The following is a 57,671-nucleotide window of genomic DNA, read 5'->3' as shown; positions in this document are numbered from 1 at the left end:
ACCGACCTGCGCGCCCGACAACGCGACCTTGATGCCCTTCGGGCGGCCTGTCGTACCCGACGAGTACAGCATGTCGCTGCCGCGCGGCTGATCGCCGGGCGGGGCGGTCGGGCATTGCGCGACCTCGGTCTCGTAGGACAGGTGGCCGGCGATCGGTCCGCCGAAGGCGAGGCGGTGCCGCACCTTCGGCGTCGATCCGACGATCGCCTCGGCGAGCTCGGCGAGCGGTGCCGAGACGACGACCACCTGTGCGTCGCAGTCGTCGACGATGTACGCCGCTTCCGCCGCCGCCAGATGCACGTTGACGAATGTGACGTACACACCGGACCGCACTGCGGCCCAGTACAACTCGTAGACGGTTGCATCGTTGACGGTGAGGACGGCGATGTGGTCGCCGACACCGACACCGTGCTCGCGGAGCCAGTGCGCGAACCGCACCGACGCATCCTCGAGCTGACGGTAGGTGATCACCCGTCCGGTCGCGGTCTCGTGCACGGCCGGACGGTCCGGCGCGGTGGCGGCGTAGCGACCCGGATACATTCCTACAGCCCCAGATCCTTGGAGATGATCGTCTTCATGACTTCGCTGGTACCACCGTAGATGCGGGTGACGCGGGTGTCCGCGTACAGGCGCGCGATGGGGTATTCGGTGATGTAGCCGTAGCCGCCGTGCAGCTGCAGGCACTTGTCGATGACGCGCCCGGCGACCTCGGTGCACACCAGCTTGGCGCGGGCCGCGTCGGCGACCGTGAGCTCCTTGCGGTCGAGCAGCTCGAGGCAGTGATCGACGTAGACGCGGGCCATCTGGGTCTCGGCGGAGCATTCGGCGAGCACGAACTTGGTGTTCTGGAACGCGGCGACCGGCTTGCCGAACACCTTGCGGTCCGAGGTGTAGGCGATCGCGTGCGCGATCGCGGCCTCGGCGAATCCGACCTGGTTGAGCGCGATGCTGAGGCGTTCCTGCGGCAGGTTGTGGGTCAGGTAGGAGAAGCCCTTGCCTTCCTCACCGAGCAGGTTCTCGACGGGCACCTTGACGTCACTGTAGGACAGCTCTGCGGTGTCCTGTTGGTGCAGGCCGAGCTTCTTCAGCTTGCGTCCGACCGAGAAGCCCTCCGTCGCAGTGGGAACCGCGATGATCGACAGGCCGCCGCGCCGGTTGTCGGGGTCGAACGGCGAGGTGCGGCACACGGTGAGGATGAGGTCGGCGGTGGCGCCGCCGGTGATGAACGTCTTGGCGCCGTTGACGATGTAGTGGCTGCCGTCCTCGGACAGTTTCGCGGTGGTGGCGATGTTGGCCAGGTCGGAACCCGTGCCGGGCTCCGTCATCGCGATCGCGGTCATGATGGAGCCGTCCGAGAAGCCGGGAAGCCAGCGCTTCTTCTGCTCCTCGGTGGCGTACTCCATCAGGTACGGCAGGATCAGGCATGCGTGGACGGTGTAGCCGCCGAACGAGACTCCCGCCCGCGCGACCTCCTCGAACACGATGGTGTTGTAGACGAAGCTGGATTCGCCGCCGCCACCGAACTCCTCGGGGACCTGGATGCCGAGGATGCCGAGTTCACCGAGACGCTTGAAGAATTCGCGCGGCGGATGGCCGGCCTCGTCCCATTCCTCCCGGTGCGGCGCGACTTCGCGTTCGATGAAGTCGCGCACCATCTTCCGGAACTGCTCGTGCTCTTCGGTGAGAATCGTGCGCTTCATGTACTGGTCCTTGTCGAATGTGGGAGTGGTTGCCGCGGTGTCACTCGCCGGTGAAGTTCCCGGTGCGGCGTTCGAGGAAGGCGGACAGGGCTTCGCGGTGGTCCGCACTGTGGTGGGACAGCGCCTGCAGTGAGGCGGACAGTTCGAGGAGGGTGTCGAGATCGACGCGCTGGCCTTCGCGCAGGAGCTTCTTGGTCATGCGCAGGGCGTTCGGCGGGTTGACGGCGACACGTCCGGCCAGTTCCCGGGCGGCGTCGAGCAGCTTCTCCGGTTCGACGACCTGCGAGACCATCCCCCAGTCGAGGGCCGTGGCGGCGTCGACGCGGTCTCCGGTGAACGCCATCTCGGCGGCGCGGGCGGCACCGACCGCGCGGGGCAGCAGCCACGCGCCGCCGTCGCCCGGGATGATGCCGAGCTTGACGAAGCTCTCGGCGAAGAACGCGGTGCTCGACGCGATCCGCATGTCGCACATCATCGCCAGGTCGCAGCCGGCGCCGACGGCGGGGCCGTTGACGGCGACGATGATCGGGACCTCGCAGTGGTAGACGGCCTTGGGCAGGCGCTGGATACCGCGGCGGTAACCGTCGCGCAGGGCGTGCGGTGCGCCGGCGAACATGCCGGTCCGGTCGGCCATGTCCTTGACGTTGCCGCCGGCGGAGAACGCGCTGCCGGCGCCGGTGAGGATCACGACCCGGGTCTCGATGTCACCGTTCGCCTCGTCGACGAGTTCGACGAGGCGTTCGACGACGTCGTCGCCGGAGATGGGGTTGCGCTGGTCCGGGAGGTTGATCGTCCAGGTGACGACGTGACCGTTGCGGGTGCTGAGTACGACGTCGTTCGCGGTGCTCATGGCGAGGAGATCCCTTCCCGAAGTTGAGTCGAACGATCGTTAAAATTATTCGAGCGCGCGGGAGCTGTAAAGAGGCCGGGAGCGTATCGATCAGTCGGGCAGGCTAACGCCCGATTCGGCGGCACCTATGGCCACCTCGTCCGGGAAGATGTTGCGGAACAGATACAGGTCCTGCCCCAGGACCCAGCCCGGTGCCAGCGCCGTCGCGTACCGCTCGAAATAGCCGAGCTGCTTGCCGAAGAGCACCATCTCCTCCGGGCTCGCGACACCCCAGCGTTTACCGAGCCGGATCAACGCCATGATGAGATCGCTCAGCCGCAGGTCCCCGAGCTCACGACCCAACAGCGGGGCCAGCGCCTCGGCGACCTGAGCGCCGAGCGTCGCGTCGTCCTCGTCGTTTCCGGTGCCGTACCCGAGCGCGCGGATCCCGCGGGCGACACGGGCGAAGTCGCCGTCCACGGCGGTGGCACGGAACAGATCCCGCAGAATCACCCGCCAATGCTCGGGCAGCTCACCGACGATGCCGAAATCCAGGAGCGCGAGCCGGCCGTCGTCGAGCAGCCACAGGTTCCCCGCGTGGACGTCGCCGTGGAACGGGCCGTGCAGCACGACCGACTCGATCCACACCTTCACCCCGCGCCGGATCAGCAGTCTCGTGTCGACACCGCTGTCCGGATCGGCGGTGACCCGGTCCATCGGAATCCCGTACAGCCGTTCCATGCAGATCACCCGCGGACCGCAGTAGTCCCAGTACACCTCCGGTGTGGTGACACCCTTGTTGTCACCGAACGCACCGATCCGGTCCCGGAACCGCGACTGCCGGTCCGCCTCGACGGCGCTGTTCAGTTCGGTCATCGTCGCCGCGTACAGGTCCCGGATGATCGCCGGGGCGTTCGCGATCCGGAAGAACTCGAACACCTGCAGAAGCCGTGCACCCGCGTACGCGGCACGCAGATCGACGAGCATCCGGTGCCGGATGCCGGGACGCTGGATCTTCACCACCGCCGCGCGACCGTCGTGCAGCACGCACGCGTGCACCTGGGCGACGGATGCCGCGGCGAGGGGTGTGTCGTCGAAACGCGCGAACAGCTCGTCCACGCGGTGCCCGAGATCCGCCTCCAGCACCGCCCGCGCCTGCTCGGACGGGACGGGTGGCACGTCGTCGAGGCAGCGCAGGCACGCGTCGGCGAGAGGTCGCGGGAACAGCCCCGACGACGACGCGATGAGCTGACCGAGCTTCACGAACGTCGGTCCGAGGATCTCGAACGCGTCGACGACCCCCTCGGCGGCCGCGTCGACGACTCCGCGACCGTCCGGACGCAGCGGCCACGCGAGAACCTTCAGCAGCACCTGGACCACCATGACGACGGCGACGACGAGCGCCCGGCCCAGTTCGGTCGGACCGAACCGATCGAGCGGCGGCATGGTGACCAGCAGCGCCGCGGGCGGCGGTCCGCCCGCGTACGGGCCTACCGCGGGCGGCGCGGCGCCCGGCTCGGCCGCGGCTCCCGGCTCCGCTGCATCGTGCACGAATCCCCCTCGTGTCCGGCGCCGGCGTCTCCGTCGTCCTGCGCAGTGTTGGACGGTACCTGCAGTGCACAGATACTTCGAGTGGCTGTTTCTGTCGGGCCCGCCGACTACCCTCGTTCGGGTATCCCGAGAACATTCGTGTCGACCGAGGCGGGCAGGGCCATGACCGAACAGGCGCTCGACGTAGTAGAGGACTATCCGGATTCGGTGGGCGGAACCGCCGAAGCGGACTTCATGAGCCGCGCGGATCCGTACCGTCGTGAACTGCTCGCGCACTGCTACCGCATGAGCGGGTCGATCCACGACGCCGAGGACCTCGTGCAGGAAACCTATCTGCGGGCGTGGCGCGGCTACGAGAACTTCGGGGGCCGCGCCTCGCTGCGGACGTGGCTGCACCGCATCGCGACCAACGTGTGTCTCACGGCGCTCGAGGGCCGCTCGCGCCGTCCGCTCCCCACCGGGTTGGGTGCGCCGAGTTCGGATCCGGCGGACGACCTGGTGCAGCGTCCCGAAGTGCCGTGGCTGGAGCCCATTCCGGGCGCGTTCGGCGACGACGGCCACTCCGACGACCCGTCCGATCCGGCTGTGATCGTCACGTCGCGCGATTCGATCCGGCTGGCGTTCGTGGCTGCGCTGCAGCATCTGTCTGCGCGGCAGCGAGCGGTGCTGCTGCTGCGGGAGGTGCTGCAGTGGCGGGCCTCCGAGGTCGCCGCGGCGCTCGGCACGACGACCGCGGCGGTCAACAGCCTGCTGCAGCGCGCCCGGGCCCAGCTCAACGATGCCGACGTCACGCGCGACAACCTCGCCGAACCGGACAGCGCCGAGACCCGGGAACTGGTCCAGCGGTGGGTCGACGGTTTCGAGAACTACGACATCGACTCGATCGTCCGGATGCTCACCGAGCAGGCCGTCTGGGAGATGCCACCGTTCGACGGCTGGTACCGCGGCGCCGAGAACATCGGCACGCTGATCCGGGTCAACTGCCCGGCGAAGGGTCCCGGCGACCAGATCCTGATTCCGACGGTCGCGAACGGGCAGCCTGCGCTCGGGTTGTACATGCGCGGCGAGGACGGGCAGCACCATCCGTTCCAGTTGCAGGTGCTCGACATCGTCGGCGGCCGGGTCGTGCACGTGACCGCGTTCTTCGAGGTGGGGCTGTTCGAGAAGTTCGGGCTGCCGCCGACGCCGCCGGCGCGCGACCGACACGACGGTGCGGCTCAGACCCGGTAGCGCACCGGCTCCCCGCGATCGACCCGCTCCCGCTGGGGAACCACGGTGTACCTGGGGTCCTTCGCCGAGGCGATACCCGCCTCGTAGACACCGAGACGAGTGCACAACGAGCCCACCATCAGCGCGGCGCCGGAGATCATCGAAAGCACCCGGCTGCGGCGTCCGGCAAGCGCGCCGACGGTGCCTGCCGCAGTGAGCACCGTGCTCGCCCTCATCAGCCGTCCTGCCCTGCCCAGGTGGAGTGTCTCGGCCGGCAGACCCATCGACCGCTCCATCCGGCGCCCCGCCGCCAGCTCGACGAGCGCGCCGCCGACGGCGAAGACGCGCGCGGGTCCGGCTTCGGCGACCGGCGCACCCAGGAGACCGAGGCCGCCGGACGCCGCGGCGGCAGACCCGCAGAACACGAACGGCAGCTCTTCGTAGGCGGAGTGCCAGGCGGGGGTGGCGGTGTCGGAGAGGAGTACCGCGGTGTAGGCGGCCACGGGTGGCGCGGTCGCGGCCCCCACGAGCCCGGCGGGCCGGCCGAGGGCGAGCAGGAGCCGAACCGGTCCCCGCTTCCACCGGGTGGGCAGCATTCCGGCCAGCTCCGCTGCCGCAGCGACTCCGGCGAACGGGCCGTGCAGCGACAGGATCCAGGTGCCGACCGACATCGGCGAGGTCGGCTTGGCCACCCGCAGCATGTTGAGGAACCGGGCCGGCTTGCCGAGGTCGTGGACGAGGGTGCCCATGCTGACGAGCAGGCTCACGAGCGAGCCGAGCCGGGCGACCCGGCGCAGCGCAGGGCGGCCGGTCAGATCCGCGCCCGCGGCGAGCATCGAGGATCCGGCCGCCACTCCTCCGGAGAACAGGTAGACGGCGATGTCGTGTTCCCAGGGCGCCGGCTTCACGATGGGGCGTCCGTAGTAGGACTCGAAGTCGGCCTCCGGCACCATCACCCGGTCGCCACCGCGACCGGCTCCGGACCGGTGTGGACGCCCCGGGCTGCCGCCGTGCTGCACCTGCGTCATCCGCGCCTCCCGAGGAACGACAGGGCCGCGCCCGTCAGCATCGCGGCCGCCGCGACGGCGGCCCGGCTCCACATCTGCGGCAGGTCCTTGGTGGTCACCACCGGGTCGGGCGGCAGACCGTAGACCTCGGGCTCGTCGAGGAGCAGGAAGAAGGCACCGGTACCGCCGACCCCGTCCTCGGGATCGTTGCCGTAGAGCCGGGCGTCCGTGACGCCCTGCTCGTGCAACCGCGCCAGCCGCTCGTCGGCCCGCCGGCGCAGCTCCTCGACGTCGCCGAACTGGATCGACTCGGTGGGGCACGCCTGCGCGCACGAGGGTGTCTGTCCGTCGGTGAGCCGGTCGTAGCAGAGCGTGCATTTCTGGGCGATACCGACTTTCGGGTCTCCCTCCGGTCCCTTGCGACGGTCGATGACGCCGTACGGGCATGCGGCGACGCAGTAGCCGCACCCGTTGCAGATGTCGTCCTGCACGACCACGGTGCCGAACTCGCTCCGGAACAGGGAACCGGTCGGGCAGACGTCGAGACAGGCGGCGTGGGTGCAGTGCTTGCAGACGTCGGAGGACATCAGCCACCGGAAATCCGGCTTCTCGTCGTCGGGCCGGTCGCTCGGTGCCGCCCCGACGGTGGGCATGCCGAGCGATACCGATTCCCGCTGCTCGGCCGGTCGCTCGATGAAGGCGACGTGACGCCATTGATTTGCGTTGAGCGAGTGGCTGTTGTCGTAGGAGGTGCCGAGCATCGCGAAGACGTTCTCGGGGACGTCGTTCCACTCCTTGCAGGCGACCTCGCAGGCCTTGCAGCCGATGCACACGCTGGTGTCGGTGAAGAAGCCCTTCCGCGCCGGCGAATCCTCGTATCCGGCGTCGGGCGCGGGATCGAGTGGCCCGAAGAGACTGTTGCGGCCGATCACTCGTCCTCCTCCGTGGTGCGTGCCTCGTCCGAAACGGTGACGGCGGGGTCGCCCGCGACCGTGACGATGGGTGGGTAAAAATTGCCGGTTACCCCGGCCCGGCGTACGTATCCCTCGACGTACTCCCGCAGCGCCGCACCGACCGGCCGGCGTCCGGGCCGGACGTCGCACGTACCGACCTTGGTCTCCTGGATGAGCACGTTGGGGTCCAGGGTGATGCCGAACAGGTCGTTGGCCGAGTCCCCCGTCACCATGCCGCCCCCTCCCCAGTGGTAGGGCATCCACACCTGATGGACGGTCCGGCCCTCGACCTTCAGCGGGCGCAGCCGGTCCGTGACCAACACCCGGCCCTCGATCGCCGAACGGGCGGTGACCACGTGACACCAGCCCATGTGCTCGAGCCCCCGTTCGGCCGCGAGGGCGGGCGAGACCTCGACGAACATCTCCGGCTGCAGCTCGGCGAGATGCTCCAGGTAGCGGCTCATCGCGCCCGCGGTGTGATGCTCGGTGAGCCGGCTGGTCGTGAACACGAAGGGAAAGACCCCGACGTGTTCCTGCGGCGGTGCCGGATTCATCGGGTTGTCACCGCGGCGGTACTCCATGCGCGTGGGGTTGGCCTGCTGCCCGTAGAGCAGATTGCGGAACGGTGACTCGACGGGTTCGTAGTGGGTCGGCATCGGTCCGTCGACGAGTCCCTGCGGCACGTAGAGAGCGCCCTTGCCGTCACCCTGCATGATGAACGGGTCGATCCCCTCGAGCGCCTCGACACCGTCGGCGCCTTCGGGCGAGCGATAGTCCGGCGGTTTGGTCCTCTCGAAGTCCGGCACGTCCTCACCCGTCCACTGCCCCGTGCCGGCGTCCCACCACACGTAGGCCTTGCGCTCGCTCCACGGCCTGCCCTCGGGGTCGGCGGACGCCCGGTTGTAGAGGATGCGGCGGTTCATCGGCCACGCCCAGCCCCACTCCGGAGCCACGAACGACTGCTCGTGACGGGACTTGCGGCGGGCGGCCTGGTTGACGCCGTCGGCGTACACCCCGGTGTAGATCCAGCAGCCGCCCAGTGTGGAGCCGTCGGCCTTCATCTCGGTGAACGACGACAGCGGCCGACGCGTCGCCAGGTCGTATCCGTTGATCTCCATCAGCACCGATTCGGCGCTGGGCTCGTCGTGCTCGCCGTGCACGGGATAATCCCAGGCCAGGTCGAGCAGCGGTCGGTCGCGCTCGTCGGTCGACCCCGCCAGCCGTTCTCGGATCAGGCGCCCGAGGTGGTAGAAGAACCACAGTTCCGAGCGGCAGTCCTCCGGCGGCTCGACGGCCTTCTCACGCCACTGGAGCATTCGCTGGGTCTGCGTGAAGGTGCCTTCCTTCTCCGCGTAGGAGGCCGCCGGGAACAGGAAGACCTCCGTGCCGCACTCCTCCGTCACGATCTCCCCGGTCTCGACCTCCGGCGAGTCCTTCCAGAAGCTCGCACTCTCGATCTCGAACAGATCGCGCACCACGAGCCAGTCGAGGTTCGCCATCCCGAGCCGCTGGGCCCGGCCGTGCGCCGATCCCACGGCCGGGTTCTGGCCGAGGAGGAAATAGCCCTTGACCTTGCCGTCGATCATGTCGAGGACCGTGCGGTAGGTGCCGTGATCGCCGGTGATCCTGGGCATGTGGTCGTAGCAGAAGTCGTTGTCCGGGGTGGCTGCGTCGCCCCAGTAGGCCTTGAGCAGGTTGACGGCATACGCGTCGGCCTGCGACCAGAAGCCCTTGCTGCCCGGTTTGCGGACGCTGTCGACCCACTCCGACAGCGTCGCGTGCCGGTCGGCGTCGGGCATCGGCAGATAACCGGGGAGGATGTCGAACAGGGTGGGGATGTCGGTGGAGCCCTGGATACTGGCGTGGCCGCGCAGCGCCATCACGCCTCCGCCGGGGCGGCCCATGTTGCCCAGCAGCAGCTGCAGGATGGCGCCGGTGCGGATGTACTGCACGCCCACGCTGTGCTGGGTCCAGCCCACGCTGTAGACGAGCGCGGTCGTCCGCTCCCGACCGGAATTCTCCGTCCACGCCCGGCAGACCTCGAGGAAGTCCTCCTGCGAAACGCCGCACACCTGCTCGACCACCTCGGGGGTGTAGCGGGCGAAGTGCCGTTTGAGCACCTGGTAGACGCAGCGCGGATGCTGCAGGGTCTCGTCCCGCCTCGGGCTGCCCGCGACCTGGATGCCGTGCGCCTCGTGCTGCAGGCCCGCGGCGGTCTCCCTGTGCTTCGCGTGATCCCCGGCGTCGTCGGCCTGGGACCGGTGCAGATCGCCCGGTTCGTCCTCCACGTCGTACTGCCAGCTCGTCGGGTCGTAGGTGCGCGACTCGGCGTCGAAGCCCGAGAAGAGCCCGTCGAGGTCGTCGGTGTCCGCGAACTTGTCGCTGACGATCGCCGCGGCGTTGGTGTAGTCGACGACGTACTCGCGGAAGTCCAGCTCGTTGCTCAGCACGTAGTTGACGATGCCGCCGAGGAAGGCGATGTCGCTGCCGACCCGGATGGGCACATGCTTGTCCGCGACGGCGCTGGTGCGGGTGAAGCGCGGGTCGACGTGGATGACACGCGCACCCCGCTTCTGCGCCTCCACGACCCACTGGAAACCCACCGGGTGGGCCTCGGCCATGTTGGAACCCTGAATGACGATGCAGTCAGCGTTGGCGAGGTCGGCTGTGAAGCCGGTGGCGCCGCCGCGCCCGAAGCTGGTCCCCAGACCGGGGACGGTGGCGGAGTGTCATATGCGGGCCTGGTTCTCGATCTGGACCGCCCCCATCGCCGTGAACAGCTTCTTGATGAGGTAGTTCTCCTCGTTGTCCAGCGTCGCACCGCCGAGGCTGGCGATACCCATCGTGCGCCGGACCCGGCGGCCCTTCTCGTCGAGTTCCTGCCAGGTGTCACGCCGGGTGCGCAGCACCCGGTCGACGACCATGTCCATGGCGGTCTCGAGGTCGAGATCCTCCCACTCGGTGCCGTAGGGCCGCCGATAACGGACGCGGGTCTCACGCAGATCGCTGGTGACGAGATTCTTGCTCGCCGAGCCCTTGGGACAGAGCCGGCCGCGGTTGACCGGGCTCTCGGGATCTCCCTCGATCTGGACGATCTGCTCGTCCTTGACGAAGATCCGCTGTCCGCACCCGACAGCGCAGTAGGGACAGACACTGCGCGCGACCCGATCGGCGGTCGAGGTGCGCGGTTCGATCTCGTCGGTACTCCGGGAGCGGACCGCCTTCCCGCGCCCGAGCAGATCCTTGCCGACGAGCTGGCGCAGCACGGGCCACGGGAGAGACGATCTCTTCTCCGTCATCGGGCCTCCTGGTGTGCGCTGCCGACCCCGGAAGTGACGGGCCGACACAGCTTCGTGCCGCGTGTTCCGAGCCTAGGACAGGTCGTTCGGGTCGTCCAGCGGTGCGCGCGGCGTCAGCGCACCCGGATCGCCTGTGCTCCCGCGGGAACCACCTCGCCGATCACCGGGTGCCCGGGCAACTCCCCCACGACCAGGAGTCCGCCGGACGTCTGGGCGTCGGCGAGCAGAAGCAGCTCGTCGTCGTCCACCGCGGAGTCCACGTGGTCGCGGACCCACTCGAGGTTGCGCCGGCTCCCGCCGGGCACGAACCCCTCGGCGAGCGACTCCCTCGCACCGCCGACGTACGGGACACTCCCGGCGTCGAGCACCGCGGTCGTACCGCTGGCCCGCATCATCTTCATCAGGTGGCCGAGCAGACCGAATCCCGTCACATCGGTGGCGGCACGGACGCCGGTCGCGCCGGCGAGCTGCGCCGCGTCACGGTTGAGGGTTGTCATCACCGCGATCGCCTCGTCGAACCGCTCCCCGGTCGCCTTGTGGCGGTTGTTGAGGATGCCGAGACCGAGCGGCTTGGTGAGGGTCAGCGGCAGGCCCGGCGCGGCAGCATCGTTGCGCAGCAAGCGATCCGGATCGCCCAGCCCGGTGACCGCTAGCCCGTACTTCGGCTCACGGTCGTCGATGCTGTGCCCACCGGCGAGATGGGCGCCGGCCTCGGCGCACGCGTCGGCACCGCCCCGCATCACCTCGGCGGCCAGCTCGAAGGGTATGAGTTCCCGCGGCCAGCCGAGCAGGTTCACTGCAACCACCGGCGTGCCGCCCATCGCGTAGACGTCGGACATCGCATTGGTGGCGGCGATCCGCCCCCAGTCGTACGGATCGTCGACGACCGGGGTGAAGAAGTCGGCGGTCACGATCAGAGCCCGGCCGCTCCCGTCGGGTGCAGAGTCGATCCGGACCGCGGCACCGTCGTCACCGTTCTCGACACCGACCAGCAGGTCCCCCGTCGCGCGGCCTCCCGGCAGGCCGCCGAGCACCCGTTCGAGCTCGCCGGGCGGAACCTTGCAGGCGCAGCCGCCACCGGCGGCGTACTGGGTGAGCCGGACGGCTCCCCCGGGCAGGTCGGCGTGTGCGGTCATGGAGCCAACATACGGCCGAGCCGGGACCTCGGGCTCGGCTTCCGGTTAAGGTGAGCGCGGAGGCGGTTCTCGTCTGGTGACGGACGCGGTCTTCAAAACCGTTGTGGCCCAGTACCTGGGCCAGGCGGGTTCGATTCCCGTCCGCCTCCGCCAACTTTCGTGAACTGTGGGACGAGGAGGCGCGTGCCGGATCCGAGACGGGACATCCCCCGCACCGACCAGATCCTGGCGGATCCGCGCATGCGCGAGGCCGCAGACCGGCTCGGCACCCGCCTGGTGAAACAGGCGGTCGTCGCTGCCCAGCAACGGTGCCGAGACGGCGAGATCGAGCCGACGGCAGTCGCCGACGTCGCGGTCGCGTCGCTGCCGGACCGCGCGACCACCCTGCGGCGTGTGGTCAACGCGACCGGCGTGGTGGTGCACACCAACCTCGGCCGCGCCCCGCTCTCCCGTGCGGCGGTGGACGCGGTGGGCACCGCGGCAGGTGCCACCGACGTCGAACTGGACCTGACCACGGGCAGGCGCGGGCGGCGCGGTCGCGGCGCGCTCGAGGCACTCGCCGCGCAGGTGCCCGAGGCCGGAGCCGTCCACGTGGTCAACAACGGCGCCGCCGCTCTGGCACTGGTCACCCGGGTGCTCGCGCGCGGTGGCCGCTCGATCGTGATCGCGCGGGGTGAGCTGGTCGAGATCGGCGACGGCTTCCGGATCCCGGAGTTGCTGGAATCGGTGGGTGCCGGCTTGCGAGAGGTCGGCACGACCAACCGGGTGCGCCCGAGCGATTACGCCGAGGCGGTCGACTCCGACACCGCGTTCGTTCTCAAGGTGCACCCGTCCAACTTCAGGGTCAGCGGCTTCACGTCGTCGGTGCCGGTCCGGGAGCTGACCGGACTGGGCGTCCCCGTCGTGGTCGACATCGGGTCGGGACTGCTGACGCCCCATCCTCGCCTGCCGGACGAGCCCGACGCCACCACTGCGCTGCGCGCCGGGGCCGATCTCGTAACCGCCTCGGGCGACAAACTACTGGGCGGGCCGCAGTGCGGTCTGTTGCTCGGCGAGGCGGGGCTGGTGGAGCGGCTGCGACGCGACCCGTTCGCTCGGGCGTTGCGCGTCGACAAGCTCACCCTGGCGGCGCTCGAGGCCACGCTGACCGGGCCGACACCTCCGGTGCCGGCGGCGTTGACCCGCCGGCCGGACGACCTTCGGCCCCGGGCCCGGACGATCTGCGAGGCACTCCCGGCCGAATTGGACCCGCAGGTCGTCGATTCCGACGGCGTCGTGGGCGGTGGCGGCGCCCCGGACGTGGTCCTGCCGAGCGTCGCGGTCGCGCTGCCCGAACGCCTCGCCGGTGCACTACGCCTGGGCGAGACTCCGGTCGTCGGCCGCCTCGAGCGTGGCCGACTGTTGCTGGATCTGCTGGCGGTCGCTCCCGAGGAGGACGGGGAACTGATCGACGCCGTACGACGCGCCGCCGGGAACACGATCGACGGCGAGCCGCGCTGATGCACGTCGTCGCGACCGCCGGGCACGTCGACCACGGCAAGTCCACGCTGGTGAAAGCTCTGACCGGGACCGACCCCGATCGGCTCGCCGAGGAACGACGGCGGGGACTGACCATCGAGCTGGGGTACTGCTGGACGTCCTGGCCAGGAGTCGGAGAGGTCGCGTTCGTCGACGTCCCCGGACACGAGCGATTCCTCACCACGATGCTCGCCGGAGTGGGACCGGTCCCGGCCGCCCTGCTCGTGGTGGCCGCCGACGACCCGTGGATGCCGCAGACGGCCGAGCACCTGGCCGCGCTCGACGCTCTCGGCGTGCGGCACGCCGTTGTCGCGGTGACCCGGTCCGATCTCGCCGACCCCGGTGCGGCCGCTGCGCGTGCCGCCGCGGAGATATCACGCACGGGTCTGGCCGGGGCTCCCGTCGTCGCTGTGAGCGGCCGTACCGGAGCCGGCCTCGACGACCTCCGCGCCGCCCTGACGACGATGGTCGCCGGCCTGCCGGACCCGGACCCCGACGCCGATGTCCGGCTCTGGGTGGACCGCCGGTTCACCGTGCGCGGCGCCGGGACCGTCGTCACCGGGACGCTCCCCGCAGGGACGGTCCGTGTCGGCGACACCCTGGCCGTCGGCGAAACGCCGCTGCGGGTGCGCGGTATACAGGCGCTCGGACGCGACCGGCCGGCGGTGAGCGGCGTGGCCCGCGTAGCCCTCAACCTCACCGGCCGGGTCGACGACGTGACCCGCGGCAGCGTGCTGGTGACACCCGGCGCCTGGCACCACACCTGCGTCGTGGACGTCCGGATCACCGGCGCCGACCGGCCCCCGGCCGCCCCCGTTCTGCACGTCGGTGCCGCGGATGTCGACGCCCGCTGCCGCCCGCTCGGGAATGACCTCGTTCGGCTCACCCTCGCCCGGCCGCTGCCCTTCCGGATCGGGGACCGCGCCATCCTGCGCGACCCGGGCCGCCGGACGATCTGGCGGGTCGACGTCCTCGATCCGGACCCGCCACGCTTCCGTCGCCGGGGCGCCGCGGCACGCCGCGCCTTCCAGCTCGCGGGCGCCGACGGCGTTCCACGACTGGCCGACGAGCTCGGCCGTCGCGGCATCCTGCACCGGGACCGGCTGCGGCAACTGGGCATCCCGCGCCACGAGGGCGACCACCTGGTCGTCGGGCCGTGGCTCGTCTCCCCCGCCTTCGCGAGGGCCGTCGGCGACCGGCTGCCCGCACTGGTCGAGGAGCACGCTCGCACGCATCCGCTGGATCCCGCGGTGCCGCTGGGGGTCCTCGCGTCGCGGCTGAGGCTCCCTGAACCCGACCTGGTCCGGGCGCTGGTGCGCCCACCTCTGAGCGTGGTGGGCGGCCGGGTCCTCGGGCCGGGCGCCGACACGCTGCCGAGCAGTGTGCGGGACGCCGTCGACGCGGTACGCCGCGACCTCCTGGCTGCTCCGTTCGTCGCTCCGACGGCCGGCCGGCTCCGGGAGCTCGGTCTCGACGACAGGGCGCTGGGAGCGGCCCACCGCAGCGGGCAGCTGTGGCGGGTCGGCCCGGGGATCGTCCTGCTTCCCGACGCCGCCGACGCAGCCGTTGCCCGGCTGCGGGAGCTGGAGCAGCCGTTCACGATCAGTGCCGCGCGCGAGCGACTGGAAACGAGCCGACGGGTGGTGCTCCCCCTGCTGGATCAGCTCGACCGGGCCGGGCGCACACGGCGGCTCGCCGACGATCGGCGCGAGGTCACCCGGTAGGACCCCACCTGCCGTTCGACGATCGTCGAGAACTCGCCGGGGGTGCGCCGGCGGCTCGGTCAGCCGTTCTGATGGAACAGCGCCCCCGGGGTTCGGTGGCGGCGGCCACCGCGACGGTTCAGGGCAGCTTGCGCCGTCATGGTTCCGCCGATACCTCCGACGAGCACGAGCAACAGCAGGGCGACATTGAGATTCACGGGCAATTCCTTCGACAAACAGATCGACTGTGGTGACCGGGGACCGGAAACGGGTACGGCACGGTCAGCGCGGCGTCCTTGGGCGGGTGCCGGGCACATCCGGCTCTTCGGGGGCGGCGTCACCGAACATGGCCGCGATTCGAGCCTTGATCTCCGCGGTGCTGATCGCACCCGGACGGGCGATGCTGCCGGTCGTCGAGGACGTCCTGGAGCCGGTGGCAACGGTCATCGTGCAGGTTCCTGCTTTCTCGGTGTTGTTCGAATTTCTGCGAAGGTGAAAGTGATCGGGTCAGATCATGATCGAGGCGGCGGCGACCGCGAACAGGATCGCCAGCGTGGCCGCGACGGCCACTCCTACCGAGCCACTGACCATCCAGGACGGAACGATCACGCACGCGGCGGAGCCGACGGCAGCTCGTGCACCCGATCGCAGCCGTCCGGCTTCGGATCGGCCCGCCGACTGCGAGCCGTCGCGGCTGGGGGCCGGCCACCGGGTCGAGGACGCCGAGATCCGTGCGCTCCAGCGCCCGCCGACATCGACGGGCGACGCCGCATACTCCCGGGCGGGGCGGACACTGCCGGTCCTGCCACGCACGTCGGATGATCCGGCAACGCATCCGGTACGAACGGCACGCCGGTCGGCGACATCGACTACAGCTTCAGCGCACAAACCTTTCGGGCCCCTTCTGCTTCCTGCGACCGTCCGGCAGATCCCCTGCCCGAACGGCGGCATTGAAACGAAATAGCCGTGAATTCGCGTCACAATCAGGTGTGATGTGAATCACGGTGCATCGCATGGATGTTCTTTGTACCCGACGCCCGGTCCCTTCGGCCACTCGGACGGTCGTCCAACATCGTTGATGCACCCGGTGCCACCTGCGGGAATACGGAATGCCCCCTCGTCGCGACCCGAATTTCCCATGTGGAATTCGCCGGTACCGAGAAATATCCGGGGAATTACCGAGGCCGGAAAAAAATCGTGCGCGACTGCTGGATTTCGAGGACAGGAATGAGATCCGTACACCCTTTCGAGAACGCGTACACCCCTTCCGGACAACCGGAAGGGGTGTACGCCGCACAGCTGGGGTGTAAGCCTCCGCAGGGACGACCGATCAGGACTGGGAGGCCCCTTCCGCCTGCGGCCCCATCGCCGCCGCCGCTGCCTCGACGTCCATCCACGACACCTCCCACACGTGGTTGTCGAGATCGCGGAACGCCCGCCCGTACATGAATTCGACGTCCATCTCGGCAGAGCCCGGTGTGGTCCAGTCGGTCCCGCCCGCGGCAATCGCGGCGTCGACGATGCGGTCGACGTCGGCGCGGCTGTCGCCGGAGAAGGCGAGCAGCACCTCTCGGGCCCTGCTCGTGTCGCAGATGTCGTCGTTGATGAAGTTCCGGAACCGCGGCTCCTCGAGGAACATGATGAAGGTCTGGTCGTTGATCTCCATGCACGCGGTGTTCGCGTCGCAGAACATCTCGTTGAACGTGAAGCCGAGCGCGTCGAAGAAGGCACGAGTCGCGGCGACGTCCTTGACGGGCAGATTGGCGAAGAGCATGCGGGACATGTGGTGCTCCTGTGGGTCGCGGTCCGCGGTGCGGGCCGGTCGGTGCGGTCACATGGTTCGACTCGCACGAGCACGAAAACTCATCGCGCGCCCGGGGCCGGGAACATTCTGCCCGTACACCGGGTTAGAGTAGTTGCATAATCAACTACTTGGGAGGAGCCCGCGATGCCTGCGGTCACCGTCGACAACATCCTGACCCTGCCCCGGATCGAGGCCCCGGAGCCCGGACGTCCCGCTCGCTCCGTGCTCGGCGTGCGCACCGCCCCGGTCGGCTACGAAGGCGAGGGATTCCCCGTCCGCCGCGCATTCGCCGGCATCGACCAGCGTTTCCTCGACCCCTTCATCCACATGGACCAGATGGGCGAGGTCCAGTACGCGCCGGGCGAGCCGAAGGGCACGCCGTGGCACCCGCACCGCGGCTTCGAGACCGTGACGTACATGATCGACGGCATCCTCGAGCACAAGGACTCGAACGGCGGTGGCGGCACTATCACCGGTGGTGACACCCAGTGGATGACCGCCGGCGCGGGCATCCTGCACATCGAGACACCGCCCGAGCACGTGGTCGTCAGCGGCGGGCTGTTCCACGGCGTGCAGCTGTGGGTGAACCTGCCCCGCGACAACAAGATGGCCCAGCCCCGCTACCAGGACATCGCCGGCAGCAACGTCGCGCTCGCGTCGTCCCCCGACGGTGGCGCGCTGATTCGCGTCGTCGCCGGTGAGATCGGCGGGGTCCACGGTCCCGGCGTCACCCACACCCCCATCGCGCTCGCCCACCTCACGATCGCGCCCGGAGCGTCGGTGACGCTGCCGTGGAACCCCGGATACAACGCGCTCGCCTACGTCCTGGCCGGTGACGGCACCGCCGGTGCCGAGCAGGCACCGATGCGGTCGGGCCAGACCGTGGTGTTCGGTCCCAAGGGCGATTCCGTCACGCTGACCGCCGCTGCCACACAGGATTCGCGCACCGAATCGCTCGAGGTGTTCCTGCTGGGCGGCAAGCCGATCCGCGAGCCGGTCGCGATGTACGGGCCCTTCGTCATGAACACCAAGGCCGAGATCGTCCAGGCCTTCGAGGACTACCAGGCCGGCCGCCTCGGGGCGATCCCCGCCGAGCACGAGCAGCACTGACGGTCGCCGCCGCAACTACGCTGAATCCCGCACCACCCCGAGAGGAACACCATGTCCCAGACCCCGCTGATCGACGTCCGGCGCGCCGACGACCGGATGAAGTCGAAGATCTCCTGGCTGGATTCGAAGCATTCCTTCTCCTTCGGCCACCACTACGATCCGGACAACACGCACCACGGCCTGCTGCTGGTCAACAACGACGACATCGTCTCGCCCGGACAGGGTTTCGACACCCATCCGCACCGCGACATGGAGATCGTGACCTGGGTGCTGCGAGGCAGCCTGGTGCATCAGGACTCGATCGGTCACTCCGGGGTCATCTACCCCGGGCTCGCTCAGCGGATGAGCGCCGGAACCGGGATCCTGCACTCGGAGAAGAACGACTCGTGGCGGCTCGACGGCGTCACCGGTACGCACGCGACCGAACACGCGAATCCGGTGCGGTTCGTCCAGATGTGGGTCGCACCCGACGAGGCCGGGATCACCCCCGGCTACGAGCAGCTCGAGATCGACGACGAACTGATGCGCGGTGGCCTCGTTCCCGTAGCCTCCGGGATGGCGAAGGACCGGGATCACGCAGCGATCCGGATCCACAACAAATACGCCGGCCTGTCGGTCGCGCGGCTGCAGCCGGACCGGACGGTGACCCTGCCCGAGGCTCCCTACCTGCACGTCTTCGTCGCCGACGGCAGTGCGGATCTCGAAGGTGTCGGCCCGCTCTCCGAAGGCGACGCAGTGCGGTTGACGAACTCCGGTGGGCAGCGCCTGAGCACCACCACGGGAGCGGAGGTCCTCGTCTGGGAGATGCACGCCACCATCGGGCGGTGACGACCGTCCCCGGGACCTCACCGGCCGCGCCGTGGGGAACGGGTGGTAGAGAGAACGGGTGACCAGCACCACCCACATCACCGCGCTCGACCGTCCCGCCGTCGTCATGGGTATCACCCGCGACGCGACCTCGTCCGACTCCGTACGGATCACGCAGCCGATCGGTCCGATGCTGTTCGATCATCGCGGCCTCACCACGCTCGGGTCGATGGGTGTGCTCACCGACATCGTGGTCGGTGCGCCGGCCGCCGACGCGCTGCGGACGCGGGCCGGCGCGCCGGTCGGGACGGTCCTCGCACAGCTGAGCGTGTCGACGGCGAACCCGTTCCCGTCCGAGGGCGGGATCGCCGGGACGGGCCGGGCGCTCCACGCGGACGACGCGACGGCGCTGGCCGCCGCCGAGATCGTGGACGACTCCGGCCGGCTCGTCGCGCACGTCGCCGGGCGGGCGATGGCGGTGGGACGAGCCCGCACCGACGATCCCGAGATTCTGCCCGTGGCGGTGGCGCACAGCGTTCCCGAACCCGAGCCGTGGGACGAACCGGCGTCCCTCACCGGACGTTCCGGACTCGGCATCGTTCAGGGCATCGTCGACGGAACGGTCGCCCGCGGACCTCTCGCCGCCCTGCTCGCGCTGCGGTTGCGCCACGCCGAACGAGGTCTCGTCGACGGCACGCTCACCCCCGGCGCCTGGATGGCCAACCCGTACGGTTCGATCCAGGGTGGCGTGCTGGTCTCCGTCGCCGACGCGATCAGCGGTCTCGCCGCCCAGACCCTCACCGAGCCGGGCGGACGGTACCGGATCCTCAATCTGAGCGTCGATTACCTGCGCTCCCCCGACGCCCCTGGTCCCGATGTCCGGGCCCGTGCCGAGGTGGTCCGAGCCGGACGACGGCTCGCCACGATCGAAGCGCAACTGACCGGTGACGACGGCACGGTCTATTTCCGTGCCCACGCGAACACACAACTGTTCGCCGCCGCTCCGGCCTGACCCCTCCCGGCCCTTCCGCGTTGCCAGGAACCTCCCAGCGATCTCACGACGGACGCCCAGCCCCGCCCGCCACGATGAAGTCACGATCTCGACAACGGGAGGAACCGTGAACAAAGACGTGGAGCTCAGCCGCAAACGGGTGAGCCGCCGACGGGCACTGGCGCTCGGCGGAACAATCAGCCTCGGCGGCCTGCTCGCTGCCGCGTGCGGCACCGACAGCAGCAGCACCGGCGGCACCGCGACGTCCGCCGCCGGCTCCGCGACGACCGACGCGACTGCGGCCTCGGGCAGCATCGAGGAGCAGCTCCGGGCGCTTCTGGACCAGGCCCCGAGCTGTGTGATGACCAGCGAGGAGACACAGGGTCCGTACTGGTTCGACGTCGATTCGATCCGCCGCGACATCCGCGAGGACCGTCCCGGGCTGGAACTGCAGCTCGCGCTCCGAGTGCAGGATCTCGCGAACTGCAGCGCCGACGGCTCCGCAGGCGCGGTCGCGAACGCGGTCGTCGAGATCTGGCACTGCGATGCCGGTGGCGTGTACTCGGGCTTCGAATCCGGTTCGATCGCGGCCAACCAGGGCGGCGGCGGCCAGGGCGGCGGCGGCCAGGGCGGCGGCCCCGGCGGCGGCACCCCGCCGACGGGCGGCCCGGGCGGCCCGGGCGGCATGGCACCGCCGGACGGCATGACTCCCCCGGACGGCATGACTCCGCCGAGCGGCGCACCCGGCGGTATGGGTGGTTCCGGCGGTATGGGCGGCTCCGGCGAGACGTCGGACGGCTCGTACAGTGTCGGCGACAACGAGGCCACCACCACGGACGACGGCACCTACCTGCGTGGCGCCCAGGTGACCGGCGCGAACGGCATCGCCTACTTCACGACGATCTTCCCCGGCTGGTACGTGGGTCGCACAGTCCACATCCACGTCAAGGTGCACATCGACAAGTCCACGGTGCTCACCACCCAGTTGTACTTCGACGACGCGCTCAACGACGAGATCTTCTCCACCGTCGACCCGTACACCGATCACACCGGACGCGACACCCGCAACGACTCGGACGGCATCTTCGACGAGTCCGGGATGACGACCGTCTCGCGGCAGTCCGATCGTGTCCTCGCTGCCGTCAATCTCGGTATCGACAGCTGATCCGCAGGCCGGGCGGCGCGGCGTCGAGTCAGGCGGCGCGCCGCGCGAGCGACACCGCGTCGCCGCCCAGCCGCGGGAATCGCGCGTCGGAGATCGTCGTGGTCAAGGTGCTTCCGAGCCGGTTCGTCACGAATGCGAGCGACAAACCGGTCTCCGGGTCGGCGAAGGCACCCGACCCTCCGAAACCGTAGTGCCCGATCGACCGTAACGGCTGCTCCCGCAGGGCAACCCAGCCGGGGTGGTAGCCGAGCCGCCAGTTCGGCCGGATGCCGAGCACGTAGTCGCGGCGACGGGTCTGCACCTCGAGGATCTGTTCGAGGGTGTCCTCCTTCACGAGCCGAACCCCGTCGAGGGCACCACCGTTCGCGAGCGCACCGTACATGCGGGCGAGCGCGCGGGCACTGAACACGCCGTTCCAGCCGGGCATCACGGCGTCGTGAGCCGACGGGCTGCGCATCAGCTCGTCGAAACCGTCCGCCATACCCGCTTCGGCGATTCCCCGGATTCCCGGCATCCGCGACATCACCCTCGCGGTCGTGCCCCACGACGAGGGCAGCGGGTTCACCTTGGGGAAAACCGGTGCCAGGCGTCGTCTTTCGCTCTGCGGAACCCGGAACCAGAATTCACGCACCCCGAGAGGTCCGGCGAGTTCCCGCTCGACCAGTTCCGGGAAGGTCCGGTCCGTCACCCGGCACGCGATCTCGGCGACGAGATTGCCGTAGGTGACCGCGTGGTATCCGGGCCCGGCCAGCCGCCGCCGATCCGGTGCGGCGGCGGCGAGCGCCGTCGCGACGGCTTCCGAGTCGAGCAGGTCGAGCGGACCGGGCATCAGTCCGCGTACCCGGTGCAGGCCGGCCCGATGCGACATCAGCTCGCGGACCGTGATCGCTTCCTTGCCGGCGGCACCGAACTCCGGCCAGTACGCGGCGACCGGATCGTCGTAGTTCACGAGGCCGCGCTCCGCGAGCCGGTGCAGCACGGTGCTCGCCACACCCTTGCCGGTCGAGAAGGACAGGGCCACCGTGTCGTGGGCCCACCGGCGGTCGCGGGTGGCCCATCCCGCCCAGATGTCGAGGACCGGCTCGCCGTGCAGGTAGGCCGCCAATGCTCCGCCGCCCTGCTGCCGCGTGCGGAACATGCGAAAGAACCGATCGGCGACCTGCAGGAATCGAGGATCGACGATCATCTCCGTCGACGGTGCTGCATCCGCGGTCATGGGCGCGCGCTCCCGGTTCTCGCTCTTCTGCGGCCGGAACCCGGCCGATGACTCGTCCCACGATCGTACGACCGGTACGAAGCACGCCGGTGCGTTCCGGCACGCGCTGTGCCGCACATCGGTCACGCACCACTGTCTGCAGCGGCTCTCGAATCGGTGTAAGGATGGACCGCATGACCATCGCGCAGCACTCGGAGGCACGGCACTCCGGCATCGACCTCAGCCACGTCGACGAGGGCACCCGCGCCCAGGACGACCTGTTCGAGCACGTCAACGGCCGTTGGCTGGCCACGCACGAGATCCCCGCCGACCGCGCGCTCGACGGCGCGTTCCGCACGCTCGCCGACAAGGCCGAGATCGACGTACGGACGATCATCGAGGAGGCCGCGGCCGCCGATGCTCCCGTGGGCAGCGATGCCCGCAAGATCGGCGACCTGTTCACCAGCTTCATGGACACCGCTCGGATCGAGGCGGCCGGCCTCACTCCGATCGCCGCCGAACTCGACGCGGTCGCGGGCGCTGCCGACCGGGCGGAGCTGGCTGCGATCCTCGGGCAGTTGCAGCGTGTCGGTGTGGGCGGTGCGGTCGGGCACTACGTCGACACCGATTCGAAGAATTCCGAGCGTTATCTCATGCACGTCTCCCAGTCCGGCATCGGGTTGCCCGACGAGTCGTACTACCGCGAGGACCGCTACGCCGAGATCCGCGACGAGTACGTCGCCCACATCGGACGCATGTTCGCCCTGGCAGGTCTGGACCGCGACCCGCGGAGGGTCCTCGCGCTGGAGACGAAGCTCGCGGCCGGACACTGGGACGTCGTCAAGCGCCGCGACGCCGACCTGTCGTACAACCTGACCACGCTCGACGCGCTGCTCACCGAGCATGCCGGGTTCGACTGGTCCGGCTGGATCGCCGGTCTCGGGTCGACACCCGCGCAGTGGGCCGAGATCGTGGTCCGCCAGCCGAGCTTCCTGGAAGTCTTCGCCCGGGTGTGGACCGAGGAGTCGCTCGACGACTGGAAGACGTGGGCGATCTGGCGGGTCCTGAGGGCACGGGCTCCGTACCTCACCGAAGCGCTCGTGGACGAGAACTTCGCGTTCTCCGGCCGCACCATGACCGGAGCGCAGGAGAACCGCGAACGGTGGAAGCGCGGTGTCTCGCTCGTGCAGGATCTGCTCGGCGAAGCCGTGGGGAAGTTGTACGTCGAGCGGCACTTTCCGGCCGAGGCGAAGGCCCGCATGCAGGTGCTCGTGGCGAACCTGCAGGAGGCGTACCGGCGGAGCATCACCGATCTCGAGTGGATGAGCCCGGAGACGCGGACCGCCGCCCTGCGCAAGCTGGACAAGTTCACTCCGAAGATCGGTTACCCGGACGTCTGGCGCGACTATTCGGCGGTCACCGTCTCCGCCGACGATGTCGTCGGGAACTATCGGAGCGGGTACGCGGCCGAGTACGACCGGGATCTCGCGAAGCTCGGCGGGCCGGTGGACCGGGACGAGTGGTTCATGACGCCGCAGACCGTCAACGCGTACTACAACCCGGGTATGAACGAGATCGTGTTCCCGGCCGCGATCCTGCAGCCGCCCTTCTTCGATCTGCACGCCGACGACGCCGCCAACTACGGCGGGATCGGCGCGGTCATCGGCCACGAGATCGGCCACGGTTTCGACGACCAGGGCGCCAAGTACGACGGTGACGGCAATCTCGAGAACTGGTGGACCGATTCGGACCGCGACGAGTTCGGAAAGCGGACCACCGCTCTGATCGCGCAGTACGACGAGTTCGAACCGAAAGCTCTTCCCGGACAGCGTGTCAACGGAAGCTTCACGATCGGCGAGAACATCGGTGACCTCGGCGGCCTCTCGATCGCACTGAAGGCCTACGAGATCGCACTGGACGGCGAGCCTGCAGCGGTGATCGACGGGCTGACAGGCCTGCAGCGGGTGTTCTTCGGGTGGGCGCAGGTGTGGCGCACCAAGGTTCGCAACGAGGAGGCCACCCGCCGGCTCGCCGTCGACCCGCATTCCCCGCCGGAGTTCCGGTGCAACGGGGTCGTTCGGAACATCGACTCCTTCTACGAGGCCTTCGACGTCAATCCGGGAGACGCGCTGTACCTGGAACCTCGGGCGCGCGTGAAGATCTGGTGACGACCCTGCACGGCGGCCGCCGCCCGGATCGGGCGGCGGCCGCCGTGGGCGCTCGTCTCACCCCTCGTCCGTGAAGAACGTCCGATACCAGATCCGTGTGACGACCTCCGCGGCCTGCTCGATCGGGATCGGCGACTCCTGCAGCGCGTCCTGGGCGTACCAGACGTACGCCGACTGCTCGACCATGCACGCCATCGCCTCGACGATCACCCGAACCGGCTGACCGTCGCATTCCTCGATCCCGCACTTGAGTTTGAGCACCGTGGCGAAGCGATCGATGTGCCGGTTGCGCATCTGCCACCAGAAATCGCGGAACTTCGGTTCGACGCTCGCCGCCTCCACGAGGGTCCGCATGATGTCGCGGTTGTCGTAGTAGTGCGACAGATAGCCCGCATTGGATTCGAGCAGCGCCTCGTACGGTTCCGTTTCGAGCCGGTGCTTCGTCGCTCCGCTCGCCTGGAACAGGTCGTCGTGGGTATCGGCGATGAGCGCCGAGAACAGGTCGTCCTTGTCCTTGAAATACCGGTAGAGACCACCGAGCGACATCCCCGCCTCCGTGGCCACCCCACTCATGGTGGTTCCGACGTAGCCGTCGCGAGCGAACACCGAACGGGCGGCGTCGAGAAGGCGGGTCCGGGTGCGACGTCCCTTGGTGGTGTTCGGTACGTGCGGCATGACTCTCCTATTCGTTGCGGGCATCGTAACCGCTCAACGGGGCGATACGAGGAGTTTACAAAAAAGCGACGTCACTCTCTTGACTGTGAGCGGGTCGACATCCAGAATCGTTCCATCGACGCCGCGATCCCTCCCCGTTGCGGCCCCACCCGCCTTTCACCGAACGGAGTCACCGTGAACTCCCGCGTATCCACCCTCGCCACCGACACTCTCGACGAGAGCTCGGCGGCCGGGTCCGCGACTCGGACCCCCCTCGAACTGTTCCGCGCACATCTCGACCGCGCCCCCCACGCGCCGGCGGTTCGCGACGACCGGGACCACTCGCTGACCCGCAGGCAACTGTGGGACCGCGCAACCGACATCCAGCGCGAACTGTCGGAACACGGACTCGTGGCGGGCGACGTCGTCGTCCTGTGCCTGCCGAACTGGACGGAGTGGATGGCCGCGTACCTGGCGGTCGTCCGGACCGGTCTGATCCCCGGCACACTCCCGGTCACCACCGGCCCGAAGTCGATCGCCTACACCGCGAATCTCGTCGGAGCCCGGGCGATCGTGCTCCCTCGCGCACATCGAGGTCGCGACTTCTCCGCCGAATCCGAAGTTCTGGCAAGCGAATTCGGACGATGTCTCCAGGTCCTGCTCATCGACGGCGATCAGGAGAACCGAACCTGGCGAATGTTCGACGGCCCGACGGCCACGATTCCCGAGTACCCGGCCGGAACCGCGCACATCCTGTTCTCGTCCAGCACCACCGGCAAGTCGAAGGCGATCGCGCATTCCGATGCGAGCCTGAGCGCCTACAACCACGCCGTCATCGACCGGTACGCGGTCACCGGTGAACGGCCGATCTTCATGCCCTCCCCACTGGGACACAGCACCGGCTTCTGGCACGGCGCACGAATGTCCATGATCACCGGTGCGACCTTGATCCTGCAGGACGCATGGGACGCCGGCCGCGCCCTCGGGATCGTCGATCGTTACGGATGCGAAATCACGGTCGCTGCAACACCTTTCCTGAAGGATCTGGTCGACGCAGAGTGGACCGCCGAGGCACCGAAGCTGAACGGAATGCGGGTGTTCCTCTGCGGCGGCGCACCCGTCGCCCCGAGCCTGATCAAGTCGGCCCAGACCCAGATGCCCGGCACCCGGATCGCTGCGATCTGGGCGATGAGCGAGGGCGGGGCGACCTCCAGCCTTCCCGGTGACACCACCGAACTCGTCGCCCGGACCTGCGGGAAGGTCATGCCCGGAGTCACGCTCGAGGCGGTCACCTCCGACGGCGCAGTCGCTCCCCGCGGCACCGACGGTGAGATCGTCATGCGCACGCCGTCACTGTTCCTCGGATACATCGGACAGGACGAGATGTATCGCGAGTCCTTCACACCGGACGGCTGGTTCCGGACCGGCGACACCGGAATCGTCGACGAGGCCGGCTATCTGCGGCTGACCGGCCGCGTCAAGGACCTCATCATCCGCGGCGGTGTGAACATCTCGCCCGTCGAGATCGAGTACGCCCTCGCCGGCCATCCGCAGATCGCCCGCGTCGCCGTGGTCGGAAGCCCCGACGACCGCCTCGGGGAGCGTATCTGCGCCGTGATCCAGCCTCGCGGCACAGCCCCTGAATTCGAGGATCTGCTCGCCTGGCTCACCGACAACGGCGTTCCCCGCCGGCTGTGGCCCGAATCCATTCGGGTGATCGACGGCATGCCGGAGACTCCGGCCGGGAAGATCCGCAAGAACGTTCTCAGAGAGATCATTTCGAAGGAGATCGCATGACCAGCGGTGTCGAGGAATCCATGATCACCAGGACGGCAACCCTCGGCGACATCGACGTCACCTACACCCGCGCCGGCACCGGCCCCTCCGTGGTTCTCATCCACGGGCTCGCCGAGGATCACCTGAGCTGGCGGAATGTACAGGAGGCCGACCTGGGCGTCACCACCTACGCCTACGACCTGCGCGGCCACGGCAGCACCACCGTCGGAGCGCCCGACGGCACGCTCGCCCAGTTGCGCGACGACCTGCTCGCCTTCCTCGAGAACGTCACGGGCCCCGCGATCTGTGTCGGCTTCTCACTCGGCGGCACAGTGGTCCTGTCCGCCGCCGCCGTCCGCCCGGATCTCGTGACGAAGGTCGTCGCCCTCGGCACGTCCAGTGTCGTCGGTCGTGGCGCAGCCTCCTTCTACGCCGGACGCATCGAGTTGTTCCGCGGAACGAACCGAGCCGAACAGCGTGACGCCCTGCGCGCCGATACCGCTGCAGCGCTGCATAATCCGTCCTCGGACCTCGACTCGGTCACCACCGCCCGGCTCGCCGCGGTCGGCGACGCCGCCGGCTATATCAACGCCTCGACCGCGATGGCGGCACTCGTCGACTCGCCTCTCACGCCCGAGCTGTCGAAGATCGGCCCCGACGTCGGGGTAACCATCGTCGGCGCCGACCACGACAGCTTCTGCCCGAAGAAGGCCGCCGACATCATCCTCGGCGCAGTCGAGCACGCCACCTACGCCGAGATCACCGACGCCGGCCACCTGATGCTGGTCGATCAGCCCGAGCAGTCCATCGCGCTGCTCGAACGCGTTCTCGGCCACTGACATCCACCGAATCCCCCTCCGAAAGGCCTCATGATGCAAGAACGCCCGACCGCCCTCGTCACCGCCGCCGCGGGCGCCGGTATCGGCGCAGCCATCGCGACCCGCCTGGCTGCGGACGGTTTCGACGTCGTCATCACCGACATCCACGAGCGCCGCCGTCAGGAACTTGCGGACAAGCTCGCCGCCGACTTCGGCCGCGAATTCACACACCACAACCTCGACGTCACCGACGAAGCGCAGGTGGAGTCCGTCGTCGCCGAGATCGCCTCGACCAAGGGCAGGCTCGACGTCCTCGTGAACAACGCCGGCTGGAGCAAGATCGAGCCGGTCGCCGAGATGTCCTCCGACACGTGGCGACGCTGCCTCGACGTCGACCTGAACGGCACGTTCTACACGATGCGGTACGCCCTGCCGGTCATGCAGCAGAACAAGTCCGGCGCGATCGTCAACATCAGCTCGATCGCCGCATACGAGACCAGCACCGAGCACGGCGCCGCCTACTCCGCCGCCAAGGCGGGCGTCCTGGCACTGACACGCGTCGCCGCCGCCGAGAACGGCAAGTTCGGCATCCGCGTCAACGCCGTCACGCCCGGCCTCATCTACAACGACTTCCTCCGCAAGATCTACCCCGACGAGTTCTTCTCCGGCTACGCCGAGAATCGGTCACTCGTGGGTCGTGTCGGCCGTCCCGAGGACGTCGCCGGACTGGTCTCCTTCCTCGCCGGCCCGGACTCGGGCTACGTCACCGGTGAGGTGTACGGGATCAGCGGAGGGGTGCATCCGCATGGCTGAACAGTATCTTCCGATCCGGGAACTCACCGATGCCTTCGCCCGCGGCGACCTCTGCCCGGTGGACGTCACCGACGACGTCCTGGCACGCATCGAGCGAGTGAACCCGGAGGTGCACGCGTACGTCGTCACCCTCCCGGAACTCGCCCGCGCGCAGGCCGCCGAAGCAGCCGATCGCTACCGCAACGGCGACCGCACACCGCTGCTCGGCGTGCCGGTGTCGATCAAGGACGCCTTCCATCTCGCCGACACCGAAACCACTCTCGGATCGCTGACACAGCGGGGCCGCATCGCCCGTTCCGATTCCGGCGCCGTGGCACGACTGCGCGCCGCCGGGGCGGTCATGCCCGGAAAGACGAACGTGCCCGAGTTCTGCCAGTCCGCGACCAGCGACAACCTGCTCGGGCCGGACACCGGGAATCCGTGGGACATCACCCGGACCCCGGGCGGCTCGAGCGGTGGCGCCGCCGCATCCGTCGGCGCCGGGCTGGCCACGATCGCGCTCGGCTCGGACGGTGGCGGGTCCATTCGGATCCCGGCCGCCTTCTGCGGACTCGTCGGGTTCAAGCCCACTACCGGACTGTGCCCGGACGAGCGGGGCTTCCGCGCCATGACCGACTTCGTCACCGCGGGACCTCTGGCCTGGACCGTCGACGACGCCCGCCTCATGGTCGAGGTCCTGGCCGAGACCACCTTCGAGCGCGCGACCGTATCCCGGCAGCGGATCGCCTACTGCCCGCGACCGGACGGACGTCCCGTCGATCCCGCGGTCGCCGCTCGGCTTGCCGCGGTTGCGGCCACACTGTCCGATCTCGGACACGAGGTCGTCGAGACCGACATCCCGATCGCGGGCTGGAACGAGATCTTCGGTCCACTCGTCCTCGACGACGAACTGCGCGAACGCGGGCACCTGCTGGACCGGCCCGATCTGCTCACCGCGTACGAGAACGCCAGCCTGCGTGCGGCCGCGAAACTCCGGAGCGCCGATGTCTCCGCCGCCAGGGAGGCGCTGCCGCGGTTCCGGCAGCGGATCGACGAGTTCCTGCACCGATTCGACGCAATCCTCACCCCCACCGTCGCGACGGTCGCCTTCCCGCACGGTGAACGCCCCGCCAACATCGACGGCGTCGACGTCGACTGGCTCTGGGGACCATTCCCGTTCACCTCACCGTTCAACGTGGCCGGGACACCCGCGATCACCCTGCCGGCCGGTGTGGCCGACGGCCTGCCGATCGGCGCCCAGCTCGCCGCCGCGCGCGGTCGCGATGCGGCACTGCTGAACCTGGCCGAATCGCTCGAAACTGCGTTGCATTTCGACTATGCACCGGTGCGGACTCGCTGGGATCTTGCGCACACGCCGCAGCCGGAGCCGGTGCCGTGACCACCCCCGCTCTCACCCTCCATCGGCAGGACGACGACGTTCTCGAGGTCGTCCTGTCCCGGGCTGATCGACGAAATGCCCTGTCCCGCATTCTTCTCCGTGAGCTGCGCACCACATTCGAAGCGCTCCCGGACGGCACCCGCGCGGTGGTGCTCACCGCGTCGGGACCGGTCTTCTGCGCCGGCGCAGACTTCGCGGACCTGACGGGTACTTCCGCGGATCTGGAGTACGACCGGGACCTCGAAGCGGCGTGTGATGCCATTCGTCGCAGCGCCGTTCCGGTGGTCGCCGCCGTCGACGGCCCGTGTGTCGGCGCCGGCGTCGAGCTCGCACTCTCGTGCGATGCCCGGGTCGTCGGCACCGCGGCCTGGTTCCGGGTTCCCGCAGTGGAACTCGGGCTGCTCTACAACCCGGCATCGATCCGGCGGATCCACGCGACCCTGCCGCGCTCCACCGTCACCCGTCTGCTGGTCCTGGCAGAACGGTTCGATGCCGACGATGCCGCGCGCGGCGGCCTCGCCACCCACCGGGTCGACGGTGATCCCGCCGACCGGGCGATCACACTCGCCCGGTCCCTCGCGCAGACACCACCGGACGCCCTCGCCGCCACCCGCGCGCTGCTCCACGAGCTCGACGGCGGACGGTTCGACGAGAACGAATGGCAAGCGACCCGGATGCGGTTGCTCGACAGCACCGCCCGCCACGACGCGGTCGCATCCGCCGCGGTACGCCATGGCGGCACCGCCGCCGTCCGCCACAGCGGCACCGCCGCCGTCCGCCACAGCGGCACCGCCCGCTGATTCCCCCGACGAAGGACCTCCATGACGAATACGAAGATCACACCCGACCCCCGCGATTTCCTCGCCCTCGAACAGCTTCTCACCGACGAGGAGCGGATGGTCGCGCAGACCGTCCGCCAATTGGTCGACGAGCAGATCAAGCCGAACGTCGGCGAGTGGTTCGAGAACCACGACTTCCCGAAGGAGATGGCCCTCGAGTTCGGCAAGCTCGGCATGCTCGGCATGCACCTCGACGGCTACGGCTGCGCCGGCATGAGCGCCGTCGCCTACGGAACCGCGTGCCTGGAACTCGAGGCGGGAGACAGCGGCGCCCGCAGCTTCGTCTCCGTGCAGGGTTCGCTGGCGATGTTCCCGATCTGGAAGTTCGGATCCGAGGAGCAGAAGCAGGAATGGCTGCCGCGGATGGCCGCCGGCGAAGCCATCGGTTGCTTCGGACTGACCGAACCGGACTCGGGCAGTGATCCGTCCAGCATGCGCACCACTGCCCGCCGCGACGGTGACGACTGGATCCTCAACGGCACCAAGATGTGGATCACCAACGGCAGCCTCGCCGATGTGGCCGTCATCTGGGCGCAGACCGACGAAGGTATCCGCGGGTTCGTCGTCGACACGAAGACCGAAGGCTACCAGGCCCGCAAGATCGAGAAGAAGCTGTCGCTGCGTGCATCGGTCACCGCCGAGATCGTGCTCGACAACGTCCGCCTGCCCGGCACCGCGGTACTGCCCGGTGTCACGGGGATCAAGGGCCCGCTGTCGTGCCTGAACGAAGCACGCTTCGGCATTCTGTTCGGCGCGGTCGGCGCCGCACGCGACTGTTACGAAACGGCCCTGGACTACACGATGAGCCGCACTCAGTTCGGCAAGCCGATCGCCGGGTTCCAGCTCACCCAGGGCAAGCTCGCGGACATGCTGATCCGGGTCAACCGCGCGCATCTGCTGGCCATCCACCTCGGCAAGCTCAAGGACGCCGGCAACCTCGCCCCCGCGCAGATCAGCTTCGGCAAGAAGGACAACGCGGCGCAGGCCCTGCACGTTGCCCGAGAGGCCCGCGGCATGCTCGGCGCCAGCGGAATCACCCTGGAGTACCCGGTGATCCGGCACATGAACAATCTCGAGTCGGTCTACACCTACGAAGGCACCGACGAGGTCCACACCTTGGTGCTCGGCCAGGCCGTCACGAACATCGGAGCGTTCCGGTGAACGCCGTTGCCGCCCTGAAGGGCCACGACCTCGGCACCCGGGTCGTCTCGTACGACGAGTCCGACGCGATCCTGTACGCACTGTGTGTCGAGGCCGGCCCGGACGAACTGCCGCTCGTGTACGAGCGGGATCTGCACGTGCTCCCCACGTTCGGACTCGGACTGGGCCTGTGGGCCGTCGAGGAGGCCGGGACCCTCGGCGCCTACGACCGCCTGAAGTCGCTGCACGCGGCGCAGCAGCTCACCGTGCACGAACCGCTGCCCCGCGGCGGGAAGCTCGAGATGCGTGCCCGCGTCGCGGAGGTCTGGGACAAGGGTTCCGCGGCGACGATCGACATCGCCGTCGAGTGCGAGCAGTTCACCGCGACCTACGCGATCCATCTGCCCGGCTCCGGCGGGTGGGGCGGCGAGCGTGCCCCCTCGTCCCCGCGCGTCGACCTCGACGGGGCCGAGTACGAGGACCGCTACCGGATCGAGCCGAATCTTCCTGCGCTGTACCGGCTCACCGGGGACCTGCACCCGGTGCACATCGACCCGGAGGTGTCCGCGGGCTACGGATTCGACCGGCCCATCCTGCACGGATTGTGCACGCTGGGGATCGCGGCGCGATCGGTCGCGGGTGCCGCCGGCGCGGAACCGTGGGAGCTACGCGAGTTGCGGGCCCGCTTCGCGGCCCCCGTCCTGCCGGACAACACCCTCACCGTCCGCGCTCGGCACACCGGCGACGGCACCGATTTCGACGCACGCATCGACGCCACCGGAGTGCTCTCCGGCGGACACGCCCGATTCCGATAGGCCGGTTTCGGGCACTACCGAAGGAACCTCCCCGCACCACGAGAAGTCCCCTCCGAAAGGGCGCTCCCATGACCACACCATCCGCCTCCACCTTCGGGACCAAGCAGCAGAAACGCGCGTTCCTGGCGAGTCTCGTCGGCACCACCGTCGAGTGGTTCGATTTCTTCATCTACGCCACCGCGGCGACACTCGTATTCTCGAAGATCTTCTTCCCGTCCTTCGACTCCAACGTCGGGACGCTCGCGTCGTTCGCCACCCTCGGCGTCGCCTTCCTCGCACGTCCCGTCGGCGCATTCGTCTTCGGACATTTCGGCGATCGGCTCGGCCGGCGCGCAACGCTGATCACCACCCTCACCGTCATGGGCGTGGCGACCGGCCTGATCGGACTGCTTCCGACGTGGAACCAGATCGGCATCTGGGCACCGATCCTGTTGACTGCCTTGCGCTTCCTCCAGGGTGTTGCGGTCGGCGGCGAATGGGGTGGTGCCGTACTGATGAGTGTCGAGAACGCACCCGCGTCCCGGCGGCGGTTCTACGGATCGGCGCCGCAGATCGCGAGTCCGCTGGCACTGGTTCTCGCGACGGTCGTCATGTACTTCGTCGCACGGCTGCCCGAGGACCAGTTGCTGTCGTGGGGCTGGCGCATTCCGTTCCTGGCCGGTTTCGTCCTCGTCGTGATCGGAATGATCATTCGTCTCGGTGTGGAGGAATCGAGCGAATTCACGGAGGCGAAGCAGACCGGTGAGGTTACGAGCCATCCGATCCTGACGGTGCTCCGGACAATGCCGGGCCGGGTCCTCGCCGGAATCGGGCTGCAGGCCAGCGTGATCGTGCTGTTCTACCTGATCACCACGTACATGCTCACGATGGCCACGAACATCCACGGGTTCACCCGGAGCGACACCCTGATGATCCTGCTGATCGCTGCGGTCGTCGATCTGATCGCGATGGTCGGGGTCGGAATCCTCTGCGACAAGCTGTCCGCCTGGACGGTCTTCATCGGTGGGGTGGTGTTCACTGCGGCGTTCGCCTTCCCGCTCTTCGCGTTGTTCAACACCGGCAACATCGGCCTGATGATCTTCGCGTTCACCGCCGCGCTCGTTCTCGGGCACGCCACCACCTACGCGGTGGTGTCGAGCATGACGGCCGAGCTGTTCCCGACCGCGATCCGCTACAGCGGCGTGGCACTGTGCAGCGCGTTCGCCGGCGTCGCCTGGGCTGCACCGACGCCGCTCGTCGCCGCCGCACTCGTGCCCACGGACGGTTCGCGGCACTGGTGGCCGCTGGCCACGATCCTCGTCGTCACCGCCGTCATCTCGTTCGTGTCGGCTTTTGCCACTCGCAGCCACTTCGGTTCCGGGGCGGCGTCCGCGGGTGACACCCGCGATATCGATGACGTCCCGGTCCCTGTCCGCGACCTGGTCTGATCGAATTCCCTTCCATGACAGGAGAAACAATGACCGGGATGCTCACCGATGAACAGCTCGAGTTCCGATCCGCGGTCCGCGAGTTCTGCCGCCGGGAGTCCGGAACCCGTGAGCAGCGGGAGAAGCTGACGGACGATGGCCGCGAGGGCCACAGCCTCGAGATCAACCGTCGGATCGCCGAACTCGGCTGGGCGGCCATCAACGTCCCCGAGGAGTACGGCGGCGCCGGCGGCAACCACGTGGACTTGTGCGTCCTGCTCCAGGAACTCGCCCGCGGAATGGCACCGGTGCCGTGGCACGGCACGACCCTCATCACCGGCGGTATCTACACGAAGTTCGCGAGCGAGGAGCTGAAGAAGTCCGTTCTCGGCCGCCTGGCAGACGGTGCGGCACTGGCGATCTCGATGTCGGAGCCGGGCGCAGGTTCCGATGTCGCGGCCCTGACCTGCCGTGCCGAGCGCACCGCCGAGGGCTGGATGATCAACGGCCAGAAGACGTGGTGCACCAATGCCCACCTCGCCGACAGCATCCTGCTCGTGGCCCGCACCGAACGCGGCGACAAGAAGCACCAGGGCCTGACCATGTTCCACGTGCCCGCAGGCACCCCGGGGCTGTCGATCAAGAGCATCGACACGATGAACGGAACCGAGGTCAACGACCTGTACTTCACCGACTGCGCACTGCCGGCCGACGCGGTGGTCGGTGAGGTCGGGCAGGGCTGGGCCCAGCTGATGGCAGGTTTGGCGACCGAGCGCTTGATCCTCGCCGCTCAGATGCTAGGCACTGCCGAGCGCGCCTTCGACGACTGCCTGAATTTCATCACCGAACGCACCCAGTTCGGTCAGCCCGTCGGATCGTTCCAGGCCGTCAAGCACCGGCTCGCCGATCTCGCCACCGAGATCGAATGCTCCCGGCTGCTGGTCTACAGCGTCGCGCAGCAGGCGGACGATCCCGCTCGCGCCGGGGACCTGTCCCGGGCGTCGTCGATGGCGAAACTGAAGGCCACCGAGGTCGCCAAGGCGATGTCACTCGAAGGCATGCAGATGATGGGCGGATACGGCTACTCCACCGAATTCGACATGGTGCAGCACGTACGTACGTCGCTCGGAGCCACGATCTACGGCGGCACCAACGAAATTCAACGCGAGATCATCGGCCGATCGTTCGGGCTCTAGACTCGCCGCACACGAAATGCGGGCGGACCCACCGGAGTCCGCCCGCATTTCGTGTATCTGCATCTCAGCCGAGATGCGTGCCCGGGATCGGGATTCCGCGCGCGGCGAGCCACGGCGCGGGGTCGATCTTGGTGCCGTTCGCCTGCCACACCTCGTAGTGCAGGTGCGGTCCGGTGGACTGGCCGCGGTTACCCATGGTGGCGATCTGGTCTCCGGCCCGGACCGGCTGTCCGGCCGAGACGAGCGACTGGTCGACATGGCCGTAGACGCCGATCGTGCCGTCGTCCTGCTGGACCCGGACCCACAGCCCGAAGCCGGACGCCGGGCCGCTCTCGATCACGGTGCCGTTGGTGACGGCCCGGATCGGGGTCCCGATCGCATTGGCGATGTCGATGCCGTTGTGGTTGGTCCCCCAGCGAGGACCGAAACCCGACGTGAAAGTACCGTCGGCAGGGAACACCACTGCCGGACGACGCGCGGCCTCCTCGCGTGCGATGCGTTCCGCTTCCTCACGAGCGTGGCGTTCCGCTTCCTCGCGGGCGAGACGCTCGGCCTCCGCCGCCTGGGCGATACGCTCGGCTTCCCTCTGCGCGGCCTGTCCGAGCTGTTCGGCATATACCGACATGTCGGTGCGGGGAACCGCGAGCACCTGAGGTGCCGCGACGTTTGCGGTCGCCGTCGGGTTCCATCCCGCGACTTCGACCGTCGCAGCCTTGGTGGCCGCGTGTGCCGCGACGGTTCCGGCGCCGAGGAGGGCACCGACGGCCAGCGGGACCGAGAGGAGCCCGCCTGCGAGCCGAACCTTCCGGGATCGGCCGGGGTGGGTCTGATCGTTGCTCGGGTTGTTAGACAAAACAAAATCCTTGTGTCGAACGCTGATCTGATAACGAAAAGATCACGGATTCGTCACAGGCTACAACGAGTCTGCCTATTTACAGCGTGGCGCACTTGACAATGCGCATCACCAATGACCGATTCGCCGGGAAGTCGCCGTCCCGTCGGTCACCTGCACCCGACCCCAGTCACAGGGGTAACACCAGAGGCACTCCGAGAAGTGGTTGAAGTCACAAGTACCCGCCGTCGATTCCGTGACTTTCGTCCCGAATCCGACGGGCACGCGCTCACTTGCCCCGGTTGAGGACCTTGTCTGCAGCGGCCCAGTGTTCGTCCTTCACCCACAGGTGCGCGAACGCCGAGATCGCCTCCTCTGCCGACGCCCCGGCCAGGACCCGCTTGATCTCCCCCGCCGGATCGTTCGCGAGCGCGCGCGCGAGCGAACGCCACCCCTCGTCGAACTCCGAACGCGGCAGCACGCGGTCCACAAGTCCGAGGCGCTCGGCCCCGGATGCATCGAGCACGGTGCCCGAACCGGCGAGCATGAGCGCGCGCCCGCGACCGACCAGCGCCGAGAGCCGCTCGGCGCCGCCCCACGCGGGCATGATCGCGAGGGAGACCTGATTGAAGCCGATCTTGATGTCGTCGGCGGCGATCCGGATGTCCGCGGCCACGGCAACCTCCGCGCCGCCACCGAGTGCGTGACCGTTGAGCGCGGCGACGACCGGCGCGGGGAACGCCGCGATGCGATCGCACACCGTCCGCATCTGCCGCGCCATCTCGGCCGCCTGCTCCACGGTCCGGAGCTTGCTCAGCTCCTTGAGGTCGCCACCCGAGACGAACGCCCGATCGCCACCGCCGCGGATCACCAGGGCCTTCGCACCCTCGGCCTCGTCGAGAGCCTTTTCCAGCTGCTCCATCGTCTCCGGCGCGATCGCGTTGCGCGCCTCCGGCCGGTCGATGGTGATGACCGCCAGGCCCTGTTCAAGCTCGAGATCGACCATGCGCTGCTCTCCGTACTGATATTGGCATTCTGATTTTTGGAGAATAACATCCTCACAAGCGCAACAATCGATCTCATTCAACGCCCGCCGGGCCGGTCAGGCTCGGCGCGGCGCAGTCCCGGGCATTGGAGCTCTCGCATGCGGCATATCCCCACCGAACTGGTCACTCGCTACGAACGGGAGGGATGGTGGACGAACGACACGCTCGGGGACATGCTCGGCCGGGGTCTCGCCGCGGCACCGGACGTCGAGTTCCGGGTGCATTCGGCCGTGCGACCGTGGTCCGGGACCTTCCGGGACGTCGAGCTGGTCGCCCGCCGGCTCGCGGGCGGGCTCCGGGCCCGCGGCGTCGGTGCCGGTGACGTGATCGCCTTCCAGTTGCCGAACTGGATGGAGGCGGCCGCCGTCTTCTGGGCGTCGTCGTTTCTCGGCGCGACCGTGGTTCCGATCGTCCACTTCTACGGGCGCAAGGAAGTCGGCTACATCCTCGAGCAGACGAATCCCAAGGTGTTCATCGCCGTGGAGCAGTTCGGGCGGGCCGAGTTCCAGCCCGATCTGTGCAAGCACGTCCCGATCGTCGGCGTCGTCGGACGCGATTTCGACGACCTCCTGAGCGACGCGCCGATGGAGGGCATCGTCGAGACGGACCCGGACGGAGCCGCACTGATCGCGTTCACCTCCGGGACCACGCGCGCGCCCAAGGGCGTGGTGCACAGCCACCGGACGCTCGGCTGCGAGACGCGGCAGCTGTCGGCCCGCTATCCCGCCGACCGCGGCAAGCAGCTCACCGCCGCCCCGGTCGGCCATTTCATCGGGATGGTCAACGCGTTCCTCATCCCCGTCCTCGACGGTTCGCCCATCAATCTCGCCGACGTGTGGGACCCGGGTCAGGCCCTCGCATTGATGAAGTCGGACGGCCTCACCGTCGGCGGCGGCGCGACGTATTTCGTGACCAGCCTGATCGACCATCCCGACTTCAGCGACGAGCACCTGCCGTTCATGCGGTACGCGGGCCTGGGCGGGTCGTCCGTCCCGGCCACGGTGACCACGCGGCTCGCGAAGATGGGAATCTGCGTCTTCCGCGCGTACGGGAGCAGCGAGCACCCGTCGATCACCAGTTCGCTCTCGACCGCCCCCGAGGACAAGCGCCTGTTCACCGACGGCACCCCGGCGCCGGGAGTGGAGATCCGCCTGGCCGAGGACGGCGAGATCCTCAGCCGCGGACCGGACCTGTGCATCGGCTACACCGACCCCGAACTCACCGCCGCCGCGTTCGACGACGACGGCTGGTACCACACCGGCGACATCGGCGTACTCGACGACGACGGATATCTCACGATCACGGATCGCAAGTCCGACATGATCATTCGCGGTGGCGAGAACATCGCCGCCCTCGAGGTCGAGGAAGTGCTGCTCACGATTCCGGGTGTCGCCGAGGCCGCGGTGGTCGCGGTACCGGACGACCGCCTCGGCGAGCGCGCCGCCGCCGTCCTGCGCCTGCAGGAAGGGGCGGCGATGCCCACGATGGACGACATCCGGGACCACTTCGACCGGTCCGGCCTCGCCAAGCAGAAGTGGCCCGAGCAGTTGCACCGGGTGGAGGACTTTCCGCGCACCGCGAGCGGGAAAGTCCAGAAGTACCTGGTCAGGCAGGGCATCAAGACCTCGTAAGTCAAGGCATTGCCACACCTAAAAAATGAGAATAGGATTCTCATACAAAGAAAGGGAGGATTCCATGGCACCGAAAGAGCTGCCGTACCAGCTGTTCGACGCTGACAATCACCTGTACGAGACCGAGGAGGCCTTGACCAAGTTCCTCCCGGACAAGTACAAGGACGCAATCAAGTACGTGCAGGTCGACGGCCGCACGAAGATCGCGATCCGGGGCCAGATCAGCGATTACATCCCCAATCCCACCTTCGAGGTGGTCGCGCGACCGGGCGCGATGGAGGACTACTTCAAGAACGGCAATCCCGAGGGCAAGAGCAAGCGGGAGATCTTCGGCAAGTCGATGAAGTCGATCCCGGCGTTCCGTGAGCCGGCGGCGCGCCTGGAGCTGATGGACGAGCTCCAGATCGAGCGCACCCTGATGTTCCCGACGCTGGCGAGCCTCGTCGAGGAGCGCATGCGTGACGATCCGGACCTGATCCACGCGGTCGTGCACTCGCTCAACCAGTGGTTGTACGAGACCTGGGGATTCAACTACAAGGACCGCATCTTCACCGTTCCGGTCATCAGTCTCCCGATCGTCGAGAAGGCCATCGAGGAACTCGAATGGTGCGTCGAGCGCGGCGCGAAGGCCATCCTGGTCCGCCCGGCGCCGGTCCCCGGCTTCCGCGGCCCCCGCTCGTTCGCCCTGCCCGAGTTCGACCCGTTCTGGAAGCGCGTCGTCGAGCTCGATGTTCTCGTCACCCAGCACTCCTCGGACAGCGGTTACGCGCGCTACAACCAGGAGTGGGACGGCACCGGTGCCGAGATGCTCCCGTTCGTGACGAACGCGTTCCGGATGGTCAGCGAGTGGCGCCCGATCCAGGACGCGGTCGCTTCGTGGGTGTGCCACGGCGCGCTGTTCCGCTTCCCGGAACTGCGGATCGCGGTCATCGAGAACGGTGCGTCCTGGCTTCCGCACGTGCTGGAAACCCTCAGGGACGTCTACAAGAAGGCACCCGAGGGCTTCGGCATGCAGGATCCGGTCGCGGCCATCAAGCGCAGCATCCACGTCAGCCCGTTCTGGGAAGAGGATTTCAGCAAGCTGACGGCCCTGATCGGCGCCGAGCGCGTGCTGTTCGGTTCCGACTACCCGCACCCGGAGGGTCTGGCCGAGCCGACCACCTACATCGACCACATCCAGCACCTGCCCTTCGAGGATCAGAAGCTGGTCATGGGCGGCAACCTCGCAAGGCTCCTCAAGGTATGACCTTCAGGACCATCCCCGAGATGGTCCTGAGCGTCGGCGACCGCTTCGGTGATGCCGAAGCGGTCGTCGACGGGGACCTCCGGATCACCTTCACCGAGCTCGTCGACAGGGTTCGGCGCGCCGCCGGAGCACTTGCCTCCGCCGGTGTCGACAAGGGCGATCGCGTCGCGATCTGGGCGCCGAACTCGGCGGAATGGATCGTCGCGGCCTTCGGAATCCTCACCGCCGGCGGCGTTCTCGTTCCGGTCAACACCCGGTACAAGGCGCAGGAGGCCGACGACATCATCCGTCGCAGCGGCGCGAAGGTGGTCCTGGTCCAGCACGGGTTCCTCGGCCTGGACTTCCAGGCCCCGGACGACATCCCCGTCATCGATCTGAAGTCCGGATTCCTCTCCAGCGGAGCACCCTTCGAATGCCCGGTGGACGCTGAGGACATCGCGGACATCATGTACACGTCCGGCACCACCGGACGACCCAAGGGCGTCATGATGAACCACGCCCAGACGCTCCGGATGTTCTCGGAGTGGTGCGATCTGGCCGACCTGCGCGAAGGCGACCGATATCTGGTCGTCAACCCGTTCTTCCACATGTTCGGGTACAAAGCGGGTTTGATCGCATCCATGATCCGGGGCGCCACCGTCCTGCCGGTGCCGGTCCTCGACGTCGACGAGGCCCTGGCACTGGTGGAACGGGAAAAGGTCACCATGCTCCCCGGGCCACCCACGCTCTACCAGTCGTTGCTGTCCGCACCGGGAGGCCACGATCTGTCGTCCCTGCGGGCAGCGGTCACCGGCGCCGCCGACATCCCCGTCGAACTGATCCGGCGCATCCGCAACGAACTGCCGTTCGAAACGATCATGACGGGGTACGGGCTCAGCGAAGGGGGCACCGCCACCGCCTCGCGACGTGGTGACAGTTTCGAACAGATCGCGACCACGGTCGGCCTGCCGTGCGACGGCATCGACGTGCGCATCGCGGACGACAACGAGGTCCTCATGCGCGGATACAACGTCATGCAGGGCTATTTCGACGATCCCCGCGCCACCGCCGAAACGATCGACCCGGACGGCTGGCTGCACACCGGCGATCTCGGAGAGATCGACGCCGACGGCCGGCTCCGCATCATCGGCCGTAAGAAGGACATGTTCATCGTCGGCGGATTCAACGCCTATCCCGCCGAGATCGAAGGCTTCCTGCTCGCCCATCCCGCCGTCGACCAGGTGGCGGTGATCGGTGTTCCGGACGAACGGCTGGGACAGGTGGGCAAGGCATTCGTTGTTTCGAAAAACACTGTGGCACCGGAGGATCTGATCTCCTGGAGCCGCGAGCGCATGGCCGGATTCAAGGTTCCGAGGTTCGTCGAGTTCCTCGACGCGCTCCCCCTCAACGCCACCGGCAAGGTGATGAAAGACCAGCTGCGCTGAATCGGCACGTCGCCGAGAACGGAACCGATTCCGGCCGCTGCAGACGTCGGCTGGGCGCGGGTGACCCATCCCCGCGCCCAGCCGAACCCTAACCCCGCGAACGGAGGAACTCGAAGTGACCGACGAAACCGCGATGCTCGCATTCGCTGCGAAATGGCGCCACTGGAACGGCGGGCCCGACGAGGACATCTTCGTCGAGTTCGGGGTCAGCCCCACCGTCTACTTCCACCGTCTGCGTGCGATCCTCACCAGCCCGCGCTGGAGCCAGCTCACCCCGTCCCTCGCGCAGGAACTGCTCGATATCTGCGACCACCGGTTGCGCGGCCCGGAGACCCGCGCCAGCTGAACCCGGCCGGCCGGCTCCCACCGAAGCGGGAGCCGGCCGGCGCTGACTCCGGGCGGGGACCGGTCAGTATTCGGTCACACCTGCGTCGGGTGCGAGTTCGTGCGCGGTGATGTACTTCGACTCGTCGGACGCCAGGAACAGAACGGTGTCGGCGACATCCTCCGGCTGGACGATATCCACCGGCATCATGTTGATCATCATGGCACCGAGCCGGGTATTTCCTTCGAGGGCCTGCGAGATCTGCCCGCCGAGCGCACCGTCGTTCACCATCGGCGTGTTCACGCCCGTGGGATGCACACTGTTGACCCGGATGTGATGCTGGGCGAGCTCGGCGGCGAACGCCTTCGCCATCCCCCGCACCGCGAATTTGCTGGTGGTGTACGGGATTGCGAACGGCTGCACCTTGATTCCCGCTGCCGAGCTGATCAGGACGACCGATCCGCCACCGGCTTCGACGAGGTACGGGGCTCCGGCCATCACCGTGTTCCAGACACCGGTGACATTGGTACCGAGCGTGTCCTCGAAGATCTGCGGAGTCATCTCGTTCCACGGCGCGGCCGAGCAGATCGCCGCGTTCGCGACGATCACGTCCAACCGGCCCAGCTGTCGCACCGCGTCGTCGACGATGCCGCGCAACGCATCCAGGTCGCGCACGTCCACGATCCCGGAGACCACACGGCGCCCGGTCTCCTCCACCAGCCGGACCGTTTCCTCGAGATCCTCGGGTGTGGCCGGCGCGTAGGCGACGTCCCCCACCTTCGCGCACACGTCCACGACGACGACGTCCGCGCCTTCCTCCGCCAGCCGGAGCGCATATGCGCGTCCCTGGCCCCGGGCGGCTCCGGTGATCAACGCGACCTTGCCCGATACCCGTCCGCTCATGCGACCGACACCTTCTCCTCCGAATCCGCCTCGGCGCCGCCGAGCGGATAGTGACACGCGACGAACTGACCCGACCGCACCTCGCGCATCTCCGGTTCCTCGCTCACACAACGATCCTGCACCGCCGGGCACCTGGTCCGGAAGCGGCAACCAGTGGGCGGCGCCAGAGGAGACGGCACGTCCCCTTCCAGCGCCGGTCCTGCGAACGCCTTCTCCGGATCCGTCAACGGCACCGAATCGAGCAGTGCCCGCGTGTACGGGTGCGCAGGGTTGTCGTACACCTCGACCGAGTCCCCGAACTCGCACACCTTTCCGAGGTACATGACCATGACGTTGTCGCTGATCGTGCGCACCACCCCGAGGTCGTGGGCGATGAACACGACGGTCAGGTCGAACTCGGCCTTGAGTTCCTCGATGAGGTTCAGGATCTGAGCCTGCACCGACACGTCCAGGGCGGACACAGGTTCGTCGCAGATGAGCAGGCGCGGATTGAGCGCCAGCGCGCGTCCGATCGCGACGCGCTGCGCCTGGCCGCCGGACAGCTGCCGCGGCAGCATGTCCGCGAAACGGTCGCCGGGCAATCCGACCTGCTCGAGCACCGCCGCCGAAGTCTCGTCCTGCTCGGACTTCGGGGCTCCGGAGACGGCCAGGCCCTCGACGACGATGTCCTTGACACTGCGCCGCGGGTTCAGCGACGCCACCGGGTCCTGGAAGATCATCTGCATGTCGCGCCGGAGCGAGCGCATCTGCTTCTCGCCGGCCTTCTCGATCCAGTCGTCACCGAACCGGATCCTGCCCGCCGTCACCCGGTCGAGCCGCAGCACCGCACGCCCGGTCGTCGACTTGCCGCAACCGGATTCCCCGACGATGCCGAGGGTTTCACCCGGCAGGACGTCGAAGCTGATCTTCGAGACCGCCTGCACCGTCCCCGAGTCGGTCGGGTACTCGACGACCAGATCCTGCACGCTCAGCAGCGCCTGCTCTCCCCGCAGGTGTGCGGTACCACTACCCGCCATGTGATCGACCTCCCGAAAGTGCCGGCGCCGCAGCGGCAACCGGGTTCAGACACGCCACGAGATGATCCGTGCCGACCGACTCCAGACTCAGACCGGAGGTGCTGCACTCGTCGATGCTGTGCGCGCACCGCGGCGCGAAGCGACATCCCGGTTGCGGATCGGTGGGATCCGGCAGCGAACCGCCGATCACCTGCAGCGGCGAGTGCCGGGGGTGGTCGATCGTCGGGGTCGCACCGAGCAGCGCGTGCGTGTAACGGTGCCGCGGCGCTTCGAAGATCTCCCGGGTCGAACCGACTTCCGCGAGCCGGCCGGCGTACATGACCGAGACCCGGTCGGTACGTCCGGCGACCACCGCCAGGTCGTGACTGATGAGCATCATCGACATGCCGCGCTCGCGTTGCACCCTGCGCAGCAGATCGAGGATCTGACGCTGAATCGTCACGTCCAGGGCGGTGGTGGGTTCGTCGGCGATGAGCAGGTCGGGTTCGCACGCGAGCGCGATCGCGATCATCACGCGCTGCCGCATGCCGCCGGACATCTCGTGCGGGTAGTTCCGCAGCCGCCGTTCGGGGTCGGGCACCCCGACCTCCTTCAGGAGGTCGAGTGCCCGCCCGCGAGCCTCCGAACTGCCGATTCCCAGGTGCTTGCGCATGCCTTCGGTGAGCTGACGCTCGACCCGCACCACCGGGTTGAGCGAGCGCCCCGGGTCCTGGAAGACCATCGCGATCTGCTTGCCCCAGACCTCGCGCTTCTCCTTCTTGCTCAATGCGAGAAGGTCGCGGCCCTGGAACGTCACCGCCCCGGACCTGCCGGAGCGCGGTGGCATCAGACCCATGATGGCGCGGGCCATCACGGACTTGCCGGAGCCGGACTCACCGACGATGCCCAGTGCCCGTCCGGCGTCCAGGTCGAGGGACACGTCGTCCACGGCTCGGACGATTCCCCGGGGTGTGCCGATGTAGGCACGGAGATTTCTGACCTCGAGTAGTGGCTGAGTGTTCATGGTGAGCCGGCCCTTCCTGCCGTCGGCTACTTGTTGATCCACATCTCTTCGGGCATGGGCGATCCCAGCGTGTAGAGCTCGACGCCGTGGACGTTCTTCCCGATCGAGACCGCGGGAACTGCGCGGTAGTACCAGATGCCGGGGTTGAGTTCGGCCAGACGCTTCTGCACGATCTCGTACGCGGCGGCACGGTCCTCGGTGGCGGTGGCCTGACGGCCGGCGTCGAGGGCGTCGCTCAGTTCCTTGTCGTTGATGCCGGTGAAGTTGCCGGTCGACGCGGAGTGGAATGCCGTCCACAGGCCGAAGTCCGGGTCCTGGACGATCGCCGAGGTGATCACCATGTCGAAGTCGCGGGCACCTGCGCGCGCGGTCGCGGCCGCGTAGTCGACGACCTCGACGTTCATCTCGACGTTGTCGTACGCGCTGAGCTGAGCCTGGAGTGCCTCACCGAGCGTGCGGCTTTCCGTCGTCGGGTACGACATGAACGTGAACTTGACCGGTTTGCCCTCGGCCGCCAGCTCGTCGAAGAGCTTCTGTGCGGTCTCCTGGTCGTAGTCGTCGAGGGAGATGTCCGCGAAGTACGGCGATCCCTCCTCGAACAGCGTCCGCGGAATCTCACCGGCACCGTTGTAGACGGCGGTGTTGATCGCATCGAGATCGACGGCCATCGACACCGCGCGACGGGCGCGCACGTCGTCGAACGGAGCCCGGCGGGCGTTCATGCCGAGCATCTGTCCGCCACCGGTGGGAGCGACCTCGTACGAGAATCCGGCGGCCTCGACCTTGTTCAGGCTCTCCCAGTTGGTCTCCGATGCGAGATCCGCGCCACCGGTGGTGATGCTGTTGGCTCGCTGGTTTGTGTCGACGACGGTACGGATCGTCAGGCTGTCGAGGTACGGCTTCGGAGCGTCCCAGTAGCCGGGATTGCGCTGCAGTTCGACCGCGTCCTGCCGGGTCCACTTCACGAGCGTGAAGGGTCCGGCACCGATCGGGTTCTCGTCGAACGCCGCCTGGCCCTTCTCGAGCGCTGCCGGAGACGCGATCCAGTTGAGGGCACCGGCGATGATCGCCTGGGCGAAGTGCGGGTTGGGCGCGGTCATCACGACCCGGAGAGTGGCGGGATCGACGATCTGGGTGTCCGCGATCTGCACCGCCTGCCGGATGGTCGTGGATCCGAGCGTCGGATCCTTGAGCCGATCCCAGTTGAACTTCACCGCGGCCGCGTCGAGCGGCGTGCCGTCGCTGAACTTCAGGTCCGGACGCAGTTTCAACGTGAACGACGCACCGGCGTCGGTGGTCGAGAACTCGGTCGCCATCTTGTACCCGATCTCGTGGGTCTCGATGTCGTTGATCATCAGCGCGCCGTACAGCGCGTTGCCCAGCGTGGGCTGATGAGCCCAGGTGTTCGACAGCGCGGCCGGGTCGAGGGACCGGGGCTCGCCGGTCTGCAGGATCCGGGCGACGCCTCCGGAGACGGGCTCGCCGGCATCGGCGGAGCCGCTGTCACCGGCCGAACCACCTCCGCCACAGGCGGTGAGAACCAGCGCCGCGATGCCGATCGCGGCGGCGAACTTGGGAAGACTTGTGTTCCTGAGCAATTCGGAAACCTCTCGGGGCGGGGAGGACAGAACGACGTGCGGGGCGGCAGGAGGGATGTGGGTTGGACCACCCCGCACGTCAGTCGTGCAGTGTTCGGTCGTACTTGGTCCGCAGGTGATCACCGACCTGGTTGAGGGCGAACACGGTGAAGAAGATGACCAGTGCGGGAACGAACACCAGGTGTGGGTAGGTCGCGATCGCGTCCTTGCCGTCGCTGATCATCCCGCCCCAGCTCGGCTGCGGCGGCGGGATCCCGAGACCGAGGAAGCTGAGCGATCCCTCCGCCACGATGAGCGCCGCCATGACGATGGGCAGGAACGCGGCGAGCGGGGCGAGGACGTTCGGCAGAATCTCCTTGAAGAGGATCCTCCCGTGGCCGGCGCCCATGTTCCGTGCCGCCCGGACGAATTCCCGCGACGACCACGCCATGGCGTTCGCCCGCGAGAGCCTGATGAAGGAGGGGATCACCATCAGGGTGAGTCCGAGCAGCATCGTCGGAACGCTCGGCGTCAGGATCGATGCCAGGGCCAGCAGCAGGATCAGAGGCGGGAAGGCGAGCATCGCGTCGGCCACGAGCGTGACGCCGGTGTCGAGCCGTCTTCCGAAATAGCCGGCGAGCAGACCGACCAGCGAACCGATCAGGAATCCGATGAGACCGGCAACGGCACCGACCACCAGCGAGACACGGGCGCCGTAGACGATTCTCGACAGCATCGACCGGCCGAGGGTGTCGGTGCCCAGCAGCAGGTCCAGGGATCCGAGTTGCGGTGTCATGCGCGGCTTTCCGACCGGAGTCGCGTACGACGCCAGCGGCAGCAGGTCTGCGAACACGGCCGCTGCGATCAACACGACCAGCCACACGATCGACAGATACACCAGGATCGATCGGTGCTTCCGCGGCGCCGGGACGACCGGCATCGAACCGTCGGTGCTCCCGTCCTTCCGGGTCTCGGTGACCGCGGCCTCCATCGCCGTCTGGCTCATGCTGCCGCCACCTTCCTGACCCGCGGGTCGATCACTTGGTAACTGAGGTCCACCAGGGTGTTGATGCACACGTAGACCACGGCGATGAACACGACGATCCCTTGGACCATGATCACGTCGCGGGAGGTGATCGACGACGCCACCAGCTGCCCGAGTCCCGGCAGCCCGAACAGGGTTTCGACGATCACCGTGCCGCCGATGAGGCGGCCGAGATTGATGCCGGCGAGGGTGATCAAGGAGAACGACGAGGGTCGCAGCGCGTGCCGGAACATGACGTATTTCGACGACAGGCCCTTCGCGCGGGCGGCAGCGACGAAATCCTCGCGCAGGGTGCCGACGAGATCGGTGCGCAGGAGACGATGGAATGCGGCGATCTCCGTCAAGGCGATCGCGATCGCCGGCAGGAACGCGCTGCGCAGGTTCTCCCCCAGTCCCTCGCTGATCCTGGACCATCCCATCACCGGGAAGATCTGCAACTTGATGGCCAGGAAGTAGATGAGGATCGGGCCGGCGATGAAGGCCGGGACGGACAGGAACACCGCGGAGAGCGCGTTCGTCGAACGGTCCAGCGGGCTACCCGGCCGGGACGCGGAGGCGATGCCCATGAGAATCGACACGACCAGGGCGATGGCCAGCCCCATCACCGCGAGCTGGAGCGTCACGGGCAGGCGTTCGCCGATCGCTTCGGTCACCGATTGCCCGGTCAGCGGCGAGGTTCCGAGATCTCCCTGGAGGGCGTTGCCGAGCCACGTCGCGTACTGCGACCAGAACGGGGCGTCCAGTCCCAGTTCCGCGTTCATGGCAGCCACCGCTTCGGGGGTTGCGTTCTCGCCCAGGATCACCTGGGCAACCGACCCGGGCGCCAGGCTGAGGAGCGCGACCACCGCGATCGTCACCAGGAGTATGACGAGCACGCTGCGACCGACTCGGCTCGCGACAGTGAGAATCATCGAACTCAACTTTCATCGAGAACAGCGCTCGCCGAGTCGAGCAGGCAAGGGCTACAGAGGATTCCGAACAAGAACGGAAATTGTCGTGATTGGACTCACATCAATGATGCGATTGTGACTCCTGCAATATATGCGACGAGTGACCTTGTGACAAGAACACGACCGTCAGGTCATGTTTTTGGTCGGAAAGACTCTGGTGCAAGAGTTTCTGCCGTGCCCGGCACACACGCGAAACGCCCGCATCGCGGTCTGCGATGCAGGCGTCCACGCCGCGCGACGCGCGGTACGTCAGAGGGACGTACCCTCCAGAATTGTCACGGCAGACACTGCTGTGGGGCCACCGATGTTGTGCGCGAGACCGATTCGTGCGCCCTCGACCTGATTGACGGCGGTGCCGCGCAACTGCTCGAACAACTCCACGCACTGCGCGACCCCGGTCGCGCCGGGCGGATGCCCCTTGGAGATCATTCCGCCGCTGGGGTTCACCGGTAACGTCCCGCCGATGGCGGTGGCCCCGGATTCGATGAGTTTGTAGGCCTCGAACCGATTCGCGAATCCGAGGTCCTCGTAGCTGATCAGCTCGATGCCGGTGAAGAAGTCGTGAACCTCGGCGACGTCCACGTCCGAGGGCGTCAGGCCGGCCATCCCGAACGCCTGTTTCGCTGCACGGACGGTCGCCGGGAAGCTCGTCATGTCCTTCTTGTGCTGGTGCATAACGGAATCCAGTCCCAGTCCGACCCCTCGGATCCATACCGGACGGTCGGTGAAGCGGTTCACGACGTCTTCGGATGCGAGCACGAGGGCAGCGGCGCCGTCGCTCTGCGGCGCACAGTCGTAGACGCCGAACGGGGTCACGACGGTCTGCGCGTTCAGCGCCTCTTCGACGGTGATCTCGAAGCGTCGGAACGCTTTCGGATTGTCCAGTCCGTTGCGGTGGTTCTTCACCGCGACCATCGCCATGTGCTCGCGGGTGGCGGGCGACTCGTGCAGGTACCGCCGCACGTGCAGGGCGAACCCGGCCTGCGCCAGACCCAGGGGGTAGTCCCAGGCCATGTCCCGGGTCATCGCTTCCCATTCCCAGATCATGTCCCGCGACGCCGTTTCACGGACCTTGTCCGCGCCCATCACGAGTGCCACGTCGAAGGCGCCGGACGCAATGCCGAAGAGCGCGTTCCGGATGGCGTCATGCCCTGTGGCACAGGAGTTCTCGACACGGGTCACCGGGATGTCGGGAACACCGAGAGTGTCGGCGAGGATACCCGCGGGGAACCCGTCGGTGGTTCCCATCGCGCCGAACCAGGCGGCCTGCAGGTCCGATGTGCGGATACCCTTGTCGACCGTGGCGACGCACTCGGAGTAGGCCATCGGCAGCAACTCGCGGATGCCCAGGGCGAAGTGCTCGGCGAACGGCGTCATTCCCGCGCCGACGATCGCGACCTTCCTCATGACGCCTCACTTTCGGGTTGGAACGCGTATCCGTAGTCCGGTACCCCGGACCGCACTGCGACACGACGCAGCACCATGCGGCCGCGATCTCCGATGTCGACGGTGCCAGGTTCGACACCGGTCACCTTGACCAGCGCCCGTACGTCGACGTCGTCGAGTTCGACGACGACGAGCGAGTACGGGGTGTCCAGGCCGGGGACCGGGACACGAACGGTGACCTCGGTGTAGACACTTCCGGTTCGCGGTAGCGGCACGAATTCGTAACTGCTGCCCAGGGTTCCGTTCTCGTCCACCCGATACCGCGGCGGGAAGTCCAGGTCGTCGGCACCAGGATGACGGCCCGCCTCCCAGCGGACCTTCGCCTCGAACGCTCGCTCGTACGCTGCGAGCGAGATCGGAATCTCCGGCCCGGGAACATGGACGGGTGCCGTGCGCTCCCGCGCCGGTGGTTCCCGCCGATGGATCTCGGTGACGCCGTCGGCCACGGTGATCGCCGACAGGCTCGCCTGCTCGACCCCCACCAGGGGCCCGGTCGTTTCCGATTCGGCCATCGCCGCGAGAGCGAACAGCGGTGAACTCGCGCCCGTGGTCGGCAATTCCACCGGAACTCCCGTGCACAGCGCGGCCGCGTGCCTGTGCTCGACACCGGCCACGGTGACCGGATCGTCGACCCACGACGACGCCAGCGAGGCGAGGAACCCGCGCTGCTTGACCAGGCGCGGATCGCCGTAGTCGTGCACCATGCCGTTCTCGGTCCGGGTGCGGACGGGCAGACTGCGCGCAACCCGCGCGGCGGTCCGTACCTGCAGCCCCTGATCCGCGGTCAGGGCGGCAGCCGCGCCCGCCGCATCGAGGTCGACGCCGATCACCAGCGTTCGGGGCCGGGCCGAGCCGAGCGAGTCCAGTGTCGCCGGTGCGCCGCCGAGACGCTCGGTGACCTCGATCTCGGGGTCGAGACCGAGGCCCGCGAGCAGCACCGCGGCGTTGCTGCTCTCGAGCAACGGCAGGTCCCGGCTGACCAGGACCACGTACTGGACCGAGCCGCTCTCGGCCAGGGCGGCCCGGCCCGCTTCGACAGCGAGTGTGATCGCGTCCTCGTCGTCACCCGGTACACGCGAGGCGGGTGATCCCCAGCACGGCAGGTAGGTACCTATCGAAGCGATGTAAGGCATGAGATTCTCCGGTGGTTCTGGTGGCCGTGGTTCTAGGTGACCGCGCCCGCCGTCTTGAGCGCGATGATGCGATCCCAGTCCAGGCCGATCTCGAGCAGGATCTCCTCGGTCTGCGCGGCGAATTCGGGTGCGGGACCTGTCTCCGGAGCGGTCACGTCGAACTGGACCGGGTTGGCGACCAGTTCGAGTTCGCCTGCCTTGACGATGTATTCGTTCGAGCGGATCTGCGCGTCGTCGGAGACCTGCAGCGAATCCTGGACCGGCGCCCACGGCCCGGCCAGGGTCGCGAATCGCTCGGTCCACTCGGCGAGGGTCCGCTGTGCGATCACCTCGCGGAGGATCGCCACCGCTTCCTCGGTGTGCGCGGCGATCTGCTCGGCATTCGCGAACCGCGGATCGTCGACGAGTTCGGGCCGGTCGATGTGCCGGCACACGTCCGCCCAGAACTTGGCCGGCTGGAGCATCACGAACGACAGATAGCGGTTGTCCGACGTCGCGTACAGGCCCGACAGCGGATTCGTCGGCGCCCCGTGCGCGCCGGGGACCGGGGCGACCATGTGCTCGTCGAGATGCAGGGACAGCGCGACACCGTGCCCCATCGACCACAGGCCGCTGCCGAGCAGCGACACGTCCACCACCGACGTCTCGCCGGTGCGTTCACGTTTGAGCAACGCCGCCGCGACACCGCCGGCGAGGTTCGTGCCGGAGATGGTGTCGCCGAACGCCGGTCCCGGCGGTGCGATCATGCCCTCGACGCCGGGCGGGGTGATCGTCGCGGCGATGCCGCCGCGCGCCCAGAACGCCGTCATGTCGTAGCCCCCGCGATCCGATTCGACGCCGCGGGGTCCGAGTGCGCTGCCGCGCGCGTAGACGATCGACGGATTGACGGCTCGGATGTCGTCGACGTCGATGCCGAACTTGGTGCGGGCCTGCGGCAGGAAGCTGGTCAGGAACACGTCCGAGCGGCGGGCCAGCTCGAGCAGGACTTCGCGGCCCTCGTCGCTGCCCATGTCGAGGCCGATGCTGCGCTTGCCGCGGTTGGCGTGTTCGACGTTCGGGTTCGGGTCTCCCTCGACCCGCATGCGCCCGACCTGACGCAGACCGCGCTGCGGATCGCCGGTGACAGAGTGCTCGATCTTGACGACGTCGGCGCCCCACTCGGCGAGCACGGCGCCCGCCGAGGGGACGAAGCCGTACATGGCGACCTCGAGAACGCGGATGCCTTCGAGGGGCTTCACTTCACGACCGCCGCGAAGGACTTGATCTGCTGGAACTCGTGCAGGCCCGCGACGCCCATCTCGCGGCCGATGCCGGACTGCTTGTATCCGCCGAACGGCACCTCGGGGGTGAAGTAGTTTCCGCCGTTGATGCTGAACGTGCCGGTACGGATCCGGCGGCCGATCGCGGTTGCGCGGTCGTCGTCGGCGCTGAGGACACCGCCGGAGAGGCCGTAGATCGAGTTGTTGGCGATGCGTACGGCGTGGTCGTCGTCGTCGAAGGGGATGACCGCGAGGACCGGGCCGAAGACCTCTTCCTGGGCGATCTCGCTGTCGGGGTCGACGTTCGCGAGCAGTGTCGGCTTGTAGAACCAGCCGGGGTCGACGGTCTCGCCGCCGGTCACGAGGGTGGCGCCTTCCTCGACGGCGCGCTGCACCATGCCGTGGATCTTCTCGCGCTGGCGTTCGTTGATGACCGGGCCCATGTAGATCTTGGGGTTGGACGGATCGCCGTAGGGCACGTTGCTCATCATCGCGCCGACCGCAGCGACGATCTCGTCGTGCTTGTCGCGGGGCACGAGCAGGCGCGTGGTGAGGGCGCAGCCCTGACCGGCGTGCGAGCAGATGCTGAACGCCGCGAACTGTGCGGCGGTCGGGATGTCGGCGTCGTCGAGCACGATGAGCGCGGACTTGCCGCCGAGCTCGAGGAACACGCGCTTGAGGGTGCCTGCCGCCGCGGCCATGATCTTGCGGCCGACCGGGGTGGAGCCGGTGAACGTGACGACGTCGACGTCGGGATGGGTCGTCATGATCTCTCCGGTCGCCACCTGGGTGGACGAGAGGATGTTGACGACGCCGGCGGGGATGTCGGTGTGCTCGGCGATGATCTCGCCCAGCGCCTGCGTGACGAGCGGGGTGTCCGGCGCACCCTTGAGCACGATGGTGCAGCCGGCGGCGAGGGACGGGATGAGCTTCGCGAGGGCGAGCTGCGTCGGGTAGTTGTAGGCGACGATCGCGGCGACGACACCGGCCGCCTCACGCTCGATCCAGCGGTGGTGCTTCTGTCCGCGGATCTCCGTGATGCCGAGATCCTCGGTGAGCGGGTGGGTACGGAGCAGGTCCGCGTAGTACTTGACGATGCCGATCGGGGCGTCGAGCTGGTTGCCGTGGGTGAGCAGGCGCGGGGCGCCGACCTCGGCGATGGTGAGCTCGCGCAGGTCCTCCGCGTTGTCGAGCAGCGCCTGGTGGAGCTGGTCGAGGCACTTGATGCGGAACTCCACATCGGTGGACCAGTTCGTGGTGTCGAACGCGCGTCGGGCGGCCTCGATGGCGGTTTCCGCCTCGGCGACCCCGGCATCGGGTGCATAGCCGACGAGATCGCCCGTCGCGGGATTGTAGGACGGGAAGGTCGCCTCGGTGGTGACGAGCTGTCCGTCGATGAGCAGCCTCTTGTGGACGTCGGTGGTGGCGTCTGCGGCCTGCGCGGTGTCCTGCGATGACATCTGTATCTCCTCGCTGTCTGGAAATGCAATTCTCGCAACAGAGAATTCTGCATCCGTCGATGTGAAATGTAGCAATCCCGGGTCTGTTCGCATACCCCGAATCGAAGTCCGAATTGTCCGGACCGGGAGGTGATCCACTCTTGCAAGCGGCTCGACGCGGAGAGTATGGTTCTCAAAAACTGGAAGGGAGCTTCTTGTGATGAAGACTACAGCAATCACCCCGGCACTGGGAGTGGAGGTCAGCGGAGATGTCGACCTCGAGAATCCCGAAGTCGTGGGCCGCCTGACCGAGGCCCTGAAGTGGCGCGGTGTGCTGCTGTTCCGCGGCCTGAACCTCGACGACGACGGCCAGCTCGAGTTCAGCCGCAAGCTCGGCCGGCTCGTCCAGCCGGCACCCGGACAAGAGATCTTCACGGTGTCGCTCGATCCGGCCAAGTCGCCGTCGGCCGAATATCTCAAGGGCACCTTCAGCTGGCACATCGACGACACCACCAACGACGTTCCTGCCAAGGCCACCGTGCTCACCTGCCGCCACGTCGCGGCGATCGGCGGCGGCACCGAGTTCGCCAACACCTACGCCGCCTTCGAGAACCTCTCCGAGGCCGAGCGCAAGCGCTACGAGGGACTGCGCGTCGTCCACAGCTTCGAAGCCGCCCAGCGCACCGTCTACCCCGACCCCACCGACGAGCAGGTCGCCCGCTGGCGCCAGCTCCCCACCCACGAGTCCTCGCTCGTGTGGGACCGCCGCGACGGCCGCCGCTCGCTCGTCATCGGCGCCACCGCCGACCACATCGTCGGCATGGAACCCGACGAGAGCCGCGCGCTCATCGACGAACTTCAGGCATGGGCCACGCAGGAGCGCTTCTGCTACGCCCACGACTGGGAGGTCGGGGACATGGTCGTGTGGGACAACACCGGCATGCTGCACCGGGCACTGCCCTACGACCCGTCGTCCGAACGCCTCATGCGTCGGGTGACCATCGTCGGAGACGAGGCGTGGCAGTGACAGCTACTTCCACGGCCAGGACCGCCGTCGTCACCGGCGGTGGTTCCGGGATCGGCGCGGCCATCGCCGAGCGTCTGCGCAACGACGGTCACCGGGTGGCAACGCTGGACCTCAACCCCTCCGACACCAAGTTCTCCTATGTCGCCGACGTGTCCGACCGCGCGTCGATCGATGCCGCGCTCGACGAGGTTCGCAGGGAACTCGGCCCCGTCACGATCCTGGTGAACGCCGCGGGCCGGGAACTGTACAAGCGCTTCCACAACATCGACATCGAGACGTGGAACCAGATCGTCTCCGTCAACCTGAACGGCGTCTTCCACTGCGTGCAGGCCGTACTGCCCGACATGCGCGACGCGCAGTGGGGCCGCATCGTGAACATCTCGTCGTCGAGCGCACAGTCCGGTCAGCAGTTCATGACGGCCTACGTCTCGTCCAAGGCCGGCGTCAACGGGCTCACGAAATCGCTTGCCCTGGAATACGGACCCGACGGCATCACCGTCAACGCGGTGCCGCCCGGATTCGTCGACACCCCGATGCTGCGCAAGTCCGAGGCCCAGGGGCTGCTCGGCGGCACCGTCGAAGAGCACATCCAGCGGACCCCGGTGCGCCGGGTCGGCCGCCCGGAGGACATCGCCGCGGCGTGCGCGTTCCTCATCTCCGAAGAAGCCGGCTACATCACCGGCCAGATCCTCGGCGTCAACGGCGGGCGCAACACCTGATCCGGCCGTCGGCGAATCTCCCCGACAGCGACAGCAAGCGAAAGGAAACAAACAGTGGGGCGTGTAGAAGGCAAGGTCGCGTTCGTCACCGGCGCAGCGCGCGGTCAGGGTCGCAGCCACGCGGTCCGTCTGGCCGAGGAGGGTGCCGACATCATCGCCATCGACCTGTGCGAGGACATCTCGACGATCGGGTACCCGATGGCCACGGCAGAGGACCTCGAGGAGACGGTGCGTCTCGTCGAGAAGCACGGCCGCCGTATCGTCGCCGTCAAGGCGGACGTGCGGGAGGCCGCCCAGGTGCGTGCGGCTCTCGAACAGGGTCTCGCCGAGTTCGGCAAGCTCGATATCGTTGTCGCACAGGCCGGCGTCGCGGGCATGAAGGGCGAGCCACAAGTTCAGGCGTGGGCCGATGTGGTCAATACCAACCTGGTCGGCACGATCAATGCCGTGCAGGCCACTCTGCCTCACCTGACCGCAGGCGCATCGATCATCGCGACGGGCTCGACCGCAGCCCTGATGGACGTCTCCAAGGTCGACCAGCCCGGCAAGGACCTCGGCGGCGTCGCCTATGTGTACTCCAAGCGCGCGCTGTCGCAGTTCATCCACGAGCTCGCGACCCACCTGGCGCCCCGCAACATCCGGGCCAACGTGCTGCATCCGACCAACTGCAACACGGACATGCTGCAGAGCGAGCCGATGTACCGCTCGTTCCGGCCCGATCTCGAGCACCCCACCCGCCAGGACGCCGAGCCGGTGTTCGGTGTGCAGCAGGCCATGCCGATCCCGTACATCGAGCCTCAGGATTCCAGCAACATGGTGCTCTTCCTCGCCTCCGACGAGGCGCGCTACGTCACCGGCATGCAGATGCGCGTCGACGGTGGCGGCTACCTGAAGTGGTACGACTACCACATCTGATCGCTGTTACCGTCTCCGGTGGATCCCGACAAACGGGATCCGTAGTACCCCGGATCCAACGGAAGTCTGGAGGAAAATCTTGAAGGTCCGCGTCGATCCCGAGAAGTGCCAGGGTCACACCCTCTGTGCCATGGCCGCCCCGGATGTCTTCGAGCTCAGCGAGATCGACGGTCACGCGTCGGTCCCGAACGAAGAGGTCCCCGCCGACCAGGAGGAGGCGGTCCGCGAGGCCGCCCGCTCGTGCCCGGAACAAGCAATCACCATCTTCTGATCTGCCGATTCGAACAGCCCCCCCAGCTCGACGTGCAAGAGAGGACAACGCCGTGAGCGTTGACGACGTCGTCACGGACGACGACCGCAAAGCGACCCGATACGAGTTCGACCGCCACGCCGCCGACTATCGCGACAACTTCCTGCCGATCACGCAGGAGATGCAGTCCAAGTGCCCGATGGCCTGGTCCGACACCCACGGTGGCCACTGGGTCGCCGCCGGCAGCAAGGAGGTGTTCGCGCTCGCCCGTTCGGCGGACGTGTCCACCGATCACGACATTCACGGAAAACGCAAGGGTTACAAGGGTATTGCCATCCCGACCATGGAACGCGCATCGGGCGTTCGCGGTGGGATCCTCGAGATGGACGACCCGGAGCACCACGAGTTCCGTGCCCTGCTCAATCCGTATCTGTCCCCTGCCGCGGTCAAGCGCTGGACCCCGTTCATCGACGAGATCGTGCGGGCGAGCATCAACGAGAAGATCGAGACCGGCAGCATCGACTTCGTCGACGACCTGGCGAACATCGTCCCCGCCGTCCTCACCCTGGCGATGATGGGCATTCCGATCGCCAAGTGGACCATCTACAACGAGCCGGTCCACGCGGCGGTCTACACGCCGCCGGACTCGCCCGACATCCCGCGGATCGCCGAGATGCACCGCACGATGGGCATCGACCTGCTGACGAACCTGTTCGAGATCCGGGAGAATCCTCGCCCGGGCCTGATCGACGCCCTCGCCCAGGCCACCGTCCTCGGTGAGAAGCCCGACGACATGGAGTTGCTCGGCATCCTGAGCCTGCTCATCGGCGGCGGATTCGACACCACGACCGCGTTGACCGCGCACTCGCTGGAATGGCTGTCGCAGAATCCCGACAAGCGCACGATCCTCAGCGAGGAGCGCGACACCCTGCTCGATTCGGCGACCGAAGAGTTCCTGCGGTACTTCACCCCGGCACCGGGTGACGGTCGCACGTTCTCGGCGGACTGCACGTTCGACGGCACCGAGTTCAAGGAAGGCGAGCGCCTGTGGCTGTCCTGGGCGATGGCCAACCGCGACCCGGAACTGTTCGACGATCCGAACGAGGTCGACCTGGAGCGTCGCGGTAACCGGCACTTCAGTTTCGGGCTCGGTATCCACCGGTGCATCGGGTCGAACATGGCCCGGCAGGTGTTCAAGCGCATGCTCGTGGCCGTACTCGATCGCATGCCGGACTACAAGTGCGACCCGGAGACCACGGTCCACTACGACTCGATCGGCGTCATCCAGGGCATGCGGAACCTGCCCGCGACGTTCACTCCCGGACCGCGCATCGGCCCGGGTCTCGACGAGACGCTCGAGAAGCTCCAGAAGATCTGCGACGAGCAGCGTCTCGCGGAGCCCATCACGAAGAAGAAGTCGGAGGCGCAGATCGGTGACTGATTCAGCGGTGGTCGACCCTGCGGACAAGGAGAAGGACAAGGCGCCGAAGTCGGGCCGCCCCCTT

General features: G+C 68.0%; 53 protein-coding genes and 1 tRNA gene (2 of these 54 only partly in view). 28 read left to right on the top strand and 26 right to left on the bottom strand.

All coding sequences use genetic code 11. From position 1 onward, the window contains the following. From A8G15_RS22730 to A8G15_RS22715, 4 genes are all read right to left on the bottom strand, one after another. Window positions 1–540, bottom strand: the 5' portion of a protein-coding gene (locus A8G15_RS22730; protein WP_068164907.1) for an acyl-CoA synthetase. 1,029 nt of this gene lie to the left of the window's left edge; 540 of the gene's 1,569 nt are visible here — the first part of the coding sequence; the start codon lies at window positions 538–540; its stop codon lies beyond the left edge, outside the window. Between the two features lie 2 nt (window positions 541–542). After that, window positions 543–1,700: an acyl-CoA dehydrogenase family protein gene (locus A8G15_RS22725; protein WP_068164904.1), complete on the bottom strand. Its 1,158-nt coding sequence runs from the start codon at window positions 1,698–1,700 to the stop codon at window positions 543–545. A 40-nt stretch (window positions 1,701–1,740) separates the two neighbouring features. Beyond that, on the bottom strand, window positions 1,741–2,550 hold the full coding sequence (locus A8G15_RS22720) for a crotonase/enoyl-CoA hydratase family protein (protein ID WP_068164901.1): 810 nt from the start codon (window positions 2,548–2,550) through the stop codon (window positions 1,741–1,743). 90 nt (window positions 2,551–2,640) lie between these two features. Next, complete coding sequence (locus A8G15_RS22715; RefSeq protein WP_082900100.1) at window positions 2,641–3,975, bottom strand: ABC1 kinase family protein; 1,335 nt, start codon at window positions 3,973–3,975, stop codon at window positions 2,641–2,643. Window positions 3,976–4,242: 267 nt separating this feature from the next. Here A8G15_RS22715 and A8G15_RS22710 point away from each other — a divergent pair, with 267 nt between their 5' ends. Continuing rightward, window positions 4,243–5,310, top strand: a complete 1,068-nt coding sequence (locus A8G15_RS22710) for a sigma-70 family RNA polymerase sigma factor (RefSeq protein WP_068164895.1) — start codon at window positions 4,243–4,245, stop codon at window positions 5,308–5,310. Here A8G15_RS22710 and nrfD read toward each other — a convergent pair. The 4 genes from nrfD to selD form a co-directional block, all read right to left on the bottom strand. Beyond that, the gene (nrfD, locus tag A8G15_RS22705; RefSeq protein WP_068164891.1) at window positions 5,298–6,317 is read right to left on the bottom strand and encodes an NrfD/PsrC family molybdoenzyme membrane anchor subunit; all 1,020 of its coding nucleotides are present in this window, start codon (window positions 6,315–6,317) and stop codon (window positions 5,298–5,300) included. The two genes, A8G15_RS22710 and nrfD, sit on opposite strands and share 13 nt — an antisense overlap. Further along, window positions 6,314–7,228, bottom strand: a complete 915-nt coding sequence (locus A8G15_RS22700; RefSeq protein WP_068164889.1) for a 4Fe-4S dicluster domain-containing protein — start codon at window positions 7,226–7,228, stop codon at window positions 6,314–6,316. Before A8G15_RS22700 ends, nrfD begins: the two co-directional genes overlap by 4 nt. Continuing rightward, a complete protein-coding gene (gene fdh / locus A8G15_RS22695; protein WP_245687961.1) occupies window positions 7,225–10,548 on the bottom strand; it encodes a formate dehydrogenase in 3,324 nt (1,107 codons plus the stop codon). The genes A8G15_RS22700 and fdh overlap by 4 nt, the downstream gene beginning before the upstream one ends. Before the next feature lie 113 nt (window positions 10,549–10,661). Further along, entirely contained in the window at window positions 10,662–11,684 is a 1,023-nt protein-coding gene (gene selD / locus A8G15_RS22685; protein ID WP_068164881.1) for a selenide, water dikinase SelD, read from the bottom strand. Between the two features lie 58 nt (window positions 11,685–11,742). Between selD and A8G15_RS22680 the strand changes: the two genes are divergently transcribed. From A8G15_RS22680 to selB, 3 genes are all read left to right on the top strand, one after another. Then, window positions 11,743–11,837: transfer RNA gene (locus tag A8G15_RS22680), tRNA-Sec, on the top strand. A gap of 30 nt (window positions 11,838–11,867) precedes the next feature. Continuing rightward, the gene (selA, locus tag A8G15_RS22675) at window positions 11,868–13,184 is read left to right on the top strand and encodes an L-seryl-tRNA(Sec) selenium transferase (protein ID WP_068164877.1); all 1,317 of its coding nucleotides are present in this window, start codon (window positions 11,868–11,870) and stop codon (window positions 13,182–13,184) included. After that, window positions 13,184–14,926, top strand: a complete 1,743-nt coding sequence (gene selB / locus A8G15_RS22670) for a selenocysteine-specific translation elongation factor (protein ID WP_068164874.1) — start codon at window positions 13,184–13,186, stop codon at window positions 14,924–14,926. Before selA ends, selB begins: the two co-directional genes overlap by 1 nt. 59 nt (window positions 14,927–14,985) lie before the next feature. Here selB and A8G15_RS31205 read toward each other — a convergent pair whose 3' ends face one another. From A8G15_RS31205 to A8G15_RS22660, 4 genes are all read right to left on the bottom strand, one after another. Further along, window positions 14,986–15,123 carry a hypothetical protein gene (locus A8G15_RS31205; protein ID WP_169833929.1) on the bottom strand — a complete coding sequence of 46 codons (138 nt, stop codon included), beginning with the start codon at window positions 15,121–15,123 and terminating at the stop codon, window positions 14,986–14,988. Window positions 15,124–15,187: 64 nt separating this feature from the next. Beyond that, window positions 15,188–15,352 carry a hypothetical protein gene (locus tag A8G15_RS30790; protein WP_156665513.1) on the bottom strand — a complete coding sequence of 55 codons (165 nt, stop codon included), beginning with the start codon at window positions 15,350–15,352 and terminating at the stop codon, window positions 15,188–15,190. Between the two features lie 60 nt (window positions 15,353–15,412). Continuing rightward, window positions 15,413–15,718: a hypothetical protein gene (locus tag A8G15_RS22665; RefSeq protein ID WP_068164871.1), complete on the bottom strand. Its 306-nt coding sequence runs from the start codon at window positions 15,716–15,718 to the stop codon at window positions 15,413–15,415. A 517-nt stretch (window positions 15,719–16,235) separates the two neighbouring features. Beyond that, window positions 16,236–16,688 (bottom strand): VOC family protein, encoded by a 453-nt coding sequence (locus tag A8G15_RS22660; protein WP_068164869.1) that lies wholly within the window; start codon window positions 16,686–16,688, stop codon window positions 16,236–16,238. A gap of 165 nt (window positions 16,689–16,853) precedes the next feature. Here A8G15_RS22660 and A8G15_RS22655 point away from each other — a divergent pair, with 165 nt between their 5' ends. The 4 genes from A8G15_RS22655 (at window position 16,854) to A8G15_RS22640 (ending at window position 20,782) form a co-directional block, all read left to right on the top strand. Then, a complete protein-coding gene (locus A8G15_RS22655; RefSeq protein ID WP_068164866.1) occupies window positions 16,854–17,819 on the top strand; it encodes a pirin family protein in 966 nt (321 codons plus the stop codon). A gap of 51 nt (window positions 17,820–17,870) precedes the next feature. After that, complete coding sequence (locus tag A8G15_RS22650) at window positions 17,871–18,647, top strand: pirin family protein (RefSeq protein WP_068164864.1); 777 nt, start codon at window positions 17,871–17,873, stop codon at window positions 18,645–18,647. Between the two features lie 58 nt (window positions 18,648–18,705). Then, entirely contained in the window at window positions 18,706–19,638 is a 933-nt protein-coding gene (locus A8G15_RS22645) for a PaaI family thioesterase (protein WP_245687960.1), read from the top strand. Between the two features lie 106 nt (window positions 19,639–19,744). After that, complete coding sequence (locus tag A8G15_RS22640; protein WP_068164860.1) at window positions 19,745–20,782, top strand: peptidase associated/transthyretin-like domain-containing protein; 1,038 nt, start codon at window positions 19,745–19,747, stop codon at window positions 20,780–20,782. 28 nt (window positions 20,783–20,810) lie between these two features. Here A8G15_RS22640 and A8G15_RS22635 read toward each other — a convergent pair whose 3' ends face one another. Beyond that, window positions 20,811–21,998 (bottom strand): serine hydrolase domain-containing protein, encoded by a 1,188-nt coding sequence (locus A8G15_RS22635; RefSeq protein ID WP_068165021.1) that lies wholly within the window; start codon window positions 21,996–21,998, stop codon window positions 20,811–20,813. 173 nt (window positions 21,999–22,171) lie between these two features. Between A8G15_RS22635 and A8G15_RS22630 the strand changes: the two genes are divergently transcribed. Next, window positions 22,172–24,145: a M13 family metallopeptidase gene (locus A8G15_RS22630; RefSeq protein ID WP_068165019.1), complete on the top strand. Its 1,974-nt coding sequence runs from the start codon at window positions 22,172–22,174 to the stop codon at window positions 24,143–24,145. Between the two features lie 57 nt (window positions 24,146–24,202). Here A8G15_RS22630 and A8G15_RS22625 read toward each other — a convergent pair whose 3' ends face one another. Then, entirely contained in the window at window positions 24,203–24,820 is a 618-nt protein-coding gene (locus A8G15_RS22625) for a TetR/AcrR family transcriptional regulator (protein WP_068164856.1), read from the bottom strand. 174 nt (window positions 24,821–24,994) lie between these two features. Here A8G15_RS22625 and A8G15_RS22620 point away from each other — a divergent pair, with 174 nt between their 5' ends. From A8G15_RS22620 to A8G15_RS22580, 9 genes are all read left to right on the top strand, one after another. Further along, window positions 24,995–26,596 (top strand): AMP-binding protein, encoded by a 1,602-nt coding sequence (locus A8G15_RS22620; protein WP_068164852.1) that lies wholly within the window; start codon window positions 24,995–24,997, stop codon window positions 26,594–26,596. After that, the gene (locus A8G15_RS22615) at window positions 26,593–27,414 is read left to right on the top strand and encodes an alpha/beta fold hydrolase (protein ID WP_068164849.1); all 822 of its coding nucleotides are present in this window, start codon (window positions 26,593–26,595) and stop codon (window positions 27,412–27,414) included. The genes A8G15_RS22620 and A8G15_RS22615 overlap by 4 nt, the downstream gene beginning before the upstream one ends. 33 nt (window positions 27,415–27,447) lie before the next feature. Beyond that, window positions 27,448–28,206 carry an SDR family NAD(P)-dependent oxidoreductase gene (locus A8G15_RS22610; RefSeq protein ID WP_169833928.1) on the top strand — a complete coding sequence of 253 codons (759 nt, stop codon included), beginning with the start codon at window positions 27,448–27,450 and terminating at the stop codon, window positions 28,204–28,206. After that, the gene (locus A8G15_RS22605) at window positions 28,199–29,584 is read left to right on the top strand and encodes an amidase (protein ID WP_068164844.1); all 1,386 of its coding nucleotides are present in this window, start codon (window positions 28,199–28,201) and stop codon (window positions 29,582–29,584) included. Before A8G15_RS22610 ends, A8G15_RS22605 begins: the two co-directional genes overlap by 8 nt. Next, window positions 29,581–30,384, top strand: coding sequence for an enoyl-CoA hydratase/isomerase family protein (locus A8G15_RS22600; RefSeq protein WP_068164842.1), 804 nt, complete (start codon window positions 29,581–29,583; stop codon window positions 30,382–30,384). Before A8G15_RS22605 ends, A8G15_RS22600 begins: the two co-directional genes overlap by 4 nt. A gap of 21 nt (window positions 30,385–30,405) precedes the next feature. Then, the gene (locus tag A8G15_RS22595) at window positions 30,406–31,584 is read left to right on the top strand and encodes an acyl-CoA dehydrogenase family protein (RefSeq protein ID WP_068164839.1); all 1,179 of its coding nucleotides are present in this window, start codon (window positions 30,406–30,408) and stop codon (window positions 31,582–31,584) included. Next, the gene (locus A8G15_RS22590) at window positions 31,581–32,378 is read left to right on the top strand and encodes a MaoC/PaaZ C-terminal domain-containing protein (RefSeq protein WP_068164835.1); all 798 of its coding nucleotides are present in this window, start codon (window positions 31,581–31,583) and stop codon (window positions 32,376–32,378) included. The genes A8G15_RS22595 and A8G15_RS22590 overlap by 4 nt, the downstream gene beginning before the upstream one ends. A gap of 68 nt (window positions 32,379–32,446) precedes the next feature. Further along, window positions 32,447–33,805 (top strand): MFS transporter, encoded by a 1,359-nt coding sequence (locus A8G15_RS22585; RefSeq protein ID WP_068164833.1) that lies wholly within the window; start codon window positions 32,447–32,449, stop codon window positions 33,803–33,805. 29 nt (window positions 33,806–33,834) lie between these two features. Further along, window positions 33,835–34,980 carry an acyl-CoA dehydrogenase family protein gene (locus tag A8G15_RS22580; protein WP_068164829.1) on the top strand — a complete coding sequence of 382 codons (1,146 nt, stop codon included), beginning with the start codon at window positions 33,835–33,837 and terminating at the stop codon, window positions 34,978–34,980. A 64-nt stretch (window positions 34,981–35,044) separates the two neighbouring features. Here A8G15_RS22580 and A8G15_RS22575 read toward each other — a convergent pair whose 3' ends face one another. Next, complete coding sequence (locus A8G15_RS22575) at window positions 35,045–35,749, bottom strand: M23 family metallopeptidase (RefSeq protein WP_245687962.1); 705 nt, start codon at window positions 35,747–35,749, stop codon at window positions 35,045–35,047. A 352-nt stretch (window positions 35,750–36,101) separates the two neighbouring features. Next, the gene (locus tag A8G15_RS22570; protein ID WP_068164824.1) at window positions 36,102–36,818 is read right to left on the bottom strand and encodes an enoyl-CoA hydratase/isomerase family protein; all 717 of its coding nucleotides are present in this window, start codon (window positions 36,816–36,818) and stop codon (window positions 36,102–36,104) included. 138 nt (window positions 36,819–36,956) lie between these two features. Between A8G15_RS22570 and A8G15_RS22565 the strand changes: the two genes are divergently transcribed. The 4 genes from A8G15_RS22565 (at window position 36,957) to A8G15_RS22550 (ending at window position 41,505) form a co-directional block, all read left to right on the top strand. Next, entirely contained in the window at window positions 36,957–38,489 is a 1,533-nt protein-coding gene (locus A8G15_RS22565) for an AMP-binding protein (protein WP_068164822.1), read from the top strand. A 64-nt stretch (window positions 38,490–38,553) separates the two neighbouring features. After that, on the top strand, window positions 38,554–39,735 hold the full coding sequence (locus A8G15_RS22560) for an amidohydrolase family protein (RefSeq protein WP_068164819.1): 1,182 nt from the start codon (window positions 38,554–38,556) through the stop codon (window positions 39,733–39,735). Continuing rightward, window positions 39,732–41,159: a FadD3 family acyl-CoA ligase gene (locus A8G15_RS22555; RefSeq protein WP_068164816.1), complete on the top strand. Its 1,428-nt coding sequence runs from the start codon at window positions 39,732–39,734 to the stop codon at window positions 41,157–41,159. Before A8G15_RS22560 ends, A8G15_RS22555 begins: the two co-directional genes overlap by 4 nt. 115 nt (window positions 41,160–41,274) lie before the next feature. Continuing rightward, the gene (locus A8G15_RS22550; protein WP_082900090.1) at window positions 41,275–41,505 is read left to right on the top strand and encodes a DUF3263 domain-containing protein; all 231 of its coding nucleotides are present in this window, start codon (window positions 41,275–41,277) and stop codon (window positions 41,503–41,505) included. A 63-nt stretch (window positions 41,506–41,568) separates the two neighbouring features. On the opposite strand, the gene A8G15_RS22545 is transcribed toward A8G15_RS22550, so the two are convergent. The 10 genes from A8G15_RS22545 to A8G15_RS22500 all read right to left on the bottom strand — a co-directional run bounded on the left by A8G15_RS22545 (window position 41,569) and on the right by A8G15_RS22500 (window position 53,276). Next, window positions 41,569–42,387: a mycofactocin-coupled SDR family oxidoreductase gene (locus tag A8G15_RS22545; RefSeq protein WP_068164814.1), complete on the bottom strand. Its 819-nt coding sequence runs from the start codon at window positions 42,385–42,387 to the stop codon at window positions 41,569–41,571. Beyond that, window positions 42,384–43,403: an ABC transporter ATP-binding protein gene (locus A8G15_RS22540; RefSeq protein ID WP_068164812.1), complete on the bottom strand. Its 1,020-nt coding sequence runs from the start codon at window positions 43,401–43,403 to the stop codon at window positions 42,384–42,386. The genes A8G15_RS22545 and A8G15_RS22540 overlap by 4 nt, the downstream gene beginning before the upstream one ends. Next, the gene (locus tag A8G15_RS22535) at window positions 43,393–44,331 is read right to left on the bottom strand and encodes an ABC transporter ATP-binding protein (RefSeq protein ID WP_245687959.1); all 939 of its coding nucleotides are present in this window, start codon (window positions 44,329–44,331) and stop codon (window positions 43,393–43,395) included. Before A8G15_RS22535 ends, A8G15_RS22540 begins: the two co-directional genes overlap by 11 nt. Before the next feature lie 101 nt (window positions 44,332–44,432). Further along, on the bottom strand, window positions 44,433–46,004 hold the full coding sequence (locus A8G15_RS22530) for an ABC transporter substrate-binding protein (protein WP_068164806.1): 1,572 nt from the start codon (window positions 46,002–46,004) through the stop codon (window positions 44,433–44,435). Between the two features lie 79 nt (window positions 46,005–46,083). Further along, entirely contained in the window at window positions 46,084–46,989 is a 906-nt protein-coding gene (locus tag A8G15_RS22525) for an ABC transporter permease (protein WP_211270219.1), read from the bottom strand. Further along, window positions 46,986–47,939, bottom strand: a complete 954-nt coding sequence (locus A8G15_RS22520; protein WP_068164803.1) for an ABC transporter permease — start codon at window positions 47,937–47,939, stop codon at window positions 46,986–46,988. Before A8G15_RS22520 ends, A8G15_RS22525 begins: the two co-directional genes overlap by 4 nt. Before the next feature lie 288 nt (window positions 47,940–48,227). Continuing rightward, entirely contained in the window at window positions 48,228–49,385 is a 1,158-nt protein-coding gene (locus A8G15_RS22515; RefSeq protein ID WP_068164800.1) for a thiolase C-terminal domain-containing protein, read from the bottom strand. After that, the gene (locus tag A8G15_RS22510) at window positions 49,382–50,557 is read right to left on the bottom strand and encodes an OB-fold domain-containing protein (RefSeq protein WP_068164797.1); all 1,176 of its coding nucleotides are present in this window, start codon (window positions 50,555–50,557) and stop codon (window positions 49,382–49,384) included. The genes A8G15_RS22515 and A8G15_RS22510 overlap by 4 nt, the downstream gene beginning before the upstream one ends. 32 nt (window positions 50,558–50,589) lie before the next feature. Further along, window positions 50,590–51,795: a CaiB/BaiF CoA transferase family protein gene (locus tag A8G15_RS22505; RefSeq protein ID WP_068164796.1), complete on the bottom strand. Its 1,206-nt coding sequence runs from the start codon at window positions 51,793–51,795 to the stop codon at window positions 50,590–50,592. Then, window positions 51,792–53,276, bottom strand: coding sequence for an aldehyde dehydrogenase family protein (locus A8G15_RS22500; RefSeq protein ID WP_068164793.1), 1,485 nt, complete (start codon window positions 53,274–53,276; stop codon window positions 51,792–51,794). The genes A8G15_RS22505 and A8G15_RS22500 overlap by 4 nt, the downstream gene beginning before the upstream one ends. 199 nt (window positions 53,277–53,475) lie before the next feature. Between A8G15_RS22500 and A8G15_RS22495 the strand changes: the two genes are divergently transcribed. From A8G15_RS22495 to A8G15_RS22470, 6 genes are all read left to right on the top strand, one after another. Then, on the top strand, window positions 53,476–54,282 hold the full coding sequence (locus A8G15_RS22495) for a TauD/TfdA dioxygenase family protein (RefSeq protein ID WP_082900089.1): 807 nt from the start codon (window positions 53,476–53,478) through the stop codon (window positions 54,280–54,282). After that, window positions 54,273–55,001 (top strand): SDR family NAD(P)-dependent oxidoreductase, encoded by a 729-nt coding sequence (locus tag A8G15_RS22490; RefSeq protein ID WP_245687957.1) that lies wholly within the window; start codon window positions 54,273–54,275, stop codon window positions 54,999–55,001. The genes A8G15_RS22495 and A8G15_RS22490 overlap by 10 nt, the downstream gene beginning before the upstream one ends. Window positions 55,002–55,055: 54 nt before the next feature. Further along, complete coding sequence (locus A8G15_RS22485; RefSeq protein ID WP_068164783.1) at window positions 55,056–55,916, top strand: mycofactocin-coupled SDR family oxidoreductase; 861 nt, start codon at window positions 55,056–55,058, stop codon at window positions 55,914–55,916. A gap of 79 nt (window positions 55,917–55,995) precedes the next feature. Next, on the top strand, window positions 55,996–56,187 hold the full coding sequence (locus tag A8G15_RS22480) for a ferredoxin (protein WP_068164780.1): 192 nt from the start codon (window positions 55,996–55,998) through the stop codon (window positions 56,185–56,187). A 52-nt stretch (window positions 56,188–56,239) separates the two neighbouring features. Continuing rightward, window positions 56,240–57,607: a cytochrome P450 gene (locus A8G15_RS22475; RefSeq protein WP_068164777.1), complete on the top strand. Its 1,368-nt coding sequence runs from the start codon at window positions 56,240–56,242 to the stop codon at window positions 57,605–57,607. After that, on the top strand, window positions 57,600–57,671 hold the 5' portion of the coding sequence (locus A8G15_RS22470; RefSeq protein ID WP_082900088.1) for a thiolase C-terminal domain-containing protein. Its footprint extends 1,632 nt past the window's final position; only the first 72 of its 1,704 coding nucleotides appear in the window; the start codon lies at window positions 57,600–57,602; the stop codon falls past the right edge of the window. The genes A8G15_RS22475 and A8G15_RS22470 overlap by 8 nt, the downstream gene beginning before the upstream one ends.

The sequence above is a fragment of the Rhodococcus phenolicus genome (assembly GCF_001646785.1).
In the GTDB taxonomy this organism is placed as follows: Bacteria; Actinomycetota; Actinomycetes; order Mycobacteriales; family Mycobacteriaceae; genus Rhodococcus; species Rhodococcus phenolicus.
The sequence above is the reverse complement of the archived record's forward strand: the minus strand, read 5'-3'. Positions and strand labels throughout refer to the sequence as shown.

Coding starts and splice junctions, on each gene's coding strand:
- A8G15_RS22525 (WP_211270219.1), bottom strand. CDS start 46,989: ATGAGCCAGACGGCGATGGAGGCCGCGGTCACCGAGACCCGGAAGGAC.
- A8G15_RS22585 (WP_068164833.1), top strand. CDS start 32,447: ATGACCACACCATCCGCCTCCACCTTCGGGACCAAGCAGCAGAAACGC.
- A8G15_RS22515 (WP_068164800.1), bottom strand. CDS start 49,385: ATGAGGAAGGTCGCGATCGTCGGCGCGGGAATGACGCCGTTCGCCGAG.
- A8G15_RS22510 (WP_068164797.1), bottom strand. CDS start 50,557: ATGCCTTACATCGCTTCGATAGGTACCTACCTGCCGTGCTGGGGATCA.
- A8G15_RS22660 (WP_068164869.1), bottom strand. CDS start 16,688: ATGTCCCGCATGCTCTTCGCCAATCTGCCCGTCAAGGACGTCGCCGCG.
- A8G15_RS22495 (WP_082900089.1), top strand. CDS start 53,476: ATGAAGACTACAGCAATCACCCCGGCACTGGGAGTGGAGGTCAGCGGA.
- A8G15_RS22545 (WP_068164814.1), bottom strand. CDS start 42,387: ATGAGCGGACGGGTATCGGGCAAGGTCGCGTTGATCACCGGAGCCGCC.
- A8G15_RS22500 (WP_068164793.1), bottom strand. CDS start 53,276: ATGTCATCGCAGGACACCGCGCAGGCCGCAGACGCCACCACCGACGTC.
- A8G15_RS22555 (WP_068164816.1), top strand. CDS start 39,732: ATGACCTTCAGGACCATCCCCGAGATGGTCCTGAGCGTCGGCGACCGC.
- A8G15_RS22650 (WP_068164864.1), top strand. CDS start 17,871: ATGTCCCAGACCCCGCTGATCGACGTCCGGCGCGCCGACGACCGGATG.
- A8G15_RS22605 (WP_068164844.1), top strand. CDS start 28,199: ATGGCTGAACAGTATCTTCCGATCCGGGAACTCACCGATGCCTTCGCC.
- A8G15_RS22610 (WP_169833928.1), top strand. CDS start 27,448: ATGCAAGAACGCCCGACCGCCCTCGTCACCGCCGCCGCGGGCGCCGGT.
- A8G15_RS22630 (WP_068165019.1), top strand. CDS start 22,172: ATGACCATCGCGCAGCACTCGGAGGCACGGCACTCCGGCATCGACCTC.
- selD (WP_068164881.1), bottom strand. CDS start 11,684: ATGACCGCACACGCCGACCTGCCCGGGGGAGCCGTCCGGCTCACCCAG.
- A8G15_RS22595 (WP_068164839.1), top strand. CDS start 30,406: ATGACGAATACGAAGATCACACCCGACCCCCGCGATTTCCTCGCCCTC.
- A8G15_RS30790 (WP_156665513.1), bottom strand. CDS start 15,352: ATGACCGTTGCCACCGGCTCCAGGACGTCCTCGACGACCGGCAGCATC.
- selB (WP_068164874.1), top strand. CDS start 13,184: ATGCACGTCGTCGCGACCGCCGGGCACGTCGACCACGGCAAGTCCACG.
- A8G15_RS22655 (WP_068164866.1), top strand. CDS start 16,854: ATGCCTGCGGTCACCGTCGACAACATCCTGACCCTGCCCCGGATCGAG.
- A8G15_RS22720 (WP_068164901.1), bottom strand. CDS start 2,550: ATGAGCACCGCGAACGACGTCGTACTCAGCACCCGCAACGGTCACGTC.
- A8G15_RS22570 (WP_068164824.1), bottom strand. CDS start 36,818: ATGGTCGATCTCGAGCTTGAACAGGGCCTGGCGGTCATCACCATCGAC.
- A8G15_RS22540 (WP_068164812.1), bottom strand. CDS start 43,403: ATGGCGGGTAGTGGTACCGCACACCTGCGGGGAGAGCAGGCGCTGCTG.
- nrfD (WP_068164891.1), bottom strand. CDS start 6,317: ATGACGCAGGTGCAGCACGGCGGCAGCCCGGGGCGTCCACACCGGTCC.
- A8G15_RS22520 (WP_068164803.1), bottom strand. CDS start 47,939: ATGATTCTCACTGTCGCGAGCCGAGTCGGTCGCAGCGTGCTCGTCATA.
- A8G15_RS22565 (WP_068164822.1), top strand. CDS start 36,957: ATGCGGCATATCCCCACCGAACTGGTCACTCGCTACGAACGGGAGGGA.
- A8G15_RS22625 (WP_068164856.1), bottom strand. CDS start 24,820: ATGCCGCACGTACCGAACACCACCAAGGGACGTCGCACCCGGACCCGC.
- A8G15_RS22580 (WP_068164829.1), top strand. CDS start 33,835: ATGACCGGGATGCTCACCGATGAACAGCTCGAGTTCCGATCCGCGGTC.
- A8G15_RS22725 (WP_068164904.1), bottom strand. CDS start 1,700: ATGAAGCGCACGATTCTCACCGAAGAGCACGAGCAGTTCCGGAAGATG.
- A8G15_RS22560 (WP_068164819.1), top strand. CDS start 38,554: ATGGCACCGAAAGAGCTGCCGTACCAGCTGTTCGACGCTGACAATCAC.
- A8G15_RS22715 (WP_082900100.1), bottom strand. CDS start 3,975: ATGCCGCCGCTCGATCGGTTCGGTCCGACCGAACTGGGCCGGGCGCTC.
- A8G15_RS22635 (WP_068165021.1), bottom strand. CDS start 21,998: ATGACCGCGGATGCAGCACCGTCGACGGAGATGATCGTCGATCCTCGA.
- A8G15_RS22615 (WP_068164849.1), top strand. CDS start 26,593: ATGACCAGCGGTGTCGAGGAATCCATGATCACCAGGACGGCAACCCTC.
- A8G15_RS22710 (WP_068164895.1), top strand. CDS start 4,243: ATGACCGAACAGGCGCTCGACGTAGTAGAGGACTATCCGGATTCGGTG.